The 41,444-nt window shown below is 70.7% G+C and carries 40 protein-coding genes, 1 tRNA gene, 2 pseudogenes and 1 riboswitch (1 of these 44 cut by a window edge); of the genes and pseudogenes, 25 read left to right on the forward strand and 18 right to left on the reverse strand.

Annotated elements, in window-relative coordinates; genetic code table 11:
- A protein-coding gene (locus ACFY1J_RS40565) for an ABC transporter ATP-binding protein (protein ID WP_390712065.1) crosses the window boundary here: on the reverse strand, positions 1-565 show its 5' portion. Its footprint begins 572 nt before the window's first position; only the first 565 of its 1,137 coding nucleotides appear in the window; the start codon lies at positions 563-565; its stop codon lies off the left edge, out of view.
- Between the two features lie 217 nt (positions 566-782).
- Between ACFY1J_RS40565 and ACFY1J_RS40570 the strand changes: the two genes are divergently transcribed.
- Positions 783-856: transfer RNA gene (locus ACFY1J_RS40570), tRNA-Thr, on the forward strand.
- A gap of 63 nt (positions 857-919) precedes the next feature.
- Here the strand turns inward: ACFY1J_RS40570 and ACFY1J_RS40575 are convergent.
- Entirely contained in the window at positions 920-2,557 is a 1,638-nt protein-coding gene (locus ACFY1J_RS40575) for an FAD-dependent oxidoreductase (protein WP_390712064.1), read from the reverse strand.
- A 211-nt stretch (positions 2,558-2,768) separates the two neighbouring features.
- Here ACFY1J_RS40575 and ACFY1J_RS40580 point away from each other — a divergent pair, with 211 nt between their 5' ends.
- The 7 genes from ACFY1J_RS40580 to ACFY1J_RS40610 are packed head-to-tail and all read left to right on the forward strand — an operon-like array spanning position 2,769 to position 8,030.
- Positions 2,769-3,851, forward strand: coding sequence for a SchA/CurD-like domain-containing protein (locus ACFY1J_RS40580; protein WP_390712063.1), 1,083 nt, complete (start codon positions 2,769-2,771; stop codon positions 3,849-3,851).
- A 51-nt stretch (positions 3,852-3,902) separates the two neighbouring features.
- On the forward strand, positions 3,903-4,373 hold the full coding sequence (locus tag ACFY1J_RS40585; protein WP_390732981.1) for a cupin domain-containing protein: 471 nt from the start codon (positions 3,903-3,905) through the stop codon (positions 4,371-4,373).
- The gene (locus ACFY1J_RS40590; RefSeq protein WP_363300689.1) at positions 4,370-5,638 is read left to right on the forward strand and encodes a beta-ketoacyl-[acyl-carrier-protein] synthase family protein; all 1,269 of its coding nucleotides are present in this window, start codon (positions 4,370-4,372) and stop codon (positions 5,636-5,638) included. Before ACFY1J_RS40585 ends, ACFY1J_RS40590 begins: the two co-directional genes overlap by 4 nt.
- On the forward strand, positions 5,635-6,885 hold the full coding sequence (locus ACFY1J_RS40595) for a ketosynthase chain-length factor (protein WP_390712061.1): 1,251 nt from the start codon (positions 5,635-5,637) through the stop codon (positions 6,883-6,885). The genes ACFY1J_RS40590 and ACFY1J_RS40595 overlap by 4 nt, the downstream gene beginning before the upstream one ends.
- A 60-nt stretch (positions 6,886-6,945) precedes the next feature.
- The gene (locus ACFY1J_RS40600; protein ID WP_263210185.1) at positions 6,946-7,203 is read left to right on the forward strand and encodes an acyl carrier protein; all 258 of its coding nucleotides are present in this window, start codon (positions 6,946-6,948) and stop codon (positions 7,201-7,203) included.
- A 1-nt stretch (position 7,204) separates the two neighbouring features.
- Entirely contained in the window at positions 7,205-7,684 is a 480-nt protein-coding gene (locus tag ACFY1J_RS40605) for an SRPBCC family protein (protein WP_390712059.1), read from the forward strand.
- Between the two features lie 22 nt (positions 7,685-7,706).
- Positions 7,707-8,030: a TcmI family type II polyketide cyclase gene (locus ACFY1J_RS40610; RefSeq protein WP_263210182.1), complete on the forward strand. Its 324-nt coding sequence runs from the start codon at positions 7,707-7,709 to the stop codon at positions 8,028-8,030.
- 84 nt (positions 8,031-8,114) lie between these two features.
- Here the strand turns inward: ACFY1J_RS40610 and ACFY1J_RS40615 are convergent, their stop codons facing one another.
- The 3 genes from ACFY1J_RS40615 to ACFY1J_RS40625 are packed head-to-tail and all read right to left on the reverse strand — an operon-like array spanning position 8,115 to position 11,218.
- On the reverse strand, positions 8,115-9,143 hold the full coding sequence (locus ACFY1J_RS40615; protein ID WP_390732982.1) for a methyltransferase: 1,029 nt from the start codon (positions 9,141-9,143) through the stop codon (positions 8,115-8,117).
- Positions 9,144-9,184: 41 nt separating this feature from the next.
- Complete coding sequence (locus tag ACFY1J_RS40620; RefSeq protein ID WP_390712057.1) at positions 9,185-10,243, reverse strand: nitrous oxide reductase family maturation protein NosD; 1,059 nt, start codon at positions 10,241-10,243, stop codon at positions 9,185-9,187.
- A gap of 60 nt (positions 10,244-10,303) precedes the next feature.
- Positions 10,304-11,218: an aminoglycoside phosphotransferase family protein gene (locus ACFY1J_RS40625; RefSeq protein WP_390712056.1), complete on the reverse strand. Its 915-nt coding sequence runs from the start codon at positions 11,216-11,218 to the stop codon at positions 10,304-10,306.
- Positions 11,219-11,243: 25 nt separating this feature from the next.
- Here ACFY1J_RS40625 and ACFY1J_RS40630 point away from each other — a divergent pair, with 25 nt between their 5' ends.
- The 3 genes from ACFY1J_RS40630 to ACFY1J_RS40640 are packed head-to-tail and all read left to right on the forward strand — an operon-like array spanning position 11,244 to position 13,771.
- On the forward strand, positions 11,244-11,870 hold the full coding sequence (locus ACFY1J_RS40630) for a rhomboid-like protein (protein WP_390712055.1): 627 nt from the start codon (positions 11,244-11,246) through the stop codon (positions 11,868-11,870).
- Between the two features lie 9 nt (positions 11,871-11,879).
- Positions 11,880-13,286 carry an NAD(P)/FAD-dependent oxidoreductase gene (locus tag ACFY1J_RS40635; protein WP_390732983.1) on the forward strand — a complete coding sequence of 469 codons (1,407 nt, stop codon included), beginning with the start codon at positions 11,880-11,882 and terminating at the stop codon, positions 13,284-13,286.
- 2 nt (positions 13,287-13,288) lie between these two features.
- Positions 13,289-13,771, forward strand: coding sequence for a GNAT family N-acetyltransferase (locus tag ACFY1J_RS40640; RefSeq protein WP_390712053.1), 483 nt, complete (start codon positions 13,289-13,291; stop codon positions 13,769-13,771).
- A 58-nt stretch (positions 13,772-13,829) separates the two neighbouring features.
- On the opposite strand, the pseudogene ACFY1J_RS40645 reads toward ACFY1J_RS40640, so the two are convergent.
- Both ACFY1J_RS40645 and ACFY1J_RS40650 read right to left on the reverse strand, forming a co-directional pair.
- A pseudogene (locus ACFY1J_RS40645) lies at positions 13,830-14,744 on the reverse strand (zinc-binding dehydrogenase); the annotation flags it as partial.
- A gap of 62 nt (positions 14,745-14,806) precedes the next feature.
- Complete coding sequence (locus tag ACFY1J_RS40650; protein ID WP_390732984.1) at positions 14,807-15,967, reverse strand: FAD-dependent oxidoreductase; 1,161 nt, start codon at positions 15,965-15,967, stop codon at positions 14,807-14,809.
- Positions 15,968-16,098: 131 nt separating this feature from the next.
- Here ACFY1J_RS40650 and ACFY1J_RS40655 point away from each other — a divergent pair, with 131 nt between their 5' ends.
- Positions 16,099-16,773 (forward strand): pentapeptide repeat-containing protein, encoded by a 675-nt coding sequence (locus ACFY1J_RS40655; RefSeq protein WP_390712051.1) that lies wholly within the window; start codon positions 16,099-16,101, stop codon positions 16,771-16,773.
- 111 nt (positions 16,774-16,884) lie between these two features.
- Here the strand turns inward: ACFY1J_RS40655 and ACFY1J_RS40660 are convergent, their stop codons facing one another.
- A complete protein-coding gene (locus tag ACFY1J_RS40660; RefSeq protein WP_390732991.1) occupies positions 16,885-17,385 on the reverse strand; it encodes a hypothetical protein in 501 nt (166 codons plus the stop codon).
- Between the two features lie 76 nt (positions 17,386-17,461).
- On the opposite strand from ACFY1J_RS40660, the gene ACFY1J_RS40665 reads away from it, so the two are divergent.
- Positions 17,462-18,874, forward strand: coding sequence for a M1 family metallopeptidase (locus ACFY1J_RS40665; protein ID WP_390732985.1), 1,413 nt, complete (start codon positions 17,462-17,464; stop codon positions 18,872-18,874).
- A 37-nt stretch (positions 18,875-18,911) separates the two neighbouring features.
- Here the strand turns inward: ACFY1J_RS40665 and ACFY1J_RS40670 are convergent, their stop codons facing one another.
- The 3 genes and pseudogenes from ACFY1J_RS40670 to ACFY1J_RS40680 all read right to left on the reverse strand — a co-directional run bounded on the left by ACFY1J_RS40670 (position 18,912) and on the right by ACFY1J_RS40680 (position 22,003).
- Entirely contained in the window at positions 18,912-20,474 is a 1,563-nt protein-coding gene (locus ACFY1J_RS40670) for a M4 family metallopeptidase (protein ID WP_390732992.1), read from the reverse strand.
- Between the two features lie 315 nt (positions 20,475-20,789).
- A pseudogene (locus ACFY1J_RS40675) lies at positions 20,790-21,350 on the reverse strand (GNAT family N-acetyltransferase); the annotation flags it as partial.
- A gap of 77 nt (positions 21,351-21,427) precedes the next feature.
- Positions 21,428-22,003 carry a TerD family protein gene (locus ACFY1J_RS40680; protein ID WP_263210162.1) on the reverse strand — a complete coding sequence of 192 codons (576 nt, stop codon included), beginning with the start codon at positions 22,001-22,003 and terminating at the stop codon, positions 21,428-21,430.
- A 172-nt stretch (positions 22,004-22,175) separates the two neighbouring features.
- Here ACFY1J_RS40680 and arfB point away from each other — a divergent pair, with 172 nt between their 5' ends.
- On the forward strand, positions 22,176-22,604 hold the full coding sequence (gene arfB / locus ACFY1J_RS40685; RefSeq protein WP_363298403.1) for an alternative ribosome rescue aminoacyl-tRNA hydrolase ArfB: 429 nt from the start codon (positions 22,176-22,178) through the stop codon (positions 22,602-22,604).
- A gap of 254 nt (positions 22,605-22,858) precedes the next feature.
- Complete coding sequence (locus ACFY1J_RS40690) at positions 22,859-23,149, forward strand: hypothetical protein (protein ID WP_390712049.1); 291 nt, start codon at positions 22,859-22,861, stop codon at positions 23,147-23,149.
- A gap of 167 nt (positions 23,150-23,316) precedes the next feature.
- Here the strand turns inward: ACFY1J_RS40690 and ACFY1J_RS40695 are convergent, their stop codons facing one another.
- Entirely contained in the window at positions 23,317-23,901 is a 585-nt protein-coding gene (locus ACFY1J_RS40695) for a flavin reductase family protein (RefSeq protein ID WP_390712048.1), read from the reverse strand.
- Between the two features lie 319 nt (positions 23,902-24,220).
- Here ACFY1J_RS40695 and cdgB point away from each other — a divergent pair, with 319 nt between their 5' ends.
- On the forward strand, positions 24,221-25,873 hold the full coding sequence (cdgB, locus tag ACFY1J_RS40700; RefSeq protein WP_390712047.1) for a diguanylate cyclase CdgB: 1,653 nt from the start codon (positions 24,221-24,223) through the stop codon (positions 25,871-25,873).
- Between the two features lie 118 nt (positions 25,874-25,991).
- Positions 25,992-26,903, forward strand: coding sequence for a carbohydrate-binding protein (locus ACFY1J_RS40705; RefSeq protein ID WP_390712046.1), 912 nt, complete (start codon positions 25,992-25,994; stop codon positions 26,901-26,903).
- A 41-nt stretch (positions 26,904-26,944) separates the two neighbouring features.
- Here the strand turns inward: ACFY1J_RS40705 and ACFY1J_RS40710 are convergent, their stop codons facing one another.
- The 3 genes from ACFY1J_RS40710 to ACFY1J_RS40720 form a co-directional block, all read right to left on the reverse strand.
- Entirely contained in the window at positions 26,945-27,874 is a 930-nt protein-coding gene (locus tag ACFY1J_RS40710; RefSeq protein ID WP_390712045.1) for a 1-phosphofructokinase family hexose kinase, read from the reverse strand.
- Positions 27,875-27,993: 119 nt separating this feature from the next.
- Entirely contained in the window at positions 27,994-29,136 is a 1,143-nt protein-coding gene (nagA, locus tag ACFY1J_RS40715; RefSeq protein ID WP_390732986.1) for an N-acetylglucosamine-6-phosphate deacetylase, read from the reverse strand.
- A complete protein-coding gene (locus ACFY1J_RS40720) occupies positions 29,136-30,077 on the reverse strand; it encodes an ROK family protein (RefSeq protein WP_390732987.1) in 942 nt (313 codons plus the stop codon). The genes nagA and ACFY1J_RS40720 overlap by 1 nt, the downstream gene beginning before the upstream one ends.
- Positions 30,078-30,218: 141 nt before the next feature.
- Here ACFY1J_RS40720 and ACFY1J_RS40725 point away from each other — a divergent pair, with 141 nt between their 5' ends.
- From ACFY1J_RS40725 to otsB, 4 genes are all read left to right on the forward strand, one after another.
- Positions 30,219-31,466: an ABC transporter substrate-binding protein gene (locus ACFY1J_RS40725; protein WP_390732988.1), complete on the forward strand. Its 1,248-nt coding sequence runs from the start codon at positions 30,219-30,221 to the stop codon at positions 31,464-31,466.
- A gap of 39 nt (positions 31,467-31,505) precedes the next feature.
- Complete coding sequence (locus tag ACFY1J_RS40730; protein WP_390732989.1) at positions 31,506-31,697, forward strand: hypothetical protein; 192 nt, start codon at positions 31,506-31,508, stop codon at positions 31,695-31,697.
- A 52-nt stretch (positions 31,698-31,749) separates the two neighbouring features.
- Positions 31,750-31,983 (forward strand): DUF3263 domain-containing protein, encoded by a 234-nt coding sequence (locus ACFY1J_RS40735; RefSeq protein ID WP_363298395.1) that lies wholly within the window; start codon positions 31,750-31,752, stop codon positions 31,981-31,983.
- Between the two features lie 72 nt (positions 31,984-32,055).
- The gene (otsB, locus tag ACFY1J_RS40740; protein ID WP_390712040.1) at positions 32,056-32,922 is read left to right on the forward strand and encodes a trehalose-phosphatase; all 867 of its coding nucleotides are present in this window, start codon (positions 32,056-32,058) and stop codon (positions 32,920-32,922) included.
- Between the two features lie 119 nt (positions 32,923-33,041).
- On the opposite strand, the gene ACFY1J_RS40745 is transcribed toward otsB, so the two are convergent.
- Positions 33,042-34,466, reverse strand: coding sequence for a trehalose-6-phosphate synthase (locus ACFY1J_RS40745; RefSeq protein ID WP_390712039.1), 1,425 nt, complete (start codon positions 34,464-34,466; stop codon positions 33,042-33,044).
- 83 nt (positions 34,467-34,549) lie between these two features.
- The gene (locus ACFY1J_RS40750) at positions 34,550-35,494 is read right to left on the reverse strand and encodes a glucosyl-3-phosphoglycerate synthase (protein ID WP_390732990.1); all 945 of its coding nucleotides are present in this window, start codon (positions 35,492-35,494) and stop codon (positions 34,550-34,552) included.
- Positions 35,495-35,623: 129 nt separating this feature from the next.
- A riboswitch (SAM riboswitch) is annotated at positions 35,624-35,765 on the forward strand.
- Between the two features lie 17 nt (positions 35,766-35,782).
- Between ACFY1J_RS40750 and thrC the strand changes: the two genes are divergently transcribed.
- From thrC to groL, 4 genes are all read left to right on the forward strand, one after another.
- Positions 35,783-37,066 (forward strand): threonine synthase, encoded by a 1,284-nt coding sequence (gene thrC / locus ACFY1J_RS40755; RefSeq protein ID WP_390712037.1) that lies wholly within the window; start codon positions 35,783-35,785, stop codon positions 37,064-37,066.
- A gap of 174 nt (positions 37,067-37,240) precedes the next feature.
- Positions 37,241-37,516: a MoaD/ThiS family protein gene (locus tag ACFY1J_RS40760; RefSeq protein ID WP_390712036.1), complete on the forward strand. Its 276-nt coding sequence runs from the start codon at positions 37,241-37,243 to the stop codon at positions 37,514-37,516.
- A gap of 431 nt (positions 37,517-37,947) precedes the next feature.
- Positions 37,948-38,154: a cold-shock protein gene (locus ACFY1J_RS40765; protein ID WP_019057200.1), complete on the forward strand. Its 207-nt coding sequence runs from the start codon at positions 37,948-37,950 to the stop codon at positions 38,152-38,154.
- Between the two features lie 372 nt (positions 38,155-38,526).
- The gene (gene groL / locus ACFY1J_RS40770; RefSeq protein WP_390712034.1) at positions 38,527-40,149 is read left to right on the forward strand and encodes a chaperonin GroEL; all 1,623 of its coding nucleotides are present in this window, start codon (positions 38,527-38,529) and stop codon (positions 40,147-40,149) included.
- Positions 40,150-40,234: 85 nt separating this feature from the next.
- Here groL and ACFY1J_RS40775 read toward each other — a convergent pair whose 3' ends face one another.
- On the reverse strand, positions 40,235-40,366 hold the full coding sequence (locus ACFY1J_RS40775; protein ID WP_390712033.1) for a hypothetical protein: 132 nt from the start codon (positions 40,364-40,366) through the stop codon (positions 40,235-40,237).
- Positions 40,367-41,444 lie beyond the last annotated feature (1,078 nt).

Raw genomic sequence — 41,444 nt, forward strand, 5'->3', positions numbered from 1 at the left:
TGGTGATGCCGAGACGGCGCTGCAGCGACGCGATCTGCGTACGGGTGGAGACACGGAGCTTGGCGTCCAGGTTGGACAGCGGCTCGTCCATGAGGAAGACCTGCGGCTCACGCACGATGGCGCGGCCCATGGCGACACGCTGGCGCTGACCGCCGGACAGGGCCTTCGGCTTGCGGTCGAGGTACTCGGTGAGGTCGAGGATCTTCGCGGCCTCCTCGACCTTCTGCCGGATCTCCGCCTTGTTGACGCCGGCGATCTTGAGCGCGAAGCCCATGTTGTCGGCCACCGACATGTGCGGGTAGAGCGCGTAGTTCTGGAACACCATGGCGATGTCCCGGTCCTTCGGCGGCAGGTGGGTGACGTCGCGGTCGCCGATGCGGATGGCGCCGGCGTTGACGTCCTCGAGCCCCGCGAGCATGCGGAGCGAGGTGGACTTGCCGCAGCCGGACGGACCGACCAGGACGAGGAACTCGCCGTCCTCGATCGAGATGTCGAGACCGTCGACGGCGGGCTTGGTGGAACCCGGGTAGATCCGGGTCGCCTTGTCGAACGTGACAGTGGCCATGGTGAATGGGCCCCTTCTACCGGCAGGAACGTGCCGGACGATCCGAGTAGGAAGGTGGTTGGTGTAGTCCACAAGAGTGCACTGGGTCAGGACGGTACCTGGCGTTCACCGGTCTGTCAGTAGCCGGAGGACTGTGAACTTCGCGGAAATTTTCGCCGAGCCGCCCCGGGGACCTGGGTACACTGCACGGGCACGTACGCACCACGCGCGCGTGCAGGCCTCCTTAGCTCAGCTGGTCAGAGCGCCGCTCTTGTAAAGCGAAGGTCGTCGGTTCGAATCCGACAGGGGGCTCCGTACGGCGAAGGCCACCCGCGGATTTCCGTGCGGGTGGCCTTCGGTGTTCGTGGGGCGGGGTCAGCCCGTGCGCAGGAGGGTCGCGAGGACCTTGCGCAGGGCCGCCTCCGGGTCCGGTACGGCGCCCGGTGCCCGCCAGGCCACGAATCCGTCCGGGCGTACCAGGACCGCTCCGTCGGCCGTGGTGCCGTGGACCTGTGCCCAGTCGTCGGTGTCGGAGTCGTAGGTCAGGTCGGCGTCGGGGCCCGGGCCGATCCGGTACGCGTCGAGCCGTACGCCGTCCCGGTCGGCCACGCGGCGGGCGGCGGCGTGCCAGCCCGCGTCGTCCGGTGCGTCGGTGAGCAGGACCAGTGAGCGCTCGTACAGGTCGATCGTGGAGATCCGCTCGTCGCCGCGGTGCAGCCACATGTGGGGGGCCCGGCTGCCGGGCTGCCCGGCGAGGTCCATGCCCTCGGGCACCACCGACTGCGCCGGGTCGGCGTCGATGACGGCGCCCTTCGGGTAGCGGTAGCCGAGGACGACGGGCAGGATGCCGCCCTTCTTGTTGCCCACGCCGGGGCTCGGCGAGAAGCCGGGGTGGCTGTGTTCCACGGAGCGGGCCGAGGCGCGGGCGCTGGTGGCGGCGGCCACCGGGCGGCGCTCGGTGTCGTAGGTCTCCAGCAGGTGCGGGCCCGCCCAGCCCTCCAGCACGGCGGCGAGCTTCCAGGCGAGGTTGTGCGCGTCCTGGATGCCGGTGTTGGAGCCGAACGCGCCGGTCGGGGACATCTCGTGGGCGGAGTCCCCGGCGAGGAACACCCGGCCCTCCCGGTACCGGTCGGCGACGCGCTCGGCGGCCCGCCAGGACGCCTTGCCGGTGAGCTCCACATCGAGGTCGGGGACGCCGACCGCACGGCGGATGTGCCGGGCGAGCCGGTCCTCGGTGAAGTCGTCGAGTGTCTCGCCCCGCTCGGGGTGCCAGGGCGCGTGGAAGACCCAGCGCTCCTTGTTGTCGACGGGCAGCAGGGCGCCGTCGGCCTCGGGGTCGGTGAGATAGCAGCAGATGAAACGCCGGTCGCCGACCACGTCGGCAAGGAGCTTGGACCGGAAGGTGACGCTGACATTGGCGAACAGCTCGCCCGGCCCGGTCTGGTGGATGCCGAGCCGGTTGCGGACGGGGCTGCGCGGGCCGTCGGCGGCGACGAGGTAGTCCGCGTGGACGGTGCAGCGCTCCTCGGTGCCGCGGTCCCGGATGATCGCCGTCACCCCTTCGGCGTCGTGCTCGAAGGTCTCCATCTCATGGGAGTAGCGCAGGTCGCCGCCGAGTTTGCGGGCGCCGTCCAGCAGTACGGGCTCCAGGTCGTTCTGGCTGCACAGGCACCACCCCGTGGGGCTGAACCTCGCCAGTCCGCCGCTGGGGTCGATGTGTTTGAACAGCCATTCCCCGGCGTCGCCGACCAGCGTGGGGGCCTGCAGGATGCCGTGGTTGTCAGAGAGCAGTGAGGCCGCCGTATGGATGTCCGGTTCGATGCCGGCGACCCGGAACAGCTCCATCGTCCGGACGTTGTTGCCGCGTCCGCGTGGGTGATGGGAGGTCCCCGAGTGCCGCTCGACCAGCATGTGCCGCACACCGAGACGGCCCAGGAAAAGGGACATGGACAGGCCCACCAGAGAGCCGCCCACGATGAGGACGGGGACCCGGTGGTCGGCTTTTCGAAGCATCGAAGCCTCCAGAGGCAGGGGTGCGCGCATGAGGCGCCTGTGAGTTTCCATGCCCTCTCGGGCCTTGTGGGAGCGCCTCGGCGCGCCCAATCACCCACGTGGTTCATACGAGTCGCGCACTGCTGGGGACCGGCACAGGATCAAGGAACGCTGACGTCGCGTCACCCGCGGCCGACGTCCGCCCCTGCCCCGTGAAGGAGATGTCCGCAGGATGACCACTACGTCTGAGCGTGTTTCAGAAACGCTGTCGCGGCACGTGTCGAAAGTCTCCCAGTCCGTGTTCGACGGCTCCCGGCTGCGGGTCGTCCTGCTGGTCGACGTGTACGACGGAGCCCAGCAGCAGTTCCTGGAGGCCTACGAGCAGCTGTGCAACCAGGTTGCGTCCGTGCCCGGCCATGTCAGCGACCAACTCTGCCAGTCGATCGAGAATCCATCCCAATGGCTCATCACGAGTGAGTGGGAAAGTGCTCCGCCGTTCCTCGCCTGGGTGAACAGCGAGGAACACGTGCGGATGGTGCAGCCGCTGCACAGCTGCGTCCGGGACACCCGGTCGCTGCGCTTCCACATCGTCCGCGAGACCGGCGGCGAGGCGGCGGGCACCAGGGCGGCGCAGCGCCGGCTGCAGGCCCAGCCGCGGATCGGCGACGGCGTGATCCGCCACGCGCTGACCTTCACGGTCAAGCCGGGCAGCGAGCCGGAGGTCGCGAAGATCCTCGCGAACTACGCCTCGCCCGAGGCCCGGGTCGATGCCGGCACGCGGCTGTGCCGCACCTCCCTGTTCATGCACGGCAACCGGGTCGTCCGGGCCATCGAGGTGCGCGGCGACCTGCTCGCGGCGCTGCGTCACGTGGCCCGGCAGCCCGAGATCCGTGCCGTGGAGGAGGCCATCAACCCGTATCTGGAGCAGGAGCGGGACCTCAACGACCAGGAGTCGGCGCGGGTCTTCTTCACCCGGGCGGCGCTGCCCGCCGTCCACCATGTGACGGCGGACGAGCTGCACGACGGCGAGCGGCACGCGCTGTACTACCCGGCGAAGCCCGGCGACGGCATGCGGCTGGCCGAGCTGCTCGCCCAGCACGACGAGGCGGCGGCGGAGGACCCGGCGAGCCCGGTCCTGCGCAGCACGATCTTCCAGCGTGACGACGTCGTGGTGCGGCTGGTCGATGTGCGCGGCGCCGCCGGTGCCGATCCCGCCCTGCCGGAGTTCGCGCAGGCCGGCGAGCTCAAGAAGCTCCTCTACGGCGCCGCGGTCCGTATGGACCTCATCACCGACCGCCGTTCGCCGGACGCCTGACCCGGTGGCCCCGCCCCTATGCCGACGCAGCACACCCATCGGAGGAACGTCGTGATCAAATCCCGTCCGAGAATCGTGGACCTCAGCGAGGTCGAGCCCAATGTCCGGCGCGGCGGTGATCTGCGCGCCATGCTCACCCCGACCACGGTGGGATCGACCAGCGGTTTCATGGGAGTGGCCATCGTGCAGCCCGGCGACCGCATCGCCGAGCACTACCACCCCTACTCCGAGGAGTTCGTGTACGTCGTCTGCGGGCGGCTGGAGGTGGACCTGGACGGCGAGCCGCAGCCGCTGCAGCCGGAGCAGGGCCTGATGATCCCCGCCCACATGCGGCACCGCTTCCGCAACGTGGGCAATGTGGAGGCGCGCATCGTCTTCCACCTGGGCCCGCTGGCGCCGCGTCCGCAGCTGGGTCATGTCGACACGGAGGAGACCGAGGTCATCGGTGCCGCCGCGGTCGTCACGGAGGGAGCCGGGGCGGACGCCGACCGCACGGCCGACCGAGGTCGGGTCCGGTCATGACCCGGCGCGTGGCGGTCACCGGCATAGGCATCGTGGCTCCGGGCGGGATCGGCGTACCGGCGTTCTGGGATTTGCTCGCCAACGGCCGGACCGCGACGCGGGGCATCACGTTCTTCGACCCGACAGGCCTGCGTTCGCAGATAGCCGCGGAGTGCGACTTCGACCCCGTGGCGCACGGCCTGGACGCCGAGCAGATCGAGCGGGCGGACCGGTACATCCAGTTCGCCCTGGTGGCCGGGGACGAGGCCGTCCGGGACTCCGGACTCGACCTCGCCGGGGAGAACCCCTGGCGGGTCGCGGTCTCCCTGGGGACCGCGGTCGGCGGCACCACCCGTCTGGAGCACGACTACGTCCTGGTCAGCCACCGAGGGCAGCGCTGGGACGTGGACCACCGGGAGGCGGAACCCCAGCTGCACCGGGCGTTCTCGCCCAGCACCCTGGCCTCCGCGGTGGCGGAACGCTTCGGCGCGCAGGGGCCGGTGCAGACCGTCTCCACGGGCTGCACCTCGGGCCTGGACGCGGTCGGATACGCCTTCCACACCGTCGAGGAGGGTCGGGCCGACATCTGCATAGCGGGCGCGTCGGACTCGCCGATCTCACCGATCACCATGGCGTGCTTCGACGCGATCAAGGCCACGTCGCCGAACAACGACGACCCGGCACACGCTTCCCGGCCCTTCGACAACAACCGTGACGGGTTCGTCATGGGCGAGGGCGGCGCGGTGCTCGTCCTGGAGGAGCTGGAACACGCGCGGGCCCGAGGCGCGCACGTGTACTGCGAGCTCAGCGGCTACGCCACCTACGGCAACGCCTACCACATGACCGGCCTGACCAGTGAGGGCCTGGAGATGGCCCGGGCGATAGAGGTCGCCCTCGACCACTCCCGGCTCGACGGCTCCGCGATCGACTACGTCAACGCGCACGGCTCGGGCACCCGGCAGAACGACCGCCACGAGACGGCGGCCGTGAAGCGGGCGCTCGGAGAGCACGCCTACGGCACGCCCATGAGCTCCATCAAGTCCATGGTGGGGCACTCCCTCGGGGCGATCGGCGCGATCGAGGTCGTGGCCTGTGTGCTGGCGCTGGCCAAGCAGGTCGTGCCGCCGACCGCGAACTACGAGACCCCCGACCCCGAGTGCGACCTGGACTACGTCCCGCGCGTCGCCCGCGAACGGAAGCTGGACAGCGTGCTCTCCGTGGGCAGCGGGTTCGGCGGGTTCCAGTCCGCGGTGATCCTGACCCGTCCCAGGGAGAAGGCACGATGAGCGCACCCCATGAACGGCGCGCGGCCATCACCGGCATCGGTGTGGTCGCGCCCAACGGAACCAGCACCGACACCTTCTGGAAGTCCACCCAGGAAGGGCTCAGCGTCCTCGACCGGATCACCCGCGAGGGCTGTGAGCAGCTGCCGCTGAAGGTGGCCGGCGAGGTCCGCGCCTTCGACCCGGCGGCGGCGGTCGAGGAGCGCTATCTCGTCCAGACCGACCGGTTCACGCACTACGCGATGACCGCGGCCGACCTGGCGCTGGACGACGCCCGGCTCGGGCCGGCCGACACCGCCGACGCGCCGTTCTCCATCGGCGTGGTCACCGCGGCCGGCTCCGGCGGCGGCGAGTTCGGCCAGCGGGAGCTGCAGCGACTGTGGGGAAAGGGAAGCCGGTTCGTCGGCCCGTACCAGTCCATCGCCTGGTTCTACGCCGCCAGCACCGGTCAGATCTCCATCCGCCGTGGTTTCAAGGGCCCGTGCTCGGTCGTGGCGGCCGACGAGGCGGGCGGTCTGGATGCCGTCGCCCATGCGGCGCGGGCCGTGCGGCGCGGCACCGACGCGATCGTGGCCGGTTCGACCGAGGCGCCGCTGGCCCCGTACTCGATGGTCTGCCAGCTCGGCTACGAGGAGCTGAGCACCGTCGACGACCCGAGCCGGGCCTACCGTCCGTTCACCACAGCGGCCTGCGGATTCGTGCCCGCCGAGGGCGGCGCGATGCTCGTCGTGGAGGCGGCGGACGTGGCGCGCGAACGGGGCGCCCGGGTCCGGGCGCTCGTCGCGGGACATGCGGCGACGTTCACCGGGGCCTCCCGCTGGGACGAGTCCCGGGTGGGGCTCGCCCAGGCCGTGCGGGGAGCCCTGGACGAGGCCGGCTGTGCCCCCGAGGAGATCGACGTCGTCTTCGCCGACGCCCTCGGGGTGCCGGCGGCGGACCGCGCCGAGGCGCTGGCCATCGCCGACGTCCTGGGCGGGCACGGCAGACGGGTGCCGGTCACCGCGCCGAAGACCGGCGTCGGCCGGGGCTACTGCGCCGCGCCCGTGCTGGACACCGCTGCGGCCGTGCTCGCGATGGAGCACGGACTGATCCCACCCACCCCCAACGTGTTCGACGTCTGTCACGACCTCGACCTCGTGACCGGCCGCGCCCGCGCCGCCGAACTGCGCACGGCGCTGGTCCTCAGCCGGGGACTCATGGGGTCCAACTCGGCGCTGGTGCTCCGGCACGGCGCCGCCGACGCCTCGTAGCGGGGCGCCTCGTCGCGGGGAGCGCCGCAGCACTGCCTCGCAGCAAAGGAGAGGAACCGCATGACTGCCCAAATCACCGTGGAAGAACTGGCCGGGCTCATGAAGAAGGCGGCCGGGGTCACCGTCGCCCCGCAGGACCTGGAGCAGCAGAGCGACGTGGGCTTCGACGTCCTCGGCATCGACTCGCTCGGCCTGCTCGGCATCGTCGGCGAACTGGAGAACCGTCACGGCACGCCGATGCCGCCGGACGCGGAGCGCTGCAAGACCCCCCGGCAGTTCCTCGACCTCATCAACAGCACTCTCATGGCAGGAGCCTGACATGGCCGGACACACGCAGAACGAGATCACCATCGCCGCCCCCCTGGACCTCGTCTGGGACATGACCAACGACCTGGACAGGTGGCCGCAGCTGTTCAGCGAGTACGCGGCATGCGAGGTCATCTCCCGGGAGGGCGCCAGGACGACCTTCCGGCTGACCATGCACCCGGACGAGAACGGCACCGTGTGGAGCTGGGTCTCGGAGCGGGAGCCGGACCGCGACACCCTCACGGTCAGGGCCCGTCGGGTCGAGACAGGGCCCTTCGCGTACATGAACATCCACTGGCAGTACGAGGAGGTGCCCGCGGGCACCCGGATGGTGTGGACGCAGGACTTCGAGATGAAGCCGGACGCCCCGGTCGACGACGACTGGATGACCGACAACATCAACCGGAACTCCAAGGTCCAGATGGCCCTGATCCGGGACAAGATCGAGAAGGCCGCCGCCGGACACCGGCCCGCGCCGGCCCTGGCCGACTGAGCCGGACGGAGGACACAGTCCGATGCACCAGGCCCTCATCGTCGCCCGTATGGCCCCGGGTTCGGCCCCCGACATCGCCAAGGTGTTCGAGGAGTCCGACCGGGGAGAGCTGCCGCACCTCGTCGGTGTCGTGCGGCGCAGCCTCTTCCAGTTCGGCGATGTGTACATGCACCTCGTCGAGTCCGAGCGCGAGCCCGGCCCGGCCATCGCCAAGGTGACCGAGCACCCCGAGTTCCGGGACATCAGCGAGCGGCTGTCGGCGTACGTCAGCGCGTACGACCCGCAGACCTGGCGCTCGCCGAAGGACGCCATGGCCCGCCGCTTCTACGTCTGGGAGCGCCCCTGAGCCGTCCGGTCCCCCAAAACGGCCACCGGTCGCCGGGCCCGCAGCGTCGCGGGCCCGGCGACCGGTGGTCTGCAGGGTGTGCCCTCACCCCGGTACGTGGCAGTCGAACGCGTGCAGATAGGGGTTGACCGGACGCATGTCGTCGACGACCAGGCCGGCCGCGGTCAGCCGGCCCACCATGCTGTCGGTGGTGTGCTTCGCCCCGCCGACGTTGAGGAGCAGCAGCAGGTCCATCGCGGTGCTGAACCGCATCGACGGGGTGTCGTCGACCAGGTTCTCGATCACCACGACGCGCGTTCCGGGGCCGCCGGCCCCGATGACGCCCCGCAGCGTCCGCGCAGTGCTCTCGTCGTCCCACTCCAGGATGTTCTTGATGATGTAGACGTCGGCCTTGACCGGGATCGCCTCGCGGACGTCGCCGGGCACGATCCGGGCGCGGTCGGCGAGGTCACCGCCCTTGCGCAGCCGCGGCACGGCGTTCTCCACCACGCGGGGCAGGTCGAGCAGACTGCCGTGCATCGAGGGGTACTTGTCCAGCAGACAGGCCACCACGTGCCCCTGGCCGCCGCCGATGTCCGCGACCGAGTCGCTGCCCGACAGGTCCAGCAGGGCGGCGACATCGCGCGCCGACTGCTCGCTGGACGTGGTCATCGCCCGGTTGAAGACGTCGGCCGACTCCGGGGCGTCCTCGTTGAGGTACGCGAAGAACTCCTTGCCGTACAGGCCCTCGACGACGTTGCCGCCGGTGCGCACCGCCTCGTCCAGCTTGGGCCAGGCGTCCCAGGTCCACGGCTCGGTGCACCACAGCGAGATGTAGCGCAGGCTGTTCGGGTCGTCCTCGCGCAGCAGCCGGGACATCTCGGTGTGCGCGAACATGCCGTCCGGCCGCTCGGCGAAGACGCCGTAGCAGGACAGGGCCCGCAGCAGCCGGCGCAGCGGCTTCGGCTCGGTCTTCACCGCGGCCGCGAGGTCCTCCACGGCCATCGGGGCCAGCCCCAGGGCGTCGGCGACCCCGAGCCGGGCGGCCGCGCGGACGGCGGCGGCACAGGCCGCGCCGAACACGAGCTCTCTGAGCCGCATGGACGGCGGTGGGGCGGTTTCAGCGGTCGTCATGTGCCGCCTTCCTTCCTTGGATGTACGCGGGGGTACGGCGGTCAGCACAGCCCCGAGGGCTTGGAGGCCGCGCAGGAGTTGCCCTGGAAGGTGTTGTTGGCCTTGCTGGTCTCCTGGTTGACCAGGTCGGCCGGGGCGTTGCCCTTCAGCGTGTTCTCGCTGATCCGGTTCCGCTCGCTGGTGACGCCCACGAAGCTCTTGAACAGCACGATGCCGCCCGACAGCGGGGACCGGCCGGAGTTGCCCGTGACCAGGTTCCGGTTCACCTTGGTGTTCTCGACCCCGGTCAGCACGATGCCGGAGCCCTGGAGCGCGGGCAGCCGCGGGGTCTTGGGGCAGGACTTGTTGTTGGAGGCGACCACGTTGTCCGCCACCGTCAGCGCCCCGGCCCGCGGCAGGTTCTCGTCGCCGACGACGAACACGCCCGCGCAGTTGCCGGTGACGTAGTTGCCCGTGACGGACAGGTTCCGCAGGCGCCGGACGGTCAGGCCGATCCGGTTGCCCTCCATGCGGTTCTGCTGGACGACCGTGCCCCGGGTGTCCGTGGCGCCCTGTTCCTTCGAGATGGTGTTGGCCAGGAACAGGCCCGCGTCGCCGTTGTTGCGCACGTAGTTGCTCCGGAACACACCGCGCACCGACTGCTCCTGGGCGATGCCCCAGACCCCGTTCCCGACCGCGTACACCTTGCGCACGGTCAGTGCGTCGGTCGCCCGGCCGAGCACCCCGGTCTTGGCGAAGCCGGTCACGGTCAGGTGGGAGACGGTGACGCCCTCGACGGCGCGGTTCGCCGCGCCCGTCACGCAGATGCCGTTGCCGCCCTTGGCACAGCTGTTGGAGGCCTTGGCGGCGGGCTCGATCACCGTGCTCGGGCCCATGCCGCGCAGGGTCAGCCGGGACGTGCTCACGGTGACGCTCTCGTGGTACGTGCCGGGAGTCACCAGGACGGTGTCTCCCGACCGAGCGGCGTTCACCGCCTGCTGGATCGATTCCCCCGGGTGGACCAGGAGGGTCCTGGGTGCGGCGGTCGCCGGAGTGGCGCCGAGCCCCGTTCCGATGAGCGCGGCGGCGCACGCCAGATATGCGATATGGCATTTCGTCATATCCGGTACGCTATGGCCGATTAGTTGATAAACGTGGTGCATGGTCCGTCCGGCGGCGTGTCACCCGCGCAGCGCCCGCCCGATCTCCAGCTGCACCGCCTCCGGCGGGCGGCCGTCCTCGATCTCCCACAGGCAGTTCTGCAGCACCCGCCCCAGCGTCCACGCCCGCGCCCGCTCCCGGTCCAGCGCCAGCGCGTCGGTCAGCGCGTCGAAGCGCCGGACGGTCTCGCCCGGCTCGTAGCGGTTGTCGATCGCCGGCAGCAGCTCGAAGCCCGGATCGCCCGCGAGCGGCTTGGGGTCGATGGCCACCCAGTGCGCCCGTTCGGCCGCCAGGACGTTGTCGTAGTGCAGGTCCCAGTGCAGCAGCCGGTCCCCGGGCTCGCCCACGACCTCCCGCACGGCAGCCGCACAGTCCGCGAGGAGCCGCCGGTCGGCCGGATCGGGCACCCGCTCCAGCGCCCACGGCACCCGCTCCAGCATCGTCCGCGCGATGTCCCCGAGCCGGCGCAGCCCCGGCGGGGCCGCCGCGGCGGTCAGCCGCGCCAGCAGTTCGCCGATGACGCGCACGGCCTCACGCGTGTCCGGCAGGTCCGTCAGCGCCCGCGTCCCGTCCAGCCGTTCCAGCAACAGCGTGCAGCTGGGTTCGTCGTGCTCCAGCAGCCGCACGGCCCCGTCGCCGCCCCAGACCCGCAGCGCGAGCGGCTCGCCCTCGCTCTCGGCGTCCAGCGGCTGGAGCTTCAGCGCGGCCTGAGTCCGGTCGGCACGGACCACCGGAAGGACCAGCGCACACACCCCGTGCATGGCGGGCCCGTCGAGCCGCAGCTCCCACAGCCTCAGGAACTCCTCCGCCCGCCGGGGCAGGTCCGCGATGAACGCCCGCCCCGCCTCCCCGTTGAATTTCCGCTGTGAAGCCGCCAGCTCGCCGGGCACCTCGATCACTTTCCCGACGATACTGACGGATGTGAACCGGGTCATCGGATTTCGACGTGGGTTCCGGGCGGTGACGGCCTACGTCCGCAGCGCCCCGGGCACCTATGTCTGGCTGCTGGTCCTGTTCATCTCCACCGTCGCCCTGCACCACATGTCGCCGGCCTTCGAGCAGGACTTCCTGCGGCAGCGCTCCACCAACATCCACGAGCTGTCGCAGAACCCCGTACGGGTGCTGATCACCAGCGCCATGTGGATCGACGGCGGACACTGGGTGCCGTACGCGATCCTGTACTCGGTCTTCCACGCCCAGGCCGAACGCTGGATCGGCACCGCCCGCTGGCTGGCGGTGTGCGTGACCGCGCATGTGTTCGCGACGCTGATCAGCGAGGGCGCGCTGCTGAAGGCGGTCCGGGACGGGATCGCCCCGCACTCGGCGGTCAACACCCTCGACATCGGGGTGAGTTACGCGCTGGCCGGCGTTGTCGGGCTGCTCACCTACCGGCTCGCCGTGCCCTGGCGGCAGCTGTATCTGCTGGGCGTCCTGGTCTTCTACGGAATCCCGCTCTACACCGACCGCACCTTCACCGACTTCGGACACTTCGTCGCCGTCCTGATCGGTCTCGCCTGCTATCCGCTGGTCAGGGGTCGCGGAAAAGCATGGAATCCGAAGGAGACACTGGCCGCCCTCAGGGGTTAACGTCCGGCCATGAGCAGCACGGCAAGCAGTGTCGTCAACGGTGGCATCTCCTTCTGGTTCGCGGACGACGGCCTCCCGGAGGTCCGGGAGCCGCTGCCCGGTGACGCGACCGCCGACGTCGTGATCGTCGGCGGCGGCTACACGGGACTGTGGACCGCGTACTACCTCAAGAAGGCCGCCCCCTTCCTCCGTGTCACCGTCCTGGAGCAGAAGTTCTGCGGCTACGGCGCCTCCGGACGCAACGGAGGCTGGCTCTACAACGGCATCGCGGGCCGCGACCGGTACGCGAAACTGCACGGCCACGAGGCCGCCGTGCGGTTGCAGAAGGCGATGAACGACACCGTCGACGAGGTCGTCGCGGTCACCGCTGCCGAGGGCATCGACGCCGGCCTGCACAAGGGCGGGGTGCTGGAAGTGGCGACCACGCCCGCGCAGTTGGCGCGGCTGAAGGCCTTCCACGAGCACGAGCTGTCGTACGGCGAGAAGGACCGTGAACTGTACGGCGCCCGCGAGACGCGCGAGCGGATCCGGGTCGCCGACGCCGTGGGCTCCACCTGGACCCCGCACGGCGCCCGGCTGCACCCGGTGAAGCTGCTCAAGGGGCTCGCGGCGGCCGTGGAGGCACTCGCCGTCACGATCCACGAGTCGACCCCGGTGACCGAGATCCGCCCGATGCACGCCGTGACCCCGTACGGCACGGTCCGCGCCCCCTACGTCCTGCGCTGCACCGAGGGCTTCACGGCGAACCTGAAGGGCCACCGGCGCACCTGGCTGCCGATGAACTCGTCGATGATCGCCACCGAGCCGCTCACCGACGAGCAGTGGCAGAGCGTCGGCTGGGACGGCCGGGAGACCCTGGGCGACATGGCGCACGCCTATATGTACGCCCAGCGCACCGCCGACGGCCGGATCGCGCTCGGCGGGCGCGGAGTGCCGTACCGCTTCGGCTCGCGCACGGACAACGACGGGCGGACGCAGGAGGCGACGATCGAGGCGCTGCGGGAGATCCTCGTCCGGTTCTTCCCGGCCCTGGCCGGTGTCCGCATCGAGCACGCCTGGTCCGGGGTGCTCGGGGTGCCGCGCGACTGGTGCGCGACGGTCACCCTGGACCGCTCGACCGGCCTCGGCTGGGCGGGCGGATACGTCGGCTCGGGCGTCGCGACCACCAATCTCGCCGGGCGCACCCTGTGCGACCTGGTCCAGCAGGACTCCGGCCAGGGCGGCCGCACCGAGCTGACGGACCTGCCGTGGGTGGGCCACAAGGTGCGCAAGTGGGAACCCGAGCCCTTCCGCTGGCTCGGCGTGCAGGGCATGTACGCCACCTACCGCACCGCCGACGAGCGGGAGCGCCTCCACCCGGGCTCGGAGTCGTCACGGCTGGCCAGGATCGCCGACCGGGTGGCGGGACGGCACTGACCATGATCCGCACCGCGATTCCTTCGGACATACCTGTCATCCACGCCCTGATCCGCGAACTCGCCGAGTACGAGAAGGCCCCGCAGGAGGCGAGGGCGACCGAGGAGCAGTTGCGCTCCGCCCTCTTCGGCGAGCGTCCCGCCGTCTTCGCGCATGTGGCGGTGGACGAGGCGACCGGCACGACGGTCGGATACGCCCTGTGGTTCCTGAGCTTCTCCACCTGGCGCGGGGTCCACGGCATCTACTTGGAGGACCTGTACGTCCACCCCTCGGCCCGCGGCGGCGGCCACGGCCGGGCGCTGCTCGCCGAACTGGCGCGGATCTGTGTGGAGCGCGGCTACGAGCGCCTGGAGTGGTCGGTCCTGGACTGGAACCGCCCCGCGATCGGCTTCTACGAGGCGCTCGGCGCCCGCCCGCAGGACGAGTGGACGGTGTACCGGCTGACCGACGGGCCACTGGCCGAACTGGGCGGGTCAGAGCGCTGACTCGGGCACGGGCGCGTTCGCGGGAGCCTCGTGCGTGGGCGGCTTCGACGTGACCATCCACCTTCCCGACCGTGCCGCGCCCCTCCAGGGCCCGGTGCGCGGCGGCCGCCTCGGCGAGCGCATGCAGTTCGAGGGTGCGTAGGGGGTTGGGGCCACCCGCCCGCCGCAGCATCGCGGGGCCCAGGACCTGCTCGGAGACGCCCTCGACGACATGTCCCCGCCCGGCGGAGATCCCCTGCGCGGACCAGCCGAAGACGAGGTGCTGCCCGCCGGGCCCGAGCAGGGCGACCGCCTCGCGGGCGACATCGCCGCCGACCCCGTCGAAGACGACGGTCGCGGACCGTCCGCCCAGATACGCGCGGACCCGCTCCGGCCATGCCGCGTCCCGGTGGTCGACGGCGAGGTCGGCCCCGTTCCTCCGCACCCGCGCCACCTTCTCCGGGCCGCCGGCGAGACCGATCACCGTGGCACCGGCGTTCTTGGCGTACTGCACGAGCAGCGTGCCGATGCCGCCGGCCGCCGCCGGGACGACGGCCACCGAGTCCGGCCCCAGCTCGGTGAACCGCACGATTCCCAGCGCCGTACGCCCCGTGCCGATCATGGCGACGGCCTGGGCGAAGTCGAGGCCGTCCGGTATCTCGTGCAGCCGCTCGGCGTCGGTGACGGCAAGTTCGGCGTAGCCGCCCGGGGCGAAGCCGAGATGGGCGACCACCCGCCTGCCGAGCCATCGCTGGGGCGTGCCCGTGCCGAGGGACTCGACGACACCGGCGACCTCGCGGCCCGGGACCGTGGGAAGCGGTGTCGGGGCGGGTGCCGGCTCCTGCACGCCGTCCCGCAGGGCGGTGTCGAGGAGGTGGACACCGGCCGCGGCGACGGCGACACGGACCTGGCCGGGGCCCGGCACGGGGTCCTCGACCCGCTGGTAGGTGTGGTTCTCGGCCGGGCCGAAGGCGTGCAGGCGGATGGCGTGCAGGGGGACCCCATCGACGTGTCGGTCGCTTACTGTGTCCGTCGTCCGGGGTCCAGCCTTCAACCTCAAGCATGTTTGAGGTCAAGGGCGTGCCGGCCGAGGGCCAGCGACACGGCGGTCAGGGCGCTGTTGAAGGACACCTCCGACAGCACACCGGGGGCGGCGACCTGGTCACCGGCGAGATACACGCCGTCGCCGCGGTCGATGGCGGGCCGGTCGCGCCAGCTGGTGCCGGGCAGGTCGACGGCACCGGTACGGCCGTTGGCGAGGGCCTCGCGCCGCCAGGTGACCCGCTCCCGCCACCCCTCGAAGGCGAGGTCGAGCAGCCGCTCGGCACGGGCGATGCCGTTGGCCCGGGACTCGCCGGGACCGATCGGGACCTGCCCCTGCACGAGCTGCTCACCGGCCGGGGCGAGTGAACGGTCCTGCGCGGTGAACCGCTCCAGCCACCCGGGTGCGTCGAGATCGGACACGGCGAAGGCGTCACCGCGCCGGGTGCGCAGGGCGAGGTCGATGAGGGCGGTACGGCCACCGGTCCAGGTCAGCGAGTCGTCCTTCAGCAGGCGCCGGGCCGCCTCCAGGGAGGTGGCGACGACCACGGGCGTATCGGTGGGCAGGGTGTCGACCCGGGACAGGGTCTCCATCCGCACCCCGAGGTTCCAGGCCCGTGCGGCCATCCGGTCGATCACGTTGGCCCAGCCACCACGCGGATAGTGCGCCTCCGGCGGCAACTTGGTGGCGCGGCGCAGACGTTGCTGCACGAAGGCGGCGGACAGGGCGCCCGGGTCGTGATGGAAGAGGGCGACGGCCGAATAGTTGGCGGCGGCGCGCGCCCCTTCCTCGCCCGCCTGCCGTGTCGCCCAGCTCATGAAGTCCTCGTCGACGGGCGCCTGTTGGGCGCTTCGCCGCAGCAGCTTGAGCATCGCGAAGGGCGGGGTGCGGCGCAGGACGCCGTGATGGCGCAGCCGCAGCCGGGCCGCCTCCAGGGGCGGCACCGGAGCGACCGGTCCTATGAGGTCGCGCTGCTTGAGCCAGACCCAGTGCGGGCCGCCGTTGTAGAGGGCGTGCGGCCCTTCGTTCGTGCGGTACGGGCCCTCGGCGGTTCGCGCCCGCCCGCCGAGGGTGTGGTGGGCTTCGTACACGGTGACCTTGGCGCCCGCCTCGGCGGCGGTGATCGCCGCGGTGAGTCCGGCGAGGCCGCCGCCGACGACGGTGATTCGTTGCATGGGCGGATGTCTCCCTCTGCTCGGGGTCGCCTCTTCTTCGCAGATATGACCGCCGGCGCCGCCGAAATGTGACATCGCCGGTGTTTGTGCAGGTCGGGGCGATTGTCAGTGGTGGGGTGCAGCATGGGGGCATGGCGAGGAGAGCGACGGGCGGGGCAGGGGTGCGGTCGGCGCGGCGGCCGGAGGTGCGGCTGCCGCCGCTGGAGGCGTATGCCGGGGGCGGGCTGGAGCCGGACGGGGACTACGACGGGGTGGAGTTCCGGGAGGCGGACTTCGCCGGGCAGGACGGCGGGGGCGCCCGCTTCATGGACTGCGCGCTGACAGGCTGCGCCTTCGACGAGACGCGACTGCACCACGCGCGCATCCTCGACACGGTCCTCACCGGGATAAAGGGGGTCGGCACATACCTCGCCGAGTCGACCCTGCGTGACGTCGAACTCGTCGACGCGCGGCTGGGCGGCACGCAGTTGCACGGTGCCGTGCTGGAGCGCGTGCTGATCCGCGGCGGCAAGATCGACTATCTCAACCTCCGCAGGGCGAAGCTCAAGGACGTCGTCTTCGAGAGCTGCGTCCTCGTCGAGCCGGACTTCGGGGACGCACGACTGGAGCGGGTCGAGTTCGTGGACTGCGCGCTGAAGGGGGTGGACTTCAACGGGGTGACACTGACGGACGTGGACCTGCGCGGGGTCGCTTCGCTGGACATCGCCCGGGGGGTGGGGCGATTGACCGGGGCGGTGATCAGCCCCGGCCAACTGGTGGATCTGGCACCGGTGTTGGCGGCGGAGCTGGGAATCCGGGTGGAATAGCCGGCCGTGGGGGTACCCCCTGCTCGTAGAGCTTGGGGGAGATTGAGGACGAGACCGTTCAGGCCGAAGCGGGGGGCTGGGGGCGGCAGCCCCCAGGACGGTCGGCGCAGCTCACGGCACCCGTGGAAAGCGAGCCTGCAGCGTCCAGATCGCCGGATTCTCGGCCAGAGCCTCGTGCAGGTCGGTCAGGTCGGCGAGCAGGTCGTGGAGGAAGTCCCGTGCCTCGCGGCGCAGTTCCGCGTGGGAGAAGGTGAGCGGCGCCTCCTCGGCCGGCATCCAGTCGGACTCGATGTCCACCCACCCGAAGCGCCGCTCGAAGAGCATCCGGTCGGTCGACTCGGTGAAGTCCAGCTCCGCCCGCTGCGGGCGCGCGGCGCGGGAGCCCGCCGGGTCCCGGTCGATCCGCTCCACGATGTCGCACAGCGCCCACGCGAAGTCCAGCACCGGCACCCATCCCCAGGCTGTGGACAGCTCCCGGTCCGTCTCGGTGTCGGCCAGATACACGTCCCCGCAGAACAGATCGTGCCGCAGCGCATGGACGTCCGCGCGCCGGTAGTCCGTCTGCGGCGGATCGGGGAAACGGTTGGAGAGGGCATAGCCGATGTCGAGCACGTACGTGATGGTGTCACGGCCGCATCCGGTCGCCGGCACGCCCCGACCGTCACCGGCGCCCCGTAGGATCTCTGACATGTCCAGATCCGCGCGCCTTGTCCCGGTCGCCGCCGGCGCCCTCGCCCTCCAGCTCGTCCTGACCGCGTGCGACGGCGGTGTGCACGGCACCCCGGGCGGCTCCGGCGTACACGACCCGTACTTCCCGAGGGCGGGCAACGGCGGATACGACGTCACCCACTACGACCTCACCCTCTCCTACGCCCCCGGCACCCACCGCCTCACCGGCAAGGCCGTGATCACCGCCCGTGCCACCGAGGACCTGTCCGCCTTCGACCTGGACCTGAAGGGCCTGGACGTCGAGGACGTCACCGTGGAGGGCAAGGACGCCCGCGTCAACCGCTCCGGCCAGGAACTGACCGTCCGCCCCCACGACGACGTGGACAAGGGGGAGACCTTCAGCACCACGGTCCGCTACTCCGGCACCCCGGAGAAGATCACCGACCCGGACGGCTCCGAGGAGGGCTGGCTGCGCACGGCGGACGGCGCGCTCGCCCTCGGCGAACCCACCGGCTCCATGGCGTGGTTCCCCGGCAACGACCACCCCTCCGACAAGGCGACGTACGACATAGCCATCACCGTGCCGAAGGGCCTGCAGGCCGTCTCCAACGGGGAGTTGACGAGCGAGCGGACCACGGGCGGCCGTACCACCTTCACCTGGCACACCGCCCAGCCGATGGCGACCTATGTCGCCACGGTCGCCGTCGGCCACTACGACATCACCCGCTACACCACCAAGAGCGGACTGCCCGTCTACGTCGCCGTCGACCCGAAGCAGACCGGGGCGAGCCGCAAGGTGCTGGCGAAGATCCCCGAGATCATGGAGTGGGAGGAGTACAACTTCGGCCCGTACCCCTTCTCCTCCACCGGCGCGATCGTCGACCGCCCCGACGACGCGGGCTATGCGCTGGAGACCCAGAACCGCCCGGTCTTCCCCGGCGCCCCGGACACCGGAACCCTCGTCCACGAGCTCGCCCACCAGTGGTACGGCGACTCCGTCACGCCGAAGAGCTGGCGGGACATGTGGCTCAACGAGGGCTTCGCGACGTACGCGGAGTGGCTGTGGGAGGAGGACCACGGCGGCGACACCGTGCAGCAGACCTTCGACGCGGTCTACAGCGGCGACCACTTCGACGACGCCGACCAGGCCAAGGCCGTCTGGGCCTACCCGCCGGCGAAGCCGTCCGACGCCGCGCACATCTCCGACAGCCCGGTCTACGAGCGCGGCGCCATGGTCCTGCAGAAGATCCGGCAGAAGGTCGGCGACGACACCTTCTACGACATCATCCAGGGCTGGGCGGCCGCCCACCGGCACGGCAACGCGGACACGGCCCAGTTCACGGCGTACGTCGAGAAGATGGCGCCGGACAAGAACTTCGGCGCCATCTGGGACGACTGGCTGTACGGGAACGGCAAGCCGGACCACCCCTGAGGGGCGGCCCGGCCTTCACCGGTCTGCGCTTCGCCGGTCAGTTGACGTTGACGCCCTTCCAGGCCGCCGCCACCGCGTTGTACTCGGCGCTGCCGGCCCCGTACAGGTCGCTCGCCGCCTTGAGGGTGCCGGTGCGCGCGCCCGCGTAGTCGGTCGACGAGGTGAAGTACGTGGTCAGGGCCTTGTACCAGATCTGGTAGGCCTTGGTCCGGCCGATGCCGGTGACCGTGGAGCCGTCGTAGGTCGGGGAGTTGTACGACACCCCGTTGATGGTCTTCGCGCCGCTGCCCTCGCTGAGCAGATAGAAGAAGTGGTTGGCGACACCCGACGAGTAGTGCACGTCGAGGCGGCCGACGCTGCGCGACCAGTAGTCGGCGGAGCCGCCGTCCTTGCTGGGCTTGTCCATGTAGCGCAGGGGCGTGCCGTTGCCGTTGATGTCGATCTTCTCGCCGATGAGGTAGTCACCGGGGTCGGAGGAGTTGTTCGCGAAGAACTCCACCGAGGTGCCGAAGATGTCCGAGGTGGCCTCGTTCAGGCCGCCCGACTCCCGGCTGTACTTCAGGCCCGCGGTGGCCGCGGTCAGGCCGTGGCTCATCTCATGGCCCGCCACGTCGAGCGAGGTGAGCGGGTCGGCGTTGCCCGCGCCGTCGCCGTACGTCATGCAGAAGCAGCTGTCGTTCCAGAAGGCGTTGACGTAGGCGTTGCCGTAGTGGACGCGGGAGTAGGCGGCCCTGCCGTCGCCCGCGATGCCGTTGCGGTTGAAGGCCGACTTGTAGAAGTCCCAGGTCACGGCGGCACCGTAGGCGGCGTCGACGGCGGCGGTCTGGCGGTTGGTGACCGTACCGTCGCCCCAGATGTCGTCGGCGTCGTGGAAGAGCGTGCCGGTGCCGCTCGTCCCGCCGTTCAGGTCGTACGTCGTGTGACCGCCGCGGCCGCCGTCGATCAGGTCGTAGCCGCCGGAGGCGGAGGCCGTGGTGCCCAGCGGCACGGTGCCGCTGTACCGGCTGGTGCCCGTGCCGGTGTCGATGGCCTCGTAGGAGTAGATCTTCTTGCCGGTGGCGGCGTCCGTGACGACGTGTATTTCGCTCGGAGTGCCGTCGTGCTGGAGGCCCTTGACCACGGACTCGTAGGCCAGGACGGGCTTGGTGCCGACGGCCCAGACGACCTTGCGGGCGGTGGTGGTGGCGGTGGTGGCCTCGGCGGAGCCGGCGGCCTTCAGCGCGGACTTCCTGGCGGCGGCGGGGGAGACGGCGGCGTCGGTGGACGCCACGGATATCCGGGCCTTGGTCGCCCTGCTGACGCCCTTGAGCGCGCCGCTCTTCGCCACGTGCGTGACCAGGTCGCCGCCCAGGACCGGCAGACCGGCGTACGTCCGCTCGTAGCGGGTGTGGACCGTGCCGTCCGCGTCCTTGACGACGTCCCGGACGACGAGTTTCTCCCGGGCGCCGAGCCCGAGTTCATGCGCGGTGGAACCGGCCGCGTCCTGCGCCGACTTGATGGCGGCGCTGCGGGCCGAGGCGGTGAGGGGGAGTGCGGTGGCGCCGGGCGCGTGCTCCGGGGCCGCGGTGGCGGCACCGTTCTGCAGGGCGAGGACGACCATCGCTGCCGAGCCGACGAGGGCGGCGGCGCGTACGGCGGTCCTGCGGGAGGTGCGTGGCTGCTGTCTCACTCGATCTCCTTCGAGCCGGCCTCGTGATCGAGGCACAGGTGATGCACAGGTGGGGCACAGCGTTGCGGCGGGCGAGGAGAGGGTGACACCTGCGACTGCCTGTTTGACAGGGAGCCGTCAAGAATTTACGTGTTCGTATCCGAAAGCCGTCGCTGTGGATCCGTTATGCGGACAAGCAGGGTCGCGTGAACTCCCCACTCGCACAGCGCACTTGATGCCCGAAGCGTCACACGAGGCTCAGAGGAAGGAGCCGTCCGGGTCGACGACGGCGACCCCGGCCGCGCGGCGGGGCGTGCGCAGCTCCTTGCGCAGTACGGCGCAGGGGCGGCCCAGCTGGAGGTCCTTGCGGTGGCCGATGACCTCGTAGCCGAGGGCGGTCCAGAAGGCCAGTCCCTTGGGGTTGTTGTCGAGGACGGCGAGACGCACGGCCGTACGGCCCGCGGCGCGGAACCGGTCCTCGACGAGCGTGGCCAGGCGGCGTCCGTACCCGCGGCGCTGCGCCGCCGCGTCGACCATCAGCAGCCCGATCCAGGGATCCGGGTCGGCTGGATCGGGGTGGTGCGCAAGGGTGATCGCCAGCCCGACCAGCTGCCCCTCGCTGCGCGCCAGCAGCACCTCGATGTCCGGGTTCGCCATCTCCACGGCGAGTGCCGCCGCCACCTGCTCCGGCCGGATGTCGTCCGGGTCCGGGAAGTCGCCGCTCAGGGCCTGGAAGTCGCGGTTGGAGGCGTGCAGCGCGGTGAGTTCGGTGAGTACGGGGCCCGGGATGTCGTGGTCGGGCGTGAGGCGGAGAGGATCGAGGATCACAGGGTGAACCTAGCGCGGGAACCCCGGAGCCCCCAGCGGTTTCCCGGCTGGGGGCTCCGGCAGGGCAGGGGACCGGCTCAGACGCTGACGCCGAAGTCCTGGGCGATGCCCACCAGGCCCGAGGCGTAGCCCTGGCCGACCGCGCGGAACTTCCACTCGGCGCCGTTGCGGTAGAGCTCGCCGAAGACCATGGCCGTCTCGGTGGCGGCGTCCTCGGACAGGTCGTAGCGGGCGATCTCGGCGCCGCCGGCCTGGTTGACGATGCGGATGTAGGCGTTGCGGACCTGGCCGAAGTTCTGGCCGCGGTTCTCGGCGTCGTAGATGGAGACCGGGAAGACGATCTTGTCGATGTCGGCCGGGAGGCCGGCGAGGTTGACGTTGATCGCCTCGTCGTCGCCGGCGCCCTCACCCGTGCGGTTGTCGCCCGTGTGGACGATCGTGTTGTCCGGGGTCTGCTTGTTGTTGAAGAAGACGAAGTGGGCGTCCGAGAAGACCTTGCCCTGCGTGTTGACCGCGATGGCGGAGGCGTCCAGGTCGAAGTCCGTGCCGGTGGTGGTGCGGACGTCCCAGCCGAGGCCCACGGTGACGGCGGTCAGGCCCGGAGCCTCCTTGGTGAGCGAGACGTTGCCACCCTTGGACAGGCTTACAGCCATTGTTGGGAGTCCCTTCCCTAGTTTCTGTGTGCACGAAGCTACCGTCACCCCGGAGAACGCCGGGAGGGGTCCCCATGGTTCCGGTTCCCTTTACCTTTTTTACCAAGCTGGAGACATTCAGGCCGCGAAATACGGATGACGTGGACCGGACAGAGCAGGGAACATGGGACGCATGTCCGGTCCTCACGTCATCCGCGGCTCCGTCCTCCTGCCCGAGGCGGAGCTCATGTGGCGTTTCTCGCGGTCGTCCGGGCCCGGCGGACAGCACGTCAACACCAGTGACTCCCAGGTGGAGCTGCGCTTCGACCTGGCGAACACCGAGGCCCTGCCCGAGGTGTGGAAGCGGCGCGCGCTGGAGCGGCTGGCCGGGCGGCTCGTCGACGGTGTCGTCACGGTCCGCGCCTCCGAGCACCGCTCCCAGTGGCGCAACCGCGAGACGGCCGCCGTACGCCTCGCGGCGCTGCTCGCGGAAGCCACCGCCCCCCCGCCCAAGCCCCGCAAGCCGACCCGCATCCCACGCGGCATCAACGAACGCCGGCTGAGGGAGAAGAAGCAGCGGTCGGACACCAAGCGGGGGAGATCGGGCCGCGACTGGGGGTGAGCGCTGCGGCATGGCGCGCGCCGGCGTGGCGAGTACCTCTGCGACGCCTGCCTGTGCGACGCCGTTGGGATGGCGTCTGTCTGCGGGGCGTCTGCCCGCGCGGCGCCGTTGCCTTTACGGCGTCCGCCGCATGGCGCGAGTCTCGTATGGCGCCCGCTGTACGGCGTCTGTTCGCACGGGGCCTGCCGCACGGCGCCTGTCCGTCCGCGCGGCGCCTGCCTGTGCGACGCCGCTCCGAGTGTCGCCTTTCCGTGGTGCCTGACCGCGTGGCGCTGCTCGACGTCCTCGACCCGGACGTGGTGGCCCGCACCGATGCCGGGGTGACCACGGGCGCGGCGGCGGTCGCGGCCGGCGCGACGCGCTTCGCGCGTCTGGCCCGGCTCGCCCGCCCGGCCCTCGCCGACGGCGCGACGGGCCTCGTGGTCCTGGCCGACGGCCGCCCGGAACGTGCCTTGACCTTCACCTTCGTACGCGACCGCATTGCCGTCATCGACATCGTGACCGACCCGGGCCGGGTGTCTGCCCTCGACATCGGCCTCGACTAGCTAAGAGCCGGATCCGAATGCCGAGGGCGGCTTACGAATTCCGGGGCGCGACTTCTTCGGGGCGGGCTGTCATCCGGGCACGTTCGCTGGGTCGGTCAGGAAGGTTCCATCGAATTTCCGCGGCCCCTTCCGTCCCCTGACTTCCGCCCGTGACTTCCGTCCCCCGATTACCCCAACTGCCGGTAGCGGCCCCGGAAATAGAGCAGCGGCCCCCCGTCCGCGCTCCGCATCCCGGCGGTCAGCACGCGGCCGATCACCAGGGTGTGGTCCCCCGCCGTCACCCGCTGCTCGGTCCGGCACTCCAGGGTCGCCAGGGCGCCGCCCATCAAGGGGGCGCCGGAGACCTCGCCGCGGACGTATGCGAGGTCCTCGAACAGGAGCCGGTCGCTGATGCGGCCCTTCATGGCGAAGCGGCCCGCGATGTGCCGCTGGCTCTCGGAGAGGACGGAGACCGCCCACATGGGCTGTTCGTCGAGCAGGTCGTCCATGCGGGAGCCGTTGCGCAGGCTGACCAGGACCAGCGGCGGGTCAAGGGAGACCGACAGGAAGGCGGTGGCGGTCATGCCGACGTCCTCGCAGCCCGGCGCCAGGGGGTCGTCCGGGTCCAGCGGCGGCTCCTGCGCCGTCACCAGGACCACGCCCGCGGCCAGCCGGGACATGGCGGCCCGGAACTCGTCGTTGCTCACCCCCTCAGCATGCCCGGGGGCGGCCGTGGCGGTGGGGGAAGGCAGGGCGGAGGGAGTGTTCAGCACGCCGGAAACGCTAATCTCCGGTCCGTGCGCGTCGCATCGGGCCCCGGTCCGAGGTGGGTCCTAGGACCAGGGTCGTGCATCATGTCCCCACACCCGCAAAGCATGCGTTCAGTAAGCCCACAGGGAAAACGCAGAAACTCCACTCAATTGCTCACGTTCTCCTGTGACTTGAGTCACAAGGGCCATTAATTGTTGACCCTGTGTACCGAGTGGGCAGCGCGCTGTGATTCAGTGGCGGGGCAAGATGCAAGGGCACCACTGATAAGAAGCGCCAAAGACAACCCTTGATTCGCTGCGAGGTCTCGGGGGGAGGGCGAGCATGGAGACCGAGTCGGAGCCGTATGTCCGTCTTGCGTCCCTGCGGCAGCTGCACCAGGTCATGGCCGACATGAACACGGCACGCAGCCTGGCGGACACACTGCAGACCGTCGCCGACGGCGCGGTCACCGCCCTCGGGTACGAAATGGCATGCGTCAACCTCGTGCGCCCCGACGGCGACCTCGTCGTCGCCGCCTTCTCCGGCAACCCCGCGGCCGAGGCCCTCATCACCGGCCGCGTCGGCTCGCGCGAGTCCTGGGAGCGTCGGCTGACCATGGGCGAGGCCTGGGGCGACCTGCGGTTCATACCGCACACCGAGGGCTGGGTGCTCGACGAGGACGACGTACCGCAGTGGTACACCGACGGCCCCGCGCCCCGCTTCGAGGACGAGTGGCACCCCTCCGACCGGCTCTTCGCGCCCATGTACACGCCCGGCGTGCCGGGCGGCTCCTCCGGCGAGCTGCTCGGCGTGATCTCCGTGGACCGCCCGCGCAACGGCCGCCACCCCGGCGCCTGGGGCCGCGAGGCGCTCCAGATGTACGCGTTCCAGGCGGCCATCGCGATCAGCAACGCGCGTCTTCGCTCGAACATGCAGCGCGCCCTGGTCCGCCTGGAGCGGGAGCAGCAGGCGCTGCGCGCCAGCGAGGAAAGCTTCCGGCAGGCCTTCGAGTACGCCCCCTCCGGCATGGCCATAGCCGAAATGGGCGGTGACCAGCACGGACGGATACTGCGCACCAACGACGCGCTGTGCCGGCTGCTCGGCCGCCCCGCCTCCGCGATGCGCCGCTACTCCTTCTCCGACCTCGTCCACCCCGAGGACATAGGCACGCTTCTGCGCACCTCCGCCGAGGGCGGCCGCGCGGAGCTGCGCCTCGGCCGCCGCGACGGCAGCTATGTGTGGGTGTCCCTGCGCAACAGCGTCGTCGCCGACGCGGCCGACGGCCCCCGCTTTCTGCTCACCCACGTCGAGGACATCGAGGAGCGCAAGCGCCGCGAGCTCCAGCTCGCCCACCGCGCCTCCCACGACTCGCTCACCGGCCTGCCGAACTCGGCCGAGCTGCGCTCGCGGCTGTCGTCCCGGCTCTGCCAGCGGGCCACCCACGCCGGCGAGATCGAGTCCCTGGACGCCGCCTACGGCCATCCCGCCTTCGACGTCAACGGCCACGGCTTCGACTTCGCGGCAGTGGCGCAGTCGTACGACGGCTTCGACCACCATGTGCACACGATCGCGCCCGAGGGGGAGCGGGACGACGGCACCAAGGGTCTCGCGGTCCTCTTCTGCGATCTCGACGGCTTCAAGTCGATCAACGACCGGTTCGGGCACAACGCGGGTGACGCGGTCCTCATCGAGGTCGCCCGGCGGCTCACCCGGGGGGTGCGGGACGGGGACACGGTGGCCCGCCTCGGCGGTGACGAGTTCGTGATCCTGGCCGACGGGCTGGGCAAGGCCGACGCGCAGGACCTGGCCGTACGCCTGCGCAACGAGATCATCCAGCCGATACGGGCCGAGGGCCGGGCCGTGCGGGTGGGCGCCAGTTTCGGCATCGGGTGGGCACACTGCGGCATGACCGCGGACGAAGTGTTGAAATCCGCTGACGAACGGATGTACGTCGAGAAACGATCTCGTCCCAAACAACACCGACGCGCCGGATGATGCGCAGGTCAGTGGGCTGAAGCGGTGTGAGTCACCCGTTTGGGCCAGCGAGAACGGGTAGGCTCGCCATTCAATACCTGCACCGCATCCGCCCGCACCTGTTGAGGAGTACCAAGGGATGACGCCCGGCGACAACGGCGCGAGCACGCCCGAGGACGAGGACCCGTTCGGCTACCTCTATGCCGACGGCCAGGCCAGAGGGGCCCAGCCGCCGTCCGGTGGCTACGGCTACCCGAACTCGGTCAGCAGGGTGCGCCCGGTCGGCGAGCGCACCTATGGTGGGCAGCCGGGCCAGACCATCCCCCAGCAGGGCACCTACGGCCAGCCGAACGCGCACTACCAGGCTCCGGAGACCCTCCCGGGCGGCGCCCCGACCACCCAGCAGCCTCTCCCGGGCGGCGGTGGCCGCGGCCGCGGCAGCGGCCCGAACACCAAGGGCCTGCTGATCGGCGCCGTCGCGGTGGTCGCCGCGGTCGTGATCGGCATCAGCATCGCCATGATCAACGGCAACGACGACGGCAAGAAGGGCAACGAGGCGAAGCCCACCCAGTCCCAGTCGCAGAGCGCCGCCTCACCCAAGCCGTCCAGCACCAGCTCGGTCTCCGACTCGGGCGAGCTCCCGAAGATCGATGCGAAGGCGCTGCGCCTGGAAGGCGGGACCACCACGGCGTCCGAGTTCAAGGGCGCCAAGGCCGACGGCGGCGTCTATGTGACCGGCTTCAACCAGGTCGGAGCCAAGGTCACCTGGACTGTGAACGGCATCCAGAAGGCCGGCACCTACCGGCTGTACGCGCAGTACGGCATCCCGGGCACGGACGCCAACGCGACGCTGTTGGTCAACGGCAAGGCCAACACGCAGCCGCTGAACATGAGGAACTTCGGCGGCACGCCCGAGGGTGACTGGGAAAAGGGCTGGCAGCACACCTGGGCCAACGTCATCCTGACCAAGGGAACCAACACGCTTGAGATCGCCTGCAACCAGGGCAACCAGTGCAATGCCGTCCTGGATCAGCTGTGGCTCACCAAGTGACCGAGGGTGCATTTAAGCGATAAGCGACCGGCGTAACGTGTTTACGCCGCGGTGGCCTCACTCATCACAGCGACCTGCCCCACCAACTGTTCGTATGCCGCCCGGTCGAACTCGCCGGCCACGGGCGCCCGTACGGTCGCCACCGACAGCGCGACCGCGCGGGACAGCCGGTCCGGCCACGGCAGTTGTTCCACGAGGCCGGACAGCAGGCCCGCGACCGCCGAGTCGCCGGCGCCGGTCGGGTTGCCGTGGACGTGGGTGGGTGGGGTGGCGCGCCATCGGCCCTCGGGGGTCACCGCCAAGAGGCCCTCCGGGCCCAGGGACGCCACCACCGCGTGCGCGCCCCGGCGGCGGGCGTCCCGGGTGGCTCGAGACGGCTCGTGGGAGCCGGTCAGTTCGGCCAGTTCCTCGGTGTTCGGTTTGATGAGGTCGGGGCGGGCCGCAACGCCGCGTCGCAGTGGTTCTCCGGCGGTGTCCAGCAGGACGGGCACGTCGGCGGTTCGTGCCGTTCGTACCAGGCCCGCGTATGCGCCCACCGGTACCCCGGGCGGCAGGCTGCCGCACAGGGCCACCGCCGAGGCCTCGGCCAGCAGGTCCTCGTACGTGTCCAGGAAGGCGGACCACTCCACCGGGGTGATCTGCGGGCCCGGCTCGTTCAACTGGGTCGTGTCGCCGGTGAGTTCGTCGACGACCGCGATCGTGCGCCGGGTCGCCCCGCCGACCGGGACCAGCGCGTCCACCACACCGGGTATCCCCGCGAGCCCCTCCCGCACGGCCCGTCCGGTGCCGCCGCCCGCGAACCCGGTGACCGTCGCCTCGTGTCCGAGCGCCGCGAGCACCCGGGCCACGTTCAGGCCCTTGCCGCCCGGCCGTTCGGTGACCGCCGAGACGCGGTGCGAGGCGTGCGGCCGCAGGGACCGTATGCGATAGGTGATGTCGAGAGCGGTGTTCAGTGTGACCGTGAGGATCACCCGGGCCGACCTCCCTCGAAGTGTGTGCGACTGCCGTCCGTTCCGGGCCCCGATCATGCCAAAGAGACGGCGACCGGCCCAGTCCATGGTCGGCCACCGTCTCTCTGCCCGGGGACGGATCAGGGCAGTTGGGGAGGGACCACCCACTCGCCCCGGCGCAGCACGCCCTTGAGTTCGAAGCCGGCGTCCAGCAGCACCAGGTCGGCGTCCTTGCCGGGCTCCAGCGAGCCGATGGTGTCGTACCTGCCCAGCAGCCGGGCCGGGTTGACGGACAGGGCCGTGACCACGTCCTCCACGGGGAGCCTGTCGACGGTCACCGCCCGCTTGAACGCGCGGTCCAGGGTGAGCGTGGAGCCGGCGATCGAGCCGCCCTCCACGAGCCGGGCGACCCCCTCGCTGACCTCGACCTCCAGCGGGCCGAGCATGTAGCGGCCGTCGCCGATCCCGGCCGCGTCCATCGCGTCGGTGATGAACGCGACCCGCCCGGCGCCCGCGTGACGGAACGCCAGCTCCAGGGCGGCCGGGTGCAGATGGGTGCCGTCGTTGATGAGCTCGACCGTGACCCGCTCGTCCTCCAGGAGGGCGGCGACCGGGCCGGGGGAGCGGTGCCCGAGGGCGGGCATGGCGTTGAAGAGGTGGGTGGCGACGGTGGCGCCCGCGTCGATCGCCTCGACCGTCTGCTCGTACGTCGCGTCCGTGTGGCCGACCGCCGCGATGACCCCGTGCTCCGCCAGCAGCCGTACGGAGTCGAGGCCGCCCGGCAGTTCGGTGGCGAGGGTGACCATCGTGGCCCGGCCGCGCGCCGCGTCGATCAGCTTGCGGACGTCCGCCGGGTCCGGGTCGCGCAGCAGATCCTCGGAGTGGGCGCCCTTGCGGCACGGCGAGATGAACGGGCCCTCGAAGTGGATGCCCGCCAGGTCGCCCTGCTCGGTCAGCTCGCTCAGCAGCCCGGCCTGCTTGACCAGGAAGTCCATGTCGTCGGTGACGGTGGAGGCGACGAGGGTCGTGGTGCCGTGTTGGCGGTGGGTGCGGATCGCCGTCAGGACGTCGTCGACCGTGCCGGAGAACGACGCGCCGCCACCTCCGTGGTTGTGGATGTCGACGAAGCCGGGGACCAGCCAGTGGCCCGACACGTCGAGCGTCTCGGCGTCCGGACCCGCGCCGGCCGCGATCTTCGTACCCTCGACGACCACGCGCCCGTCGTCCACGGTCCCGGTGGGCAGAACCACCCGGGCACCGGCGAGAACCATGCTGGGGGCCATCAGGCGGTTACCTCCGAAGGGTCAGTGGTTTCAAGGAGATCCCGGGCGAGGAGCCCCGCGCCCAGGCATCCGGCGGTGTCCCCGAGGGCGGCGGGGACGATCGACGGCAGCTTCTGGAAGGTGACGCGCCGCTGGACGGCCTCCCGCAGCGGTGTGAACAAGGTTTCCCCCGCCTCGGCCAGGCCGCCACCGATGATCAGCGTGCGCGGGTCCAGCAGGGTGAGCGCGGTGACCAGACCGTCGGCGAGTGCGTCCAAGGCCTCCTGCCAGATCCGGACGGCGTTCGGGTCCCCGGACGCGACGGCCTTCGCGCAGTCCGCGGCGTCCGCGTCCGGGTCCTCGCAGGCGGCCGCCCAGGCCTCGCTCACGGCGGCCGCGGACGCGTACCGCTCCAGACAGCCGCGCTGCCCGCACGGACAGGGGGCACCCCCGGGCCGTACGACGATGTGCCCGATCTCGCCCGCGAAGCCGTGCGCGCCCGCCTCCACCCGGCCGTCGAGGCCGATGGCGCCCGCGATCCCGGTGCCGAGGGGCACGAACAGGAACCGGTCGGCGCCCTTGCCCGCCCCGATCCGGCCCTCGGCGAGCCCGCCGGTGCGCACGTCGTGGCCGAGGGCGACCGGGACGCCGAGCCGTTCGGCGAGCAGGTCGCGCAGCGGTACGTCGCGCCAGCCCAGGTTGGCCGAGTAGGCGGCGATGCCGTGCCGCTCGTCGACGATGCCGGGGACGGCGACGCCGACGGCGGCCGCGGGCTCGCCGAGGTGCCGTGCGCCGTACGCGCGCAGATCCGCGGCGAAGTCGAGGATGCCCTCGACCACCGCGTCGGGTCCGCGCTCGCGTCCGGTCGCCCGGCGGTCCTGGTGGAGCAGGTCGCCGCCGTCCCCGACCAGGGCGGCCTTCATCCCGGTGCCGCCCACGTCGAGGGCGATGACATGTCTCACGGGAACAGTGTGGACCTCCGACCCACAAGAGGTCTAGTCCACTCGCGTGGTGTAGACCTTGGTGTAGACCTCATGGTCCACATGGTGGAACGACAAGACGACAGAGTTGGGGCAGTTGTAGTGCTGCGGCGTAGGGCAGGAATGATCGCGGTGGTGTCCGCAATGGGCATGACGGCGGTTCTCGGTGGCTGTGGGAGCACGGGTTCTTCGGACGTGACCCTCAGACTGGTCGCCGCCGACTACGGCGACTCCGCCGCCAACAGCTCCAAGAAGTACTGGGACAAGCTGGTCAAGGAGTACGAGGCCCAGCACCCCGGGGTGAAGGTCGAGGTCAGCGTCTACTCCTGGAACGACGTCGACCGCAAGGTCAAGGAGATGGCCGACGCCGGGAAGGCGCCCGACATGGCCCAGATCGGCGCGTACGCCGACTACGCGGCCGCGGGCAAGCTGTACCAGGTCTCCGACCTGCTCTCCATACCCGTCCAGGCGTCCTTCCTCTCCCAGCTCTCCGAGGCCGGGCAGTGGAGCCACGTGCAGTACGGCATCCCGTTCGCCGCCTCCACCCGCGTGCTCTTCTACAACAAGACCCTCTTCGCCAAGGCCGGCATCTCCGCGCCCACCGACTGGAGCGAGCTCGCGGCCGACGCGAAGGCGCTGAAGGCCGAGGGGGTGAAGTACCCGTACGCGCTGCCACTCGGACCCGAGGAGGCGCAGGCCGAGACCATGCAGTGGCTGCTGAGCGGCGGCTCCGGCATCACCGACGACGTCGGCACCTACAGCCTCGACTCCGCCGAGAACGTGGAGACCTTCACCTGGCTCAAGGACCAGCTCGTCGGCAAGGGGCTGACCGGGCCGGTCGCACCGGGCAAGCTCAACCGGGCCGATGCCTTCGCGGCGTTCGCGGACGGTCAGGTCGGCATGCTCAACGGGCATCCCACGCTGATGAAGCAGGCCGCAAGCAAGGGCGTGAAGTTCGGCATGGTGCCGATGCCCGGGCGGACCGGGCAGTCCAGGTCCTCGATGGGCGTGGCCGACTGGATGATGGCCTTCAAGCAGAACGGCCACGCCGAGCAGGTCGGCGATTTCCTCGACTTCGTCTACAGCGAGAAGAACGTCCTCGGCTTCTCCCGCGAGTACGGCCTGCTGCCCGTCACCAGCGCCGCGTCGGACGCCATGTCCCAGTCCACCAGGGACGCGAACCTCCACCCCTTCCTCAACCAGCTCCCCACGTCCGCCCTCTACCCGGTCGGCAAGACCTCCTGGGCAGGAGTGAGCGCCGACATCAAGAAGACGATCGGCCAGGCCGTCACCCCCACAGGCAGCCCGGTGACAATCCTGAACCGCCTCCAGACGACAGCGACGACGGCGGACAGCCGCGACGCGGGTTGAGGGGTTGCCGCGGGCGGGGGGCCGCTGCCCTGTGTGGGCGTGGAGCGGGAGAGGCCGGGCCGTTTCGGCTTCTTCGTGTTTCACCCGGTCGGGGAGATCGCCCGGGCGGCGGCCGGCGCTGACATCGCGAAGAGCGTCGGCCGAGCCGTCACCCCGACGGGCAGCCCGGTGACCGTCCTGGACAGCCTGCAGACGACAGCGAGGACGGCGGACAGCCGCGACGCGGGTTGAGGGGCTGTAGCCGAGCCGGTCGTTGTCAGTGGGCCGGGCTACCGTTCCTCGTATGGAGCTGGACGAGCTGGGGGCGCGGGAGCGGGGGATTCTTGCGTTGGAGCGGCGGGGGTTTGCGGGGCCCGGGGCCAAGGAGCGGGCGATACGTGAGGAGCTGGGGCTCGCGCCCGTGCGCTACTACCAGCTGCTGAACGCCCTGCTGGACGACGAGCGGGCGCTGGCGCACGACCCGGTGACGGTGAACCGGCTGCGGCGTGTGCGGGAGGCGCGGCGCTCCGAGCGGTGAACACCGCGGCGCTTCCCTGTGCGCCCCCCTGAGCCATGGGTGCGCCCGCCCTCCGGTGGATAGGGTCGCCGTATGGGCATCCATACGACGGACTCCACCAACCCGATGGACCCGCTGCCGACCCCCGTGACCCAGGCCGGACGGGAAGGGCTCGACGCGCTGCTCGCACGGCCGCGCACCGCGCTGATCGGGCTCGACTTCGACGGCACACTCGCCCCGATCGTCGCCGACCCGGAACAGGCCCGGGCCCACCCCGACGCCGTACCCGCACTCTCCGAAATCGCCCCCAAGGTGGCCTCCGTCGCCGTGATCACCGGCCGCCCGGCCGGGGTCGCCGTGCGGCACGGCGGCTTCGCGGGCGTACCCGGCCTGGAGCACCTCGTCGTCCTCGGCCACTACGGCGCCGAGCGCTGGGAGGCCGTGAGCGGAACCATCAGCGCGCCGCCCCCGCACCCCGGCGTCGCCGCCGTCCGCGCCGAACTGCCCGGGTTCCTGGACCGGATCGGCGCCTGGCGGGGGACCTGGATCGAGGAGAAGGGACGGGCCGTCGCCGTCCACACCCGCCGCGCCGACGATCCGCAGGCCGCCTTCGAGGCCCTCCGCGAACCCCTCTCCGACCTCGCCACCCGGCACGGCCTGATCGTCGAGCCGGGCCGGCTGGTCCTCGAACTGCGCCCGCCCGGCATGGACAAGGGCGTCGCCCTCCTGGAGTACGTCCGTGACATCGGCGCCGAGTCCGTGGTGTACGCCGGCGACGACCTGGGCGACCTCCCCGCCTACGCCGCGGTCGACAAGCTCCGCTCCGACGGCGTCCCCGGCCTGCTGGTGTGCAGCGGCAGCTCGGAGGTGACGGAGCTGGCCGAACGGGCGGACCTGGTGGTGGACGGTCCCGAGGGGGTCGTACGACTGCTGAAGTCACTGGCGGCACACCTGGGCTGAGCGTCGAGCGGCTACTGCCGTGGGCAGTCGTTCCGCAGGGCGATGGGGTCCCCCAGTTCGAGCGAAGTCGAGAACTTGGGGGAGGGTGGGCACGGCCTGCAGTGCCGGACTACCTGCAATCAGGCGTTCAGTGCACCCAGCTGGTCCAGGAACCACTGAGCGGGGGGCAACGCGGTAGCCGCGGCAGCGAGCCGCTTCGTGCGCTCCGCCCGCTCCTCGGGGGGCATGGTCAGCGCCTGGTGCAGGGCGTCGGCCGTGCCCACGATGTCGTACGGGTTCACGACGATCGCGTCCTCGCCCAGCTCCTCGTACGCCCCGGCCTCCCGCGAGAGCACCAGCACGCACCCCTCGTCGGAGACGACCGGAATCTCCTTGGCGACCAGGTTCATACCGTCCCGGATGGGGTTCACCAGCGCCACGTCCGCCAGCCGGTACGCGGCCAGGGAGCGCGCGAAGTCGTCCTTGACATGCAGCACGACCGGGGTCCAACCCGGCGTGCTGTACCGGGAGTTGATGTCCTGCGCCAGGCGCTGGACCTCCGCCGTGTAGTCCCGGTACACGGCCAGGTCCTGCCGGGAGGGGTAGGCGAAGGCCACGTGCACGACCCGCTCGCGCCACTCGGGGTGGTCGTCCAGCAGCTGCCGGTACGCCAGCAGACCGCGCACGATGTTCTTCGACAGCTCGGTCCGGTCCACCCGGACGATCGCCCTGCGGCCCTCGCCGATCTCCGCCCGCAGCGCCTTCATCCGTTCGGCCACGTCCGGCTCGTGCGCCCGCTTGCGCAGGAAGTCCGCGTCCGCGCCGAGCCCGTGCACACCGATGCGCGTGCCGGACGGGATGCCGGGGCCGAGCACCGCATGGCAGCAGTCGGTGAACGCGTCCGCCCAGCGCCGGGTGAGGAAGGCCGCGCGGTCGGCGCCGAGGATGCCGCCGAGCAGTTCGGCCGCGATGTCGTCGGGCAGGAGACGGAAGTAGTCCGGCGGGGCCCAGGGCGTGTGCGAGAAATGGCCGATCCGCAGATCGGGGCGGAGCTGCCGGAGCATCCGGGGAGCCAGGGCGAGGTGGTAGTCCTGGATCAGCACCGCGGCGCCCTCGGCGGCCTCCTGCGCCAGCGCCTCGGCGAAGGCCCGGTTGTAGGCCTCGTACGACGCCCACTGGCGCCGGAACTCCGCGTCGAACACCGGCTCCAGCGGGGTCTGGTAGAGCATGTGGTGGACGAACCAGAGCACGGAGTTGGCGACGCCGTTGTACGCGTCGGAGAAAACCGTCGCGTCGATGTCCAGCATGCGCACCTGCTGGCCGCCGGTCGCGTCCACGGACAGCCGCCGGCCGCCGTGCGAGCGGCGCACCGCCTCCCGGTCCGCGTCGCTCAGCGCGGCGCACACCCACACCGCGTCCGTGTGCGGCCCGATGGCCGACAGCCCCGAGACCAGCCCGCCGCCACCCCGCTTGGCGTGCAGCGCACCCCCCTCGCGCACCTCGTACGAAACCGGGCCGCGATTGGACGCGACCAGCACTTCAGCAGCACCGTGCGTGGAAGCCATACGCCTCAACCTAGCCCGGCCCGGAAACGCTCAAACGTACGTTCCACCCTGCGAGGGGGCCGTATACAGCCGTTCTCCAGCGATCAGGCCACTCTGCGCGAGGCGTACTCCGCGATCTCCGCCATCGGCGGCCGCTCCTCCGTGTCCACCGAGTAGGTGCGCGGCTCGAAGCCGTCCTCGCCCCGCTCGAACTGGGTGAGGGAAGGACGGATGAGGTGGCCTCGGGCCAGCCTCAGCTGCGCCGTCCGGTAGATCGCCGCCGCCATCCGGCCCAGCGCCTGCCCGTCCTGGTGCCGGTGCTTGCGCACCCCCACGTCGACCTGCGCGAGGGCGTCCAGGCCCACCAGGTGCAGGGCGTCGACCAGCATGCCCAGCTCCACGCCGTAGCCGACGGGGAACGGGAGCTGTTCCAGCAGGGAGCGGCGGGCCGCGTACTCGCCGCCGAGCGGCTGCACGAAGCCGGCCAGCTGCGGCCAGTGCATGTTCAGCAGCGGGCGCGCCATCAGCTCGGTGACCCGGCCGCCCTGGCCCGTCGCCCCGCCCAGTGGGCGGTCGTACATCGCCTTGACCAGGTCGACTCCCGGGTCGGTCAGCAGCGGGCCGACGATCCCGGAGACGAAGTCGGAGGAGAACTCCCTCAGGTCGGCGTCGATGAAGCAGACGATGTCCCCGCTCGTGACCAGCAGGGAACGCCACAGGACCTCCCCCTTGCCGGGAACGGCCGGAATGCGCGGCAGGATGTCGTCGCGGTGGACGACCCTGGCGCCCGCGGCGGCGGCCACCGCGGAGGTGCGGTCGGTGGATCCGGAGTCGACGACGACGATCTCGTCGACGAGCGGGACCTGCTGCATGAGATCGTGGCGGATCACGGCGACGATGTCACCGACCGTCTCCTCCTCGTTGAGCGCGGGCAGCACCACGGACACCGACTGACCCGTCCGCTGCTTGGCGGCGAGGATCTTGTGGAGGGGGCGATCGGTCACGGACCAGGAGCGGGTGGCCAGCCAGCGCTCGACTTCTTCCAGCACAGTCAGCGGCTCCTCACGTTGTCTCGCGGTTCGGACGACTATCTCAACTGTCCTGGCCTTCGGTTACAGTCTTGAACAACGCCGATGACCATCGCATGTCGAGGGTCGTGGGCGTTTACAACCACATACAGCTCATCCAGAGGGGCAGAGGGACACGGCCCGATGAAGCCCCGGCAACCCTCCAGTCGGTTCTCGTTCTCCAGCGAGGCTCCCGGCTAGGGAAGGTGCCAAATCCGTCTCACGGCGAGATGCGTCGTGAGGAAGATGAGGAGAAAGGGCCTCGCCTCCATGGCTGTGCAGACAGTTGCAAGCACCAGCAATCCCACCGTAGACCTCGGCCCGGCCGCTGCCCTGAGCTGTCGCGAGTGCGGTCACCGGGTACCGCTCGGACCGGTGTTCGCCTGCGAGGAGTGTTTCGGCCCGCTTGAGATCGCGTACGACTTCTCGGCGTACGAAACCGAGGAACTCCGCAGGCGCATCGAGGCGGGCCCCGCGAACATCTGGCGCTACGCGCCGCTGCTGCCCGTCCCCGCGGACGTGGCCGACAAGCCGAACCTGAACCCGGGCTGGACCAAGCTCGTCAAGGCCGACAACCTGGCGCGCGAGCTCGGTGTGACCGGCGGGCTCTATGTGAAGGACGACTCCGGCAACCCGACGCACTCCTTCAAGGACCGCGTCGTCGCCCAGGCCCTGGAGGCCGCCCGCGCCTTCGGCTTCACCACCCTGTCCTGCTCCTCCACGGGCAACCTCGCCGGTGCCGTCGGCGCCGCGGCCGCCCGCGCCGGCCTCCGCTCCTGCGTGTTCATCCCGCACGACCTGGAGCAGGGCAAGGTCGTCATGGCCGCGATCTACGGCGGCAACCTCGTCGGCATCGAGGGCAACTACGACGACGTGAACCGCTTCTGCTCCGAGCTGATCGGCGACCCGGCCGGCGAGGGCTGGGGCTTCGTCAACGTCAACCTGCGGCCGTACTACGCGGAGGGCTCCAAGACCCTGGCGTACGAGATCTGCGAGCAGCTCGGCTGGCGGCTGCCCGACCAGATCGTGGTCCCCATCGCCTCCGGCTCCCAGCTCACCAAGGTCGACAAGGGTCTGCAGGAGCTGATCAAGCTCGGGCTGGTCGAGGACCGGCCCTACAAGATCTTCGGCGCCCAGGCCGAGGGCTGCTCGCCGGTGTCCGTGGCCTTCAAGGGCGGGCACGACGTGGTCCGCCCGCAGAAGCCGAACACCATCGCCAAGTCCCTGGCCATCGGCAACCCGGCCGACGGGCCGTACGTCCTCGACATCGCGCGCCGCACCGGCGGCGCGGTGGAGGATGTGACGGACGAGCAGGTCGTGGACGCCATCAAGCTGCTGGCGCGTACCGAGGGCATCTTCGCCGAGACGGCGGGCGGTGTGACGGTGGGCGTGACGCAGAAGCTCATCAAGGACGGCGTCCTCGACCCGGCCAAGACCACCGTCGTCCTCAACACGGGCGACGGCCTGAAGACGTTGGACGCGGTGGCCGGTACGGGGCTCACCGCGACCATTCGTCCCAACCTTGAGTCGTTCCGAGAGGCCGGCCTCGCTTGACCTCCTCCTCGGAGTCCCGAGGAGTCCGGCGGTCGCCCGTCGGGCTTCCTGCTTCACGGCCGACTGCCCCCGGGACGAACCCGAGCCGAGGTCTTACGTCAGCTCCACAGGCCGAAACCGCCGGCCCGGCGGCCGATACGCACGTAGTCACATCGTCACCGGAGGTCTAATCGCATGAGCGTGACCGTTCGCATCCCCACCATCCTGCGCACCTACACGGGCGGCCAGGCCGAGGTCCAGGCCGAGGGCGCGACCCTCGCCGAGGTCATCGAGAGCCTGGAGAAGAACCACACGGGGATCGCCGCCCGTGTCCTGGACGACCAGGGCAAGCTGCGCCGCTTCGTCAATGTGTACGTCAACGACGACGACGTCCGCTTCGAGCAGGGCCTGGAGACGGCGACCCCCGACGGCTCGGGTGTCTCCATCATTCCGGCCGTCGCCGGCGGCTGATCATTACCGTGGGTAACTGCAGTTACCGAGTGTTCATCTGATTGCCTCCTCCGTGAGAGAAGCGGAGGGGGCAATTCAGTGTGATTGAGCGCGGTACAGTTGGGGAACTCGCTCCCGATCTCCGGGTCGGAAGCCCTGGATTCATGCCGTAGGCCCGACAAGAAGTAGCCAAAGTGTGCGGGCTTTCTGCGGCTTTTATACCTTTTGCAGGGCCCGACTTGCCCTGAATTCAGGCGAATTCTCGCCACATTCCGGACCGGTCGCGTCCAGAATTCTCGTCCGATTGACCTGTTGCAGACGGCAGTTGGACAGATACATTCAGCCGCGGTCGACGCGTTCCGGCGCACGCCCCCAAGCCAATGGGGGGTGAGGTCTGACCCGGATCCGCGAGGTGTGGATCTGTGCAAGGGCCAGTAATAGGGGAGTTAGGCATGGCTCAGGGCACCGTCAAGTGGTTCAACGCGGAGAAGGGGTACGGCTTCATCGCGGTCGACGGTGGTGCGGATGTTTTCGTCCACTACAGCGCGATCCAGATGGACGGCTACCGCACCCTGGAAGAGGGACAGCGGGTCGACTTCGAGATCTCGCAGGGCCAGAAGGGCCCGCAGGCGGACATGGTCCGGCTGGCGACCAGCTGAAGCACGCGTCGACTGACACCGACGTTCTGTTCATCTTCGAAGGGCCCGTACCTCCCGGGGTACGGGCCCTTCGGTCTGCCCAGGCGCCATGACTCCGCTGCCCACCTGCGGATCTCCCGAGCCGCTTGCGCCCGCCCGTCGCCCGACCACCACCCCTCAAGGGGCCCGCTACGCGGGCGCTGTCTTGCACTCGGACGGGGCGAGTGCTAATCATTGGCGTTAGCACTCTGAAGGTGAGAGTGACAAAAGAAGGACCGGGTCGGTGAGGCCGCGGAGCGGGTGGGGCAAGGAACCACCGGCCCGTGGGCCGTCCGTCGCGGGCGCGGGCGCGGTCCGAAGGAATCACCCCCAGTCCTGGAGGGACCACTTCACATGGCCAAGATCATCGCGTTCGACGAGGAGGCGCGGCGCGGCCTCGAGCGCGGCATGAACCAGCTCGCGGACGCCGTGAAGGTGACGCTCGGCCCCAAGGGCCGCAACGTCGTCCTCGAGAAGAAGTGGGGCGCCCCCACGATCACCAACGATGGTGTCTCCATCGCCAAGGAGATCGAGCTCGAGGACCCGTTCGAGAAGATCGGCGCCGAGCTGGTCAAGGAAGTCGCCAAGAAGACGGACGACGTCGCCGGTGACGGTACGACCACCGCGACCGTTCTTGCCCAGGCCCTGGTCAAGGAGGGCCTGCGCAACGTAGCCGCCGGCGCCAACCCGATGGCCCTCAAGCGCGGTATCGAGAAGGCCGTCGAGGCCGTCTCCGCCGCCCTGCTGGAGCAGGCCAAGGACGTCGAGACCAAGGAGCAGATCGCCTCCACGGCCTCCATCTCCGCCGCCGACACCCAGATCGGCGAGCTCATCGCCGAGGCCATGGACAAGGTCGGCAAGGAAGGCGTCATCACCGTCGAGGAGTCCCAGACCTTCGGTCTGGAGCTGGAGCTCACCGAGGGTATGCGCTTCGACAAGGGCTACATCTCGGCGTACTTCGCCACCGACATGGAGCGGATGGAGGCGTCGCTCGACGACCCGTACATCCTCATCGCCAACTCCAAGATCGGCTCCGTCAAGGACCTGCTCCCGCTCCTGGAGAAGGTCATGCAGTCGGGCAAGCCGCTGCTGATCATCGCCGAGGACGTCGAGGGCGAGGCCCTGTCGACCCTGGTCGTCAACAAGATCCGTGGCACCTTCAAGTCCGTCGCCGTCAAGGCCCCGGGCTTCGGTGACCGCCGCAAGGCCATGCTCGGCGACATCGCCATCCTCACGGGCGGCGAGGTCATCTCCGAGGAGGTCGGCCTCAAGCTGGAGAACGCGACCCTGGACCTCCTGGGCCGCGCCCGCAAGGTCGTCATCACCAAGGACGAGACCACCATCGTCGACGGTGCCGGCTCCTCCGACCAGGTCAACGGCCGGGTCAACCAGATCCGCGCCGAGATCGAGAACAGCGACTCCGACTACGACCGCGAGAAGCTGCAGGAGCGCCTGGCGAAGCTCGCCGGCGGTGTCGCGGTCATCAAGGCCGGTGCCGCCACCGAGGTGGAGCTCAAGGAGCGCAAGCACCGCATCGAGGACGCCGTCCGCAACGCCAAGGCGGCCGTCGAGGAGGGCATCGTCGCCGGTGGTGGCGTGGCCCTGCTCCAGGCCTCCCAGGTGTTCGAGAAGCTGGAGCTGCAGGGTGACGAGGCGACCGGCGCCCAGGCCGTGAAGCTCGCGCTCGAGGCTCCGCTGAAGCAGATCGCCGTCAACGCCGGCCTCGAGGGCGGTGTCGTGGTGGAGAAGGTGCGCAACCTGACCCCGGGCCACGGCCTGAACGCCGCGACCGGCGAGTACGTCGACCTGGTCAAGGAAGGCATCATCGACCCGGCGAAGGTGACCCGTTCCGCGCTGCAGAACGCCGCCTCCATCGCCGCGCTGTTCCTCACCACCGAGGCCGTCATCGCCGACAAGCCGGAGAAGGCCGCCGCGGCCGCTCCGGGCGGCATGCCGGGCGGTGACATGGACTTCTGATCGACCGGTTCCGGTTGATCGCCTGTCCTACGGACCGAGGGCGGCACTTCCAGCTTCTGGCTGGGGGTGCCGCCCTCGGGCGTTTTCAGCCGGCGTAGTCCTTGAGGTCCTCGGTGTCGAGGGTGACGTCGACCGGGGAGGGGAGTGCGACGGTGGCGCCCCAGGGGTGGGCCGGGGACTGTTGACAGCGGATGCCCCCGTGACGCTGGTCTGGCAACGGCTTGACCTCCAGCTTTCCGTCGATGAGTGCGAGCTTGCCGCCCTCTGGAGCCCTGCGGGCAAGCGCCTCGAAGTCCTCGACGGCACTGCGGGCGCTGGGCGGTACTGGGGGTCATGGCGTCGCCTCCTTCCCTCGATCGTGCCCCGGGGTGGTGTCACGTCGGACCGTAGGAGTGGTCATGCGGGTCCCTTTGCGTCGTCGAACGGACATGGCCGCCCGGATCTCGCCCGCGCGGGCATGGACTGCGGGAGCGGGCAGGGGCGTACGGGGGTGCGCGGGACGCGTTCGCCTCGGCAGCGTCCGCACACGCCCCCCGGCAGTGCTTCCGGGTGCCCCGGCACTCCGCACTTCGCGCACTCCAGGACTCGGCGGGGTGGGCGGGGTGGCCGGGGGGCCGGTTCCGGTGGGAGCTTGTCGATCAGGCGGCGGCGGACCAGGGCGACCGGGTGGTGGACCGGGGTGGGCAGGCCCTCGGTCAGGGCGCGGAGTACGGCCTCGTCGGCGGCCCCGCGCGCGAACCACTCCGTCAGGAGCGGGGCGAGCGCGGTGCAGTCGGCGGCGGAGAGGGACAGGACCGGGGCCGTACGCCCCAGGGCGGCGAGGAGGATGTGGGCGCGGGAGCGGGTGGGGCGGGCGCGTTCGTCCGGTGGCTGCTCCGGTTCCGGTACGTCGCCGCGCGTGAAGGCCGCCCACCAGGCGTCGTCGCGTGCGGTACGGGTCCACCACGATCGGGTGATCCAACGCGAGCTGCCCGGTCCGCCTCCAACTGCTCCCTTCCTCGCCTCAAATGCCCTGCAGCATGGAGGCGGTTGAGGGCCGTACGTAGGGCGCACTGGCCGTACGGGAGCGTCTTGGCCAGCGTTTTGACTGAGATGTCGGCGCCGTCAGGTAGGCGATCGAGGTGCACGGCGATGGCAGCTTCGCGGGGCGCGAGGCTTGAGCCTCGGAGTTGGCCAGTGGCCGTGGGGCCGCCCGCTTCTTTGTCAGTGTCGTGCTTCCACGCCCCGAGTAAAGGGCGCTCCGCTCCACTGCGTTCCGCTCCGCGTCGGCTGCGCCGATGCCCCTGCGGGGCACC

Origin of the sequence: Streptomyces sp. NPDC001406 (genome assembly GCF_042895285.1) — a bacterium.
GTDB lineage: Bacteria > Actinomycetota > Actinomycetes > Streptomycetales > Streptomycetaceae > Streptomyces.

Bases quoted from the DNA above. Each gene is read 5' to 3' on its own strand.
- ACFY1J_RS40575 (WP_390712064.1), bottom strand. From the start codon at position 2,557: ATGCTTCGAAAAGCCGACCACCGGGTCCCCGTCCTCATCGTGGGCGGC.
- ACFY1J_RS40580 (WP_390712063.1), top strand. From the start codon at position 2,769: ATGACCACTACGTCTGAGCGTGTTTCAGAAACGCTGTCGCGGCACGTG.
- ACFY1J_RS40590 (WP_363300689.1), top strand. From the start codon at position 4,370: ATGACCCGGCGCGTGGCGGTCACCGGCATAGGCATCGTGGCTCCGGGC.
- ACFY1J_RS40595 (WP_390712061.1), top strand. From the start codon at position 5,635: ATGAGCGCACCCCATGAACGGCGCGCGGCCATCACCGGCATCGGTGTG.
- ACFY1J_RS40600 (WP_263210185.1), top strand. From the start codon at position 6,946: ATGACTGCCCAAATCACCGTGGAAGAACTGGCCGGGCTCATGAAGAAG.
- ACFY1J_RS40605 (WP_390712059.1), top strand. From the start codon at position 7,205: ATGGCCGGACACACGCAGAACGAGATCACCATCGCCGCCCCCCTGGAC.
- ACFY1J_RS40610 (WP_263210182.1), top strand. From the start codon at position 7,707: ATGCACCAGGCCCTCATCGTCGCCCGTATGGCCCCGGGTTCGGCCCCC.
- ACFY1J_RS40615 (WP_390732982.1), bottom strand. From the start codon at position 9,143: ATGACGACCGCTGAAACCGCCCCACCGCCGTCCATGCGGCTCAGAGAG.
- ACFY1J_RS40620 (WP_390712057.1), bottom strand. From the start codon at position 10,243: ATGACGAAATGCCATATCGCATATCTGGCGTGCGCCGCCGCGCTCATC.
- ACFY1J_RS40625 (WP_390712056.1), bottom strand. From the start codon at position 11,218: ATGACCCGGTTCACATCCGTCAGTATCGTCGGGAAAGTGATCGAGGTG.
- ACFY1J_RS40635 (WP_390732983.1), top strand. From the start codon at position 11,880: ATGAGCAGCACGGCAAGCAGTGTCGTCAACGGTGGCATCTCCTTCTGG.
- ACFY1J_RS40640 (WP_390712053.1), top strand. From the start codon at position 13,289: ATGATCCGCACCGCGATTCCTTCGGACATACCTGTCATCCACGCCCTG.
- ACFY1J_RS40650 (WP_390732984.1), bottom strand. From the start codon at position 15,967: ATGCAACGAATCACCGTCGTCGGCGGCGGCCTCGCCGGACTCACCGCG.
- ACFY1J_RS40655 (WP_390712051.1), top strand. From the start codon at position 16,099: ATGGCGAGGAGAGCGACGGGCGGGGCAGGGGTGCGGTCGGCGCGGCGG.
- ACFY1J_RS40665 (WP_390732985.1), top strand. From the start codon at position 17,462: ATGTCCAGATCCGCGCGCCTTGTCCCGGTCGCCGCCGGCGCCCTCGCC.
- ACFY1J_RS40670 (WP_390732992.1), bottom strand. From the start codon at position 20,474: ATGGTCGTCCTCGCCCTGCAGAACGGTGCCGCCACCGCGGCCCCGGAG.
- ACFY1J_RS40680 (WP_263210162.1), bottom strand. From the start codon at position 22,003: ATGGCTGTAAGCCTGTCCAAGGGTGGCAACGTCTCGCTCACCAAGGAG.
- arfB (WP_363298403.1), top strand. From the start codon at position 22,176: ATGTCCGGTCCTCACGTCATCCGCGGCTCCGTCCTCCTGCCCGAGGCG.
- cdgB (WP_390712047.1), top strand. From the start codon at position 24,221: ATGGAGACCGAGTCGGAGCCGTATGTCCGTCTTGCGTCCCTGCGGCAG.
- ACFY1J_RS40705 (WP_390712046.1), top strand. From the start codon at position 25,992: ATGACGCCCGGCGACAACGGCGCGAGCACGCCCGAGGACGAGGACCCG.
- nagA (WP_390732986.1), bottom strand. From the start codon at position 29,136: ATGGCCCCCAGCATGGTTCTCGCCGGTGCCCGGGTGGTTCTGCCCACC.
- ACFY1J_RS40725 (WP_390732988.1), top strand. From the start codon at position 30,219: ATGATCGCGGTGGTGTCCGCAATGGGCATGACGGCGGTTCTCGGTGGC.
- ACFY1J_RS40735 (WP_363298395.1), top strand. From the start codon at position 31,750: ATGGAGCTGGACGAGCTGGGGGCGCGGGAGCGGGGGATTCTTGCGTTG.
- otsB (WP_390712040.1), top strand. From the start codon at position 32,056: ATGGGCATCCATACGACGGACTCCACCAACCCGATGGACCCGCTGCCG.
- ACFY1J_RS40745 (WP_390712039.1), bottom strand. From the start codon at position 34,466: ATGGCTTCCACGCACGGTGCTGCTGAAGTGCTGGTCGCGTCCAATCGC.
- thrC (WP_390712037.1), top strand. From the start codon at position 35,783: ATGGCTGTGCAGACAGTTGCAAGCACCAGCAATCCCACCGTAGACCTC.
- ACFY1J_RS40760 (WP_390712036.1), top strand. From the start codon at position 37,241: ATGAGCGTGACCGTTCGCATCCCCACCATCCTGCGCACCTACACGGGC.
- ACFY1J_RS40765 (WP_019057200.1), top strand. From the start codon at position 37,948: ATGGCTCAGGGCACCGTCAAGTGGTTCAACGCGGAGAAGGGGTACGGC.
- groL (WP_390712034.1), top strand. From the start codon at position 38,527: ATGGCCAAGATCATCGCGTTCGACGAGGAGGCGCGGCGCGGCCTCGAG.